Genomic DNA, 56,730 nt, shown 5'->3' on the forward strand with positions numbered 1-56,730 from the left:
CACGCTGGTGGCCAGGCACCGCTCGAAGGACGTGGTGCTCTATCGCCAGGGCGACATCAACTTCATCGTCAACCGCGAACCCAACAGCCCGGCGGCCTACTTCGCGGCCGAGCACGGGCCTTCGGCCTGCGGGATGGCGTTTCGCGTCAGGGATTCGCACAAGGCCTACGCGCGGGCACTGGAACTCGGCGCACAGCCGATCGAGATCGCGACCGGCCCGATGGAACTTCGCCTGCCCGCCATCAAGGGCATCGGCGGTGCGCCGTTGTATCTCATCGACCGCTTCGAAGATGGCAAGTCGATCTACGACATCGACTTCGAATTCGTCGAAGGCGTCGAGCGGCATCCGGCCGGCCATGGCCTGAAGCTGATCGACCACCTCACGCACAACGTGTACCGTGGCCGCATGACCTTCTGGGCCGGCTTCTACGAGAAGCTCTTCAACTTCCGCGAGATCCGCTACTTCGACATCCAGGGCGAATACACGGGGCTTACCTCCAAGGCGCTGACCGCGCCCGACGGCAAGATCCGCATTCCTCTGAACGAGGAATCCTCCAAAGGCTCGGGCCAGATCGAGGAATACCTGATGAAGTTCAACGGCGAGGGCATCCAGCACATCGCGCTTCTCAGCGACAACCTGATCGACACCATCGACCAGCTTGGTCTCGCCGGCGTGCCGCTGATGACGGCACCCAACGACATCTACTACGAAATGCTGGAGACCCGCCTGCCGGGCCATGGCCAGCCCGTGGCGGAACTGCAGGCGCGCGGCATCCTGCTCGACGGCACCACCGAGGGCGGGCAGCCGCGACTATTGCTGCAGATCTTCTCGGAGACCGCGTTCGGGGGGCCGGTGTTCTTCGAATTCATCCAGCGCAAGGGCGACTACAGCGAGGGCTTTGGCGAAGGCAACTTCAAGGCGCTCTTCCAGTCGATCGAGCGCGACCAGGTGCGTCGCGGGGTGCTGAGCGCGGCATGATCTCGTTGTGATTCGTCTTCGAACTCGCGAGCGTGTACAGAAACGTTCCTTCGTCGGCGCGGTGCAGGTTCTCGCAGACCGCCTCTGACACTTCCGAGCGCGCGAGGCTCCGTGGACTTGCTGAATTCGCAGGCAAGCTCCAGCCGCCGTGTCAATCCGCGCAGTAGATACGGTGACCCCGGCTCGCGGCTCAGGCTTTCGCAACGCCGCGCGCCCGGGGCTTCGGCCTCAGATGCCGCGCCCTTCTCTTGCGCAGCCAGATCACGATGCCGGTCACCGACAGCGTCGCCACCATCAGCCCCATCAGCGACATCAGGATACGTCCCGGCAGCCCGAGGATGCGGCCCGAGTGCAGCGGGAACTGCAGCTGCACGAAAACGTCGGCGGCAGTGCCGTGCCAGGGCCGGTTCTCGCTCAGCACCCGGCCGTCCTGGCTGTCGATGTAGAGATTGCTCAGGCCCATGCCGCCCTGGCCCGCATCGCCGCCGGGCGGAAAGAAGGACACGTTGTAGAAGCCGCCGCGCCGCTCGTGGTAGATGCCGCCGAGCGGCGTGGTCCAGCCGCGGCGCCGGGCCTCCTCGCCGGCGATGCCGATCGCCTGCGCGAAATCGAGTCTGGCCGCAACGGTCTGCCCGAGCGGCGCGAACTGGCGCGTCTCGTACGGCCCGGGCGTGGTCTTCGACACCAGCGACAGCACCGGATAGAAGACCTCACGGTACAGGTTCAGCGAGAACGAGGTGAAGGCGATGACGAGGATCGGTATCCAGACCCAGAGGCCGCCGGCGCGGTGCAGGTCGAAGTTGAGCTTGTAGCCGCCGGCGCTCCAGCGCATCAGCCAGGAAGGCTTCCAGCGCGCCCACCAGGTCGCGGGCTTGCGGTGCGGCTGAGTCGGCGGGGTCGAGCGCGGCCGCAGCTGCCGCGGCGTCGTGAGGTAGAACGCGACGAAGCTGTCGAGGAGCCAGATCAGCGCCACGCCGCCCATGATCCAGTAGCCGATGCGCTCGGTGCCCCACAGCGCGGGGATGTGCAGGCTGTAGTGCACCGTGCGCAGGAAGGGCATCAGATTCTCGCGCGACAGCGACACCGCGGTGGTGTCGCGCCGTCCCATGATCCGGCCGCTGACCGGATCGACGTGGACGTTGTTGTAGTCGAGCGCGAAGGGCCTGCCGGTGGCCGGATCGATGCGCGGCTCGACGAAGAAGCCGGCGCTGTGGCCCGGCTCGAAGTTGAGCGAGACATAGGTGACCTCGGCGCGCGCATCGGCGGCTTCGACCCGTGCCGCCAGTTCCAGCGGATCCTTGAAGGGACCGCGGCTGTCCGTGCGGTAGAGGCTGCTGTTGAGCCATTCGTCGAGCTCGTGGTCCCATGAGGTCACCGTGCCGGTCAGGCCGGCAATGGTCAGGAAGACCGCGATCGCGAGGCCCACCCAGCGATGGACCACGGTCCAGAAAGCGCGCAGCACCGTTGAAACTCCCCTCGTCGGCGCGCCGTTCGAGACGTCCGTCAAAAGTCGATCGTGCCCGTCAGCACGAAGGTGCGCGGCGCGCCGAGCACCAGGTAGCTGGCGCCCGGATAGCCGCCTGCCGAGGCCCAGTAGGACTTGTCGAACAGGTTGTCGATGCGCCCGCGCAGCGTCAGCACGCGGCCGTTGCCGATGTCCATCAGGTAGCGTGCGCCGATGTCGAAGCGGTTCCAGCTCGGCACCGTCTGCGTGTTGGCCGCGTCCGCATACTGCGAGGCGGTGTAGATGAAGCGGCCGTTGACGGCCAGGCCGCGCACGCCCGGGATGTCCCACTCGGCGCCGAAGTTGAACTGCTGGCGCGGCACCCCGATCGCCTCCTTGCCGTCGAGCAGGCCGCCGGGGCTCGCGGTTTGTTCGGCGTTGAGCAGCGTCAGGCCGCCGAGCAGGCGCAGGCCATGCACCGGTTCGCCGTAGAGCAGGAACTCGGCGCCTCGATTGCGCTGTTCGCCGAAGGTGCCGTAGACCTGGTTCCGCACGAAGGCTTGCGGCTGGGTGATCTGGAACAGCGCGGCGCTGGCGCCCACGGTGCCGCTTTCGTACTTGACGCCGACCTCACCCTGCTGCGCAGTGAACGGCGCGAAGATCTCGCCGGCATTGAGCACCGGCAGGTTGTTGACCACCGCCGGAGCCACGCTGCCCTGTTGCAGCCCTTCGATGTAGTTGCCGTAGAGCGAGACCTCGGGCGTGACCTTGAACACCGCGCCGAACACCGGCGTCGTCTTCGACGCGTCGTAGTGGCTCTGCTCCAGGCCAGAGTTGTAGTCGTAGGTGGTCTGCTTGATGGTCTGGTAGCGCGCGCCGAGCGTGACCAGCAGCCGGTCCTGCATGAACGACATCGTGTCCGCCAGGGCGAAGCTGGAGGTCTGGACCTTGAGCGTCTGCATCGGGTCGTTGAGCAGGCCGCCGGTGAACAGGGTGGGCGGGGGAGGGAACAAGGTCGCAACCGGCGCGTAGATGTTGCTCAGGATGGTGGTGCCCGAGAGCCCGTAGGCATTGCGCTGGTCGTCGTTGTAGGCGGTTGCGCTGGCCACCAGGCTGTGCTGGACCGAGCCGGTCGCGAACTTTCCGCGCACGCCGATTTCGCCGGTGCTGACGTCGTCCTGGCGCGTGTTGTCGAAGCGAGATGCGGAGGTGGCGCCGAAGATGTTGGTCAAGGTCGGATTGGCAACCACGTTCGACTCGTCGCCATGGCGCAGGCCGCCGGCGGCATAGACCGTCCATTGGTCGTTGATGTCCAGTTCGCCGCGCACGGTGCCGAAGGTGTCGCGCTCGCTCGAAGTGGTCCAGGGCTGGGCGAAATTCTTCTGTGCGTCCGGCGCGGCCGGGATCGGCAGGCCGAAGCCGGGCGTGACGCTCGGGCGGCCCTGGGTCAGCGTGTAGTCCTGATAGCCGATGTCGGCCGAGATGCGCGCATTGCGGCTGCGCCAGTCAAGCCCGACGCTGGCGGCGGTCAGGTCGCGCTTTTCGTCGTCGATGCCGTCGTTGCCGCTGCGCTTGACCGCATTGACGCGGATGCCGGTGCTGTCGTCGGGCCCGAAGCGGCGCGAGATGTCAGCCGAGCCGGAGACTTCGCCGCCGCTCTGGACACCGAGGTTGAGGCGCGTCAGCGGCTCGTTCGATGCCCGCTTGGGCAGCAAGTTGATGGCACCGCCGAGTCCGCTGCCGCCCGGTGCGGCACCGTTCAGGAAGGCACTGGCGCCGCGGAACACTTCGACCCGTTCAAACAGTTCGGAGGCGATGTACTGGCGCGGCAGCATGCCGTAGAGGCCGTTGTAGCCGATGTCGTCCGAATAGACCGGGAAGCCGCGGATGACATACAGCTCCTGGAAGTTGCCGAAGCCGCGCGCTGTGCGCACCGTCGGGTCGTTGAGCAGCACGTCGGACACGCTCTGCGCCTGCATGTCCCGGATGAACTGGCTGGTGTAGCTGGTGCTCGAGAAGGACGAGTCCATCACGTCCTGGTTGCCCAGGATGCCGATGCGGCCGCCGCGCGCCACCTGGCCGCCGGCAAAGGGCGCCGTCAGGCCATCAGCAGAAGCGTCGGCACTGGCTTCGACGGTCACCGTGGCCAGTGAGCCGACCGGCACGGTGGAGGCTGCAGCCGCCGGCGCAGTCTGAGCCGAGGCCGTAAAGGCCTGCAGCACGGCCAAGGCACAGGCGACGGCGATCGGGCTCGGGAAGAAGCGGGTAGCGGGCATTGTTATGAATAGAAATGCAAATGACACTTATTATTATTAACTAAACCTGATCGCCAGTGCCTGCAAATGTGTCGTCGGGTGCCATCCGACCTGAACATCGGTTCCGCCGCAGTCGGACGAGCCGGGGATCGTCGCAGTGGCATCAATCGGTGGCGCGCGCCGGTGTCAGAGGCCGTGGGGCAGCGGCGCTTCCGCTTGCACGAGGCCTGCCTGTCGCAGCTCGCGCCAGAAGTCCTTCGGCACCGCCGCTTCAAGCGCAGCGCGGTCCTCCGCAATGCGACCCGGCCGGCTGGCCCCGGGGATGACTGCGGCCACCGCGGGGTGCGCCAGGGCGAATTGCAGTCCTGCCGCCTTCATCGGCACGTCGTGGCGATCCGCGATGGCCTTGATGGCCTGGACCTTGGCCAGGATCTCCGGCGTGGCGGGCGCGTATTCGAAGTTCGGCCCGCCCACCAGCGCGCCTGAGCTGTAGGGCCCGCCGACGACGATGCCGAGGCCGCGAGCCGCCACCTGCGGCATCACGCGCTGCAGCGCCCGCGCGTGGTCCAGCAGCGTGTAGCGGCCGGCGAGCAGGAAGCCGTCCGGACGCGGCCCTTCAAGCCCCAGCAGCAGCTCGATCGGCTCCACCCGGTTCACGCCCAGGCCCCAGGCACGGATCACGCCTTCGTCACGCAACCGGTCCAGCGCCTTGAAGGCGCCCTTGCGCGCCGTCTCGAACACGTCGAGCCAATCGTCGCCGTAGAAATCCTGGGCGACATCGTGCACCCAGGCGATGTCGATGCGGTCCGTCTTGAGTCGCTTCAGACTGTCTTCGATCGAGCGCAGGGTCGCGTCTTCCGAATAGTCGTTCACGATGCGGTTGGCGCGGCCATGCCTGAATACATCGCCCTTCTCGCCGAGGTCGCGAGCGTTGACGTCTTCCACTTCGTCCAGGATCAGGCGACCGACCTTGGTGCTGATGACGAACTCATCGCGAGCGCGGGCCGCCAGCCCCTCGCCCAGCCGGGCTTCCGCCAGGCCTGCGCCGTAGAACGGCGCGGTGTCGAAGAAGCGGATGCCGTCGTTCCACGCGGCGTCCACGGTGGCTCGCGCTTCCTCCTCTGGAATCGCGCGAAACATGTTGCCCAAAGGGGCCGTGCCGAATCCCAGCACGCCGGGAAGAAGGGTGTTCAATTTCATGGTGATCTCCTGTGAATGGCTGAATGATGGGCATCCACAAGAAATTGATCCAATGTATTTCTTCGATTCCAGATTTATTCTTGGCGATAATTCTGTATGCGATACGACCTCAACCTTCTGCCCATCTTCGTGGCCCTGCTCGAAGAGCGCAGCGTGACCCGCGCGGCGGATCGCCTGGGCATGACCCAATCGGCGCTGTCCAACGCACTGACGCGCCTGCGCACCGTGCTGCAGGACCCGCTGTTCATCCGGGAGCGTTACGGCATGCGACCGACGCCGAAGGCTGAGGCGCTGGCACCGGCGCTGACATCGGCACTGGCTGCGCTGGACACCGTGGTGCTCGGCCAGCAGGCCTTCGATCCGTCCCGCGCCGATCATCTGGTCACGATCGCGCCCAACAGCTACGTGGAGTTCGTGTTCGTGCCCGCCCTGGTGGCGCGGCTGCGCGTGCTCGCTCCGGGCATTCGCCTGCGCACATTGCCCTTCGGCGTCGATGTCGCCGCGACGGGGGTCACCTCCGGAACCACCGCGATCGTGCTCGGCCGCATCACTGATGCGCCCGACAACCTGGTCGTGCAGCACATTGCGGATGACGGCCTGGCCTGCGTGGTGCGGGCCGACCATCCGAAGGTCGGCTCCAAGATCACCAAGGCGCAATACGAGCGGATGAAGCACGTGAACCTGCTTCCGGCGGGAGGGCGCCTGCGCGCAGGGCTTTTCCAGGCACTGGAGCGGGGAGGGCTGAAGAGGGACGTCGCCGTGACAGTCACCCACTTCATGTCGATCCCCGAAATCGTGGCCGCCACCGACTACTGTGCGACGCTGCCGAAGCTGATTTGCCGGCGCCTGGCTGGCGATTCGAGGTTGAAGGTGCTGCCGGCGCCGGTCGATCTAGGCACCTTTCCGATGCAAATGGCCTGGCACGTGCGCTACCGCGAGGACCCTGCCCATGTCTGGTTGCGCAACCTGGTCGCGGATGTGGCTGCGTCACTGTGAGCGAAGCCCCTGCGCTGAGCGGAACGTCCGCGTGGCGGAAACCCGCGCTCAACGCCCCAGGGCCGCAGTCGCGGCGGGCGCGCTACATCCGCTCCCATGCGTGTCCGCCAGTCCTAGCGTTCGGCCCAGAGATCCCCGGCCGCGAAGCGCGTGAAAGACGCCTGGTTGGCCCCTTCTTTCAGGCGTTGATCGAATCCCGTTGCGATGCTCTGGCACGCAGCGATCGCACTCTCGGTGTAGAGGCCGGTTGCCGGCTCGAACACCAAAGTGTGGTTCGTTGCGTAGTAGGTGACGTCGAACTTGTCGGGCCCGATCTGCAAGGTTTGACTGATCTGGCCAGGCTTCGGCTGCAATCGAACGGCGCCGTGCTCCCCCTCGAGGTGGGAGATGAAGATGTCCCTCATGTCCGGTGAGACCGGAAGCAGGCGGTATGCCGCCGACTCGACGCTGCGGTCAGTGAGGAACCCGGTCCATGGCGCCTTCGGCACGGGTCGACGGGCGCTCAGTTGCTCGCTTCCGTCTGGTGCAAGAGTCCACGTGTAGTAGCGGTCGATCCACTGTGGCGTCATCTTCTGGAAGGCGTTGAGTCGCATGCCATCGCCGTCGAGGGCCACGATCTTGTGCTTCCCCTGCACGAAATCCACAACGATCAGCGATATGGCGGGTTTGTCACCCTCGTACCGCGTTCCTGCCATCACGAACTGGCTGCGCGCCGGCGAGAGTGCCCGCGCCCGCCCTGGCACCATCCCGTTTGCTCGATAGTCGTCCGAATAGATCTCCTGCGAACTGCGCTGCATCGGATCGGCATTCACCAGCGGATGAAAGGCACGCCTGGGAATGTCGAGCACACCTAGCTTGATCCCGCTGTTGTCGTAGAGGAGCAGCAGTTTGCCCTCGGTCAGGCTGCGCGACTCCTGCTCGGCCCCCGTTGCGGGTTCGAAGACAACGGAGCCCGGCGCACCATCGGCGCCGTCGAGCCATTGATAGCCCTTGAATCCCGCGGAGAGCAATCGAGTGACGACCGGCAAGCCCTGCGACTCGGTGACGAGAAAAGTGTCTCCGTTGGTGGCCACCAAGGCCGTCGTCTCCGCCGCCGTCCCAACGAAGTAAGCCTTGTCCAGGACCGCAACCGGCGGGCCCACCTTGCCACCGTCGGTGCGCGGCGTCGCGGCGAATGCGATCGTCTTGCCGTTGTGGCTGAGCTTGAAGGTGAAAACCCGGCGCGTCTGGAATGGACGCATGTCGGGCCCATGCGCTGACTCGCGGTGGCTCTCGACGGCGATTTCGAACGCCCCCGATTTGGCAGTGGTTCCATCGGCTGCCTGGGCGCATCCAAGCAGCGAGGCCGCACCCACGATCACCGCGACGAGAGATAGGAGCGCCCTGGAGCACCGCGCAAAAGCCTTGACCTGCATGGTTGGGGGTGGCCGCGAACGCGTGGCGGCGGGGATGAAGCTGCAATGGGCCGCAATTGTTGCGGCATCGGCCCCATCCCGCGCGGTGCATCCGGCCTAACGACGAGATAGGGCCCATGGCCTGCACGCCCGCTTGAGCCGGTCGACGGGATACCACTTTGGTCCGACCTGCATACACCGTGCATCTCTTCCCGACCACCGGAGAGTCCGGTGAGCCATTGACGCGCCCTCCAGGCTGGCTCCGTGCGCACTCTGGAATGACAAGCGGTGGGCTGCGGGAAGGAGGTCTGTGCCCCGCGCGGTGACCTTCGCCAGCGGGCGGGGGTGCTGGCATCGGCAGTTTCGCAAGCCATGCTCCAATCGGCCGCTTCAGCGCTCTGCGATGTAGTGCTGGGTCGTTACTGTCTCGCCTTCGCGCAAGAACACCCGTACGCGAGCTTCGGCTTCCTGATCGGCCAGCGTCGCTCGGGCGCGCTGATGAAGGTATTCGGCCCACGAAGAAACGATGAAGCGTTCGATATAGCGCGATGGGTCACCGAGGTCGCGATAGACGCGCCAGAGCGTGGCGCCGTCGCGCCGCCGCGAGGCGCGCAGTTGAGTCACGGCGTTCAGGAACTCATCGGCCTCGCCTGCACGGATGCAGTAGCAGATTTCCACCGACACCGGGCCGTCTCCCGGCAACGGCTGATTCTTGATCAGGAGATCGTTCCAGAGCGCGACGGGCGTGACCTCCTCCGAAGCGCCCATTCGCAACGGCAACCAGCGCGCGAGAAACACACCGCCAGCCATGACGACCGCCGCCATGCTCAGGGCGATCGCCAGCCCGGCGATGCCGGACACGGCACCCCAGAAGGCCGAGCCGAGGGCAAAGGAACCCAGTGCACTGAGCGTGTGCAGCGCCACGGCGCGTGAACGGACCCAGGGCGGCGCGCTGGACTGCGTCGCGGTATTGAAGGTGGCCATCACCGCCATCCAGGCTGCGCCGCCGATGGCCAGCGCCGCGAAGACGATGATCGGTATGTGCACGTACGCCGCGATGACCATCACGGCCGCGAAAATCATGCACCCCCATGCAACGAGGCGCTCGAGTCCGAGGCGCGCACGCAGTCGGCCGAGGACCAGGCCCGCAAGCACCGCGCCTGTCCCCAAACATCCCATAAGGAAACCGAAGCCGGTGGCGCCCAGATTCAATTGTTGCGACGCGATGGCCGGCAGCAAAGCCCACAGGGCCGAACCCGCACCGCTATAGGCCACGGTACGAAGCAACTGCGCCAGGATGACCGGCGAATATCTTGCATAGCGCAAACCGGCAAGGGTCCCGCTCCAGAGGCGCTCTGCCGGCAGCGGGGACTTCGGATGGGGAGCCGGGGGCCAGCGCCGCAGTGCTTGCATCATCACCAGGACGCTCATGGCGGCAACCACGAACACCCAGCCCGCGCCCCACCATGCAAACACGAAACCCGCGATCGACGGGCCCAACGCCCGTGCGCTGTTCCAGGCGATGGACATCGCCGTGATGGCTTGCGGCATGTCCTCGCGCGGCACGGTGTCGGCCAGGCTGGTGTTCCAGGCTGGCGACATCAACGCGGTGCAGCAGCCGGCGCAAAACGTGAACAGCAACAGGGTCCCAGGGCCCGCCCATCGCGCCAGTGCGAGCAGAGACAGGACGAGGACGATGGCCACCTGAACGGCGAGTGATCTCAGAATCAGCCTTCGCCGGTCCGTGATGTCTGCCAGCACGCCTGCGGGCAGCGCAAGCAGAAACATCGGCAGGAACACGGCGGTCTGTACGAGCGCCGCGAGGAAGGAGGAGCCGGTCAGTTCCACCATCAGCCATGAGGCCGCCATGACCTGCATGGCGTTCCCGGTGAAGTAGATGGCGCTCCCGCTCCATAGCCCGCGGAAAGCGGGCAGACGCAACGGGGACCAGATGGAATGAGATGCGACCGACATGGAAGGGTTTTCGCCCGATTATGGGTGGGGTGCTGGTCGTCTTGTCGCGGGCGCCGATGAGGGGCGGCGTTTGAATCCTGCTTGTTGACCGGTCGAACCGCCGGGAGTTCGAGCCAAACAGGCCGTATTGGGGCCAAGCGCTGGAATCGCGTGGCCAGGCTGAGGGCGACCATGCCCGTCAATCCGCGAGGCCGCCCACGCCGCTGGCCTAGAGAAGCCAATCCGACAATATCCGCAACGTCGGGCGCACGGGCGCTCGCGCGCGGCCAATGAGTATGCGACGCTCGATATTAGACACGCTCCAGGGTTCGCCGATAGAGTTCATGTCGGGTCCCATGGTCGAGTCCCCGCTGGCCGACGACAATGGACCGCCACGCCGGAACGCTGGGCCATGAGTTCGTCGTTCGCGAAGCTCCAGCCATGCCGCCAATCCGCGCGCGTTCGGCATGGAGCGCTTTTCTCTCGGTGGCGTTGTGCGGCGATAGCTTGGCGATCGCGCCCGGTGGCAGGTGTTCGACCAGTCGATCCTGGGAACGGCATAGTCCGTGCCGGGCCCGACTACTTTCACGTGCCGCGGCATGCGTGATGGGGCCGCTCGGGAGGCAGTGACCGCCGCTCCTAAGGTGGCAAAGGCCCTAGAGGCTGCTGCGAAGGCCACCAAAAAGGCCGCCGGCAGGGCGACTAAGTCGCAAGCTGCCCCCAAGACCTACAGCGCGGGAACGTCTGCCAGCGCTACCACCCGTGTATTGGCATCCGCCCTGTCGCGCGATCGACGGCACACATGCGCGCTACCTCCTCACGCCATATGCGTTTTCCGATGAAAGTTGCGCTCATTTCTTCGTTCCCAAACGTAGTCTGGCCATCGAAGAATCGGCGTCTTTCGTTGCCCTGGAGCGCACCGCATGTTGCACCGTCAATCCTTTCTTCGCCTCGCAGCCGCGTTTCTGCTGGCGCCCATCGTCGCCTCGGCGGCACCGGCTGCCGGCGAATCCGTGTGGTTCGGCGTCAGTGGCCCCCTGACCGGACAGAACGCGCAGTACGGCGCGCAGTGGAAGGCCGGCTTCGATCTTGCGCTGGAGGACGTCAATGCCAATGGCGGCATCAACGGCCGGCCCCTGGCCTACGTATTCGAGGACAGCCAGAGCGATCCTCGACAGGCCGTTGGCCTGGCGCAGAAATTCGTGAACGACAAGCGCATTCAGATTGAACTGGGCGACTTCTCCAGTCCGGCATCGATGGCTGCGTCGCCGATCTACCAGCGTGCAGGCCTCGTGCAGTTGGGCTTCACCAACTCGCACCCTGATTTCACGAAGGGCGGCGACTACGTCTGGAGTCCGTCCATCAGTCAGGCCGATGCGCAGCCGCTGCTGGCCGATCTTGCAGTCAAGACATTGGGATTCAAGCGCGTCGCGGTGCTGTTTCTCAACACCGATTGGGGCCGCACGAGCCGCGACGTGTTTGTGAAGGCTGCGGAAGCACGCGGTGCGGAAGTCGTCATCGCGGAAGGCTATCAGCCGGACGAGAAGGATTTCCGCTCGACGCTGGTGCGCGTTCGCGATGCCAAGCCGGACGGCCTGGTGCTGATCTCGTACTACCCGGACGGCGCACTCATCGCCGGACAGGTGCGCAACGTGGGCCTGACGCAACCCATTGCAGCGAGTGGCTCGGTCTATTCGCCCAAGTTCATCGAACTCGGCGGCGCCGCCGTGAACGGGATCTACACCAACACGGCATTCTTCCCGGACGAGCCGCGCGCCGAGGTGCAAGACTTCGTCAAGCGCTTCCGCGCGAAGTATGGCAAGGAGCCGGATGCCTTCAACGCCTATGCCTACGACGCCGTCGTCATCGCGGCGGCGGCCTTGCGTGAAGCGGGCCCGAATGGCGACCGCAAGGCAGTGCGCGATGCCTTCTACAAGATCAAGGACGTGCCGAGCGTGGTCTTCGGCAAGGCCAACTTCGATCCGCAGACGCGCCGCGTGATCGGCGTGAAAAGCGTCGACCTCGTCGTGAAGGACGGCAAGTGGGCGCTCGGCGACGCGAAGATCAAGGCGGCCGTCGCCTCTGTTCGTTGAGCGCGGAGCCTGTGGTCCTGATGCATTCCTCGTTCATTTCGTTCTTCGACTACACGGTCAACGGTCTGATCATCGGCAACATCTATGCGCTGCTGGCGGTCGGGCTGGCGCTGATCTTCGGCGTCTCGCACCTCATCAACTTCGCGCACGGGTCCGTCTACACGATCGGGGCCTACATCGGCTGGGCCTCGATCACCTTTCTGCGCACGCCGCTGCCGCTCACGATCGTGCTGGTGGTTCTGGGCTCGGGCGCGCTCGGCATGCTGATCGAGCGCGTCGGCCTGCGTCCGCTGCAGGGGGCCGCGCGCATCGCCCCGCTGCTCGCGACCATCGGCATCAGCTTCGTGCTCGACATCCTGGTGCAGCTCATCGCGAGCCCGGACCCGCGTTCGCTGCCGACGCAGTTGCCCGACTGGCGCTTGCATATCGGCACCGGCACCGTCGGTGCGCTGGACCTCCTGATCGCCGGCATCGGCCTGGGCAGCGCGGCACTTCTGTTCGGGTTCCTTCGCTTCACCAGGCTGGGTTGGGCGGTGCGCGCCACCGCGCAGGACCGGGACGCCGCGCAGCAGATGGGCGTCGATGTGAACCGCGTGAACCAGAGCGTGTTCGCCATCGCTTCCGCGCTGGGCGGCCTGTCAGGCCTGCTGGTGGGCATGTATTACAACAACATCAGCCCTGCCATGAGCTTCCAGGCCACGCTGAAGGGCGTCGTGGCGACGGTGGTCGGCGGTGTGGGGAACGTTCCGGGCGCCATCGTCGGCAGCATGCTGCTCGGCCTGACGGAGAGCTATGGCGTTGCCCTGTTCGGAACCCCCTACCGCAATCTCTTCGCCTTTGTCCTGCTGCTGCTGATCCTGGTGTGGAAGCCCAACGGGCTGTTCGGCCGCAAGCGCGTGTTGCCGCCGGAGCCGCTCACCGGGACTTTCATCGCTCCGAGCAAGCCCTGGCGCGTGCCGGCCTGGCTCCTGGCGGCGCTCTTCGTGGCGGCGGCGGTGCTGCCGCTCTTCGACCCGTCGCCCTACCTGCTGCAGACCCTGACCAACTCCTGGCTTTACGCGGCATTGGCGCTGAGCCTCACCCTGGTGGCCGGCACGATCGGCCAGATTTCCCTGGGGCACGCCGGCCTGCTCGCCATCGGCGCGTACGCGTCTTCGCTGCTCGTGCTCGATCTGCACCTGCCGGTGGGCACCAGCATCGTTCTTGCGGGACTCATGACCGCGGCGATCGGCACCGCGCTGATCTTTCCGGCATTCCGCCTGCGCGGGCACTATGTGTCGATCGCGACGCTGGGCATCGGCGAGATCGTGGCGCTCACCATCCTGAACTGGGAAAGCCTGACGCGCGGCCCCATCGGCGTCTCGGGAATTCCGCCGCTTTCGCTGTTCGGGCGGGACGCCTCTTCGAACAGTGCCTTCTACTGGGCCGCATTGGGCGGCATGGTGCTGCTTGCGCTGCTGCAGTGGCGGCTGCTGCGTTCGCATCTGGGGCGCACGTTCCGGGCGGTGCGCGAGGACGAGGTGGCGGCGCGCGCCTACGGCGTCAGCCCCGACCGCTACAAGGCGCTGGCCTTCGGCTTCGGCGGCTTCGCAGCCGGCATCAGCGGCGCCTTCACGGCGCACCTCTACTCCTACATCAACCACGAGACCTTCACGTCGCAGATCTCCATCCTCGCGTTGACGATGGTGATCCTCGGCGGCCTCGGCAACATCAGCGGTGCCTTGCTCGGTGCCGTGGCACTGGTCAGCTTGCCCGAGCTGTTCCGCATCACGGCCGAGTACCGCATGCTGATCTACGGCATCGCACTGCTGCTCCTCATCCGCTTCCGCCCGCAGGGATTGCTGGGCACCGTCTGAATCCATCACACAGGACACGCACCATGAGCCAACTCAACGACTACCTTGCCGAGAAGCGCGCCGCCGTGCTCGCGCGCAATGCCGCCATCGAGGCCGGCAGCGCACAGCCGCTCCAGCTCAAGGCCCATGTGCGCGCCGAAGGCCGCAGCGGCGTGCGCCGCCTGCGCATCCGGGATCACCAGGTCATCAGCGACAGCCCGCCCGATTTCGCGGGCTACAACCTCGGGCCGAGTTCGCCGGAACTGCAGCTCGGCGTGCTCGGCACCTGCGTCACGCACATCTTCCTGATCCAGGCCGCGGAGCGGCAAGTTCCGCTGGAAAGCCTCGAAGTCGAGGTGACCGGCATCATCGACCCGCGCGGCGGCAAGCCGGGGCACGAGCAGACGCCGATCTGGCCCCACGAGATCGGCTACACGGTGCACATCGATTCACCGGCGAGCCGCGAAGAGATCGATGCGCTGTTCGCGGCCGTCGAGCGCAATTGCCCGATCCTCAACCTGCTGCGCAATCCGCAGTCGATCCGTGCTGAGGTCAAGCTGGTCAATTCGAAGGCTGACGCCGCGAATGCCGGCCGGAAGGAAGCGGATGCCCTCGCTGCTTGAGATCGCCGGATTGACGCGACGCTTCGGCGGTCTCACCGCGGTCAATGCGGTCGACCTGCAGTTGGGCGAGGGCGAACTGGTCAGTGTGATCGGACCCAATGGCGCGGGCAAGACGACCCTGTTCAACCTCGTGACCGGCCTCGACCAGCCCGACGCGGGCTTGGTGCAATTCGATGGCGAGGAGATCACCGGCTGGCCGGCGACGCGGCTCGCGGAGCGCGGTCTCGCGCGAACCTTCCAGCACGGGCGTGTGTTCGCCAACCTCACGGTGCTCGACAACGTGCTGGTCGGCGCCCACACGCGGCTGCGCGCTGTGAAGCCGCGCATGGGGGGCGTGCCGGGCGTGGCGGCACTGGCCGAACTCGCACTGGCGTTGGTGCAGCCGCCCTCGGTCACGCGCGAGGAGGAAACACTGCGCGAAGAGGCGCTCGCGATCATCGCGCTCTTCGGCGAGCGGCTCGCGCCGCGCATCGACCATCCGGCGTACAGCCTCTCGTACGCGAACCGGCGCCGGGTGGAAATCGCACGTGCGCTGGCGTCGAAGCCACGCCTGCTTCTGCTCGACGAGCCCACGGCCGGCATGAACGAGAGCGAGACTGTCGAGATGCTCGAAATCATCCGCACGCTCAAGGCGCGCGGCCAGACCATCCTGTTGATCGAGCACAAGCTCGACCTCGTGATGCAGCTTTCGGATCGCGTCGTGGTGCTCGACGACGGCAGCAAGATCGCCGAAGGCCTGCCGGAAGCGGTGCGCAACGACGCGCGGGTGATCGAGGCCTACCTGGGTCATCGTCACGTCGGCAGCGCGCTGCCAGAGGCGGTGGCAGGATGAGCGCGCTCGCCTCGACGGTCGCCCGCACGGGTTTGGCGCCGACATCCGGTTGGGGCGGAAACCGGGACGAGGGCGCGTCTCTGCCGTCCGCCCGGTCGCAAGGCGAGGGCGGCCGGCACGCGCTGCTCGAACTGAAGCAGATCAACAGTTTCTACGGCCCCGTGCAGGCGCACTTCGATCTCGACCTCGAAGTGCGCCCCGGCCAGATCGTGAGCCTGCTCGGCGGCAACGCCAGCGGCAAGTCGACCACGATGAAGGTCGTGCTGGGGTTGCTCAAGCCGCGCTCGGGCCAGCTGCGTTTCGACGGGCAATCGATCCTCGGCCTCGGCACGCCCCAGGTGATCCGGCGCGGCATCGGTTCGGTGCCGGAGGCGCGCCGCCTGTTCCCGGCGATGACCGTGCGCGAGAACCTGCTCATGGGCGCCTACGCACGCAACGACCGCAAGGCCGTGTCGGAAGACCTCGGCCGCATGCTCGAACTCTTCCCGCGCGTGGCCGAACGCATCGATTTCCAGGCCGGCACCCTGTCGGGCGGCGAGCAGCAGATGGTGGCGATGGCGCGTGCGCTCATGGGCCGGCCCAAGCTGCTCTGCATGGACGAGCCGACGATGGGCCTGTCGCCGCTGTATGTGGACAAGGTGCTGGAACTCATCGCCCGCATCAACGGGCAGGGCGTCTCGGTCTTCATGGTCGAGCAGAACGCGAGCCTGGCGCTGCAGATCGCGCACTACGGCTATGTGCTGCAGACCGGGCGCATCGTGCTGCAGGGCTCCGCCAGGGAGCTGCTGGCCGACACGCGCATCCGCGACGCCTACCTCGGGGGCGGCGACGCTGCCCGCACCGCCTCCTGAAAGACCCGTCTCATGACACTTCAACTCGACCACATCGTCATTGCCGTCAACGACCTCGAAGCGAGCATCGACGACTACACGGCGCTCGGATTCAACGTGCAGCGCGGCGGCGACCATCCGGGGCGGGCGACGCACAACGCGCTGGTGGTCTTTGCCGACGGCAGCTACTTCGAGCTGATCGCGTGGAAGGCCCGGGCTCCCGGAGAACGCTGGTGGCAAGTCCTTCAGCGCCACGGCGAAGGCATCGTGGACTTCGCCCTGCTGCCGCAGAACACCGCCGAGACCGTGAAGGCAGCCGCCCGCCGCGGCCTCGTGCTGGACGGCCCGCTCGACGGCGGACGCGTGCGGCCCGATGGCGAGCGCCTGCGCTGGCAGACGGCGCGGCCGCCGTCACCGGATCTTCCCTTCCTGTGCGGCGACATCACGCCGCGCAACCTTCGCGTGCCGGAAGGCGATGCCCGCGTGCACCCCAATGGCGCCACGGGCGTGGCCAGCCTGTCGATCGCGGTGCGCGATCTCGATGCCACGCTGGCGCGCTACAGGGCGCTGCTCGGGGACCCGGAAGCGGCCGGTTCGGCTCGCGTCGGCGGCGCAGTCACATTGCCAGGGGGACGCTCGAGACTGGCGCTGATCGAGCTCGGCAACAGCACGCTGGTGCTTTCTTCGACGCGCGGCGCACAGGAACGTGAAGACCTGGAGGGCGAGGGCGCCGACCCGATCGGCGCGCGGCTCGCCCTGAACGGGGAAGGACCCTTCGCCGTCGTGCTTCGGACTTCGCTGGCCGGTGCGCCCCTGTCGCCAGACCTGGCGCGCACGCACGGCGCGAGCATCGAGTTCGACGGGCACGGCGAATCGCCACGCAGGCACGAGGCTTCGGCCCGTCCCGCCTTCCTTTGACGCCAGACGATCCGCAGTCCAGGAGACCTCCCATCTTGTCTTCGCCTTCTCTCGCCCCCGCGGCGGCGCCGACGAAAAGGCGCCTTGGCTTCTTCAGCCGTCTTCTCGACGACGCGCCGGCCGCCGAACGCTATCGGCTGGTCGCCGAGCAGATCGCCCATGCCGAGGCCTTCGGGTTCGATTCCGCCTGGGTGGCGCAACACCACTTCCACGAGGCCGAGGGCGGGCTGCCGTCACCTTTCGTCTTCCTGGCCCATGTGGCGGCGCGCACCCGTCGGATTCGCCTGGGCACGGGCGTCGTGACGCTTCCGCTGGAGAACGCCGTGCGCGTCGCCGAGGATGCGGTGGTGTTCGACCTGATGTCGGGCGGTCGACTCGAATTCGGCGTCGGAACCGGCGGAACGCCTTCGTCCTTCACTGCATTCGGACTTTCGAGCGAGGCGCGTGCGGAAGTCTTCGCGCGCCACCTGGCGCTGGTGCGCGACGCATGGGCCGGACGCCCGTTGCCCGGTGGCGACCATCTCTATCCCTCGTCCCCGCAGTTGCTCGACCGGGTCTGGCAGGCGACCTTTTCCGAGGGTGGCGGCATTCGGGCGGGGGAGGCCGGTGACGGGCTGATGCTTTCGCGCACCCAGCCTCGGCCCGGCGCTGACCCTCGCGCATCGCTGGCCGAACTCCAGGATCCCATCATCGACGCGTATCTCGAACGGCTGCCCGCAGGCCGCGCGCCGCGCATCATGGGCTCCCGCTCGGTGTTCGTCGCCGACGACCGTGCAGAGGCGCTTCGGCTGGCCGAGCGCGGCCTGCGCCGCAGCGTCGCGCGCTTCGGCGACCCGAGCCGTCCCGGCGCGGACGCCTCGCTGCAAGAGCTGATTGCCGGCTACGACGTCCACGTCGGCACCGTCGAAGACGTCATCGCCTCGCTCAGCGCCGACCGCGTGCTCGATCGGGTGACCGACATCGTGTTCCAGGTGCATTCGGTCGATCCGCCGCATCCACTCATTCTTCGCTCCATCGAACTCATCGCCACCCGGGTCGCACCGGCCCTTGGCTGGTCGCGGCAGGAGCCGTCACCAGCAGCCCACAAACCAACCCAAGCGCTTGCCGCATGACCACCCACACAACGACACCCGACGTGATCGACCAGCTGTCCGGCATCGCGCCGGGCCATCCGCTCGACGCGATACGCGCAGGGCGCGCGCAAGCGCGCATCCACAGTCAGCAAAGCTACCTGGCCTTGTTCGAGCCTCGGTTGCTCGCCGCGGGCGACTTCACCTCGGAGGAGCGATTCGCGATCGCCACTTTCGTGACGGCCGTGCAGGGGCAGGCGCAGGCCAGCTGCTTCTACGCGGGCGGCGTCACCCGGCAGGATGCCTCACGGCGCTTGACCGATGCCCTGGCCGTCGAGGCCGCAGCCGGTACTGCCGCGGGGCCCTACGGCCGGTTCCCGGCGGGAACGTTGAGCAGGGAGGACGCGCCGGGGCCGTCCTGGCGGGTCAGCGACGCGGGGAGGACCATCCTCGGAGCGCGCCTGTCTGCCGCGCTGGAGCATGCGCACCTTCTCGTGTTCCATCCGAGGGATGCCGGCGCGCAGGACTTGCAGGCCCTGCTCGATGCAGGCTGGTCTCCGACGGACATCGTGACCTTGTCGCAACTTGTGGCGTTCCTCGCGTTCCAGGTGCGCGTGGTGACGGGCCTCCAGGTGCTGGCGGACCATCCGGCCCCAGTGGTTTCGAAGCAGGAGCCGTTGGCATCATGACGCTCGCGACATTGAAACACCCGGGCAACATCGCGCCCAACGCGTTCACGCAGGACGAGCTCGATTGGCTTCCGTGGCTGCCGCCGCTGCCCGAGACTGAACTGACCGACCGGCATTGGGCGGGGCTGGTGGACGCTTCTCGCGCGAAGTCGCCGTACTTCATGCTGCTGGCGCGCGACCCGGACATTCTCGGTGCCCGAACGCGCACCGACAAGGACATCTTCTACAACCCGGAAGCGGGCCTGCCGCGCGCCGAACGCGAACTGGCCGCCGCCGCGACCTCGCGGCACAACGGTTGCATCTATTGCGCATCGGTGCATGCGCGCTTCGCGTCGCACTTCTCCGGTCGCAGGGGCGACGTGCAGCGCTTGCTGGAGCAAGGCGTGGGCACCGGAATCGACGAACGCTGGGACGCGATCGTCGAGGCGTCGGTGGCATTGACGTCGACACCGATCGCCTTCGGTCCGGCCCATGTGGCGCGGCTGCGTGCAGCAGGCCTGGACGATCTCGCGATCTCGGACGTCATCCATGGCGCCGCATTCTTCAACTGGGCGAACCGGCTCATGCTCTCGCTTGGAGAGCCTGCAGCAAGGAGCGCACCTCGTTCCTGAAGCCGCATATGCGGAATCCCGATACCGAAGGAACAAGACATTCGTTGGGGCCGCTCGTGGGGCTCCACACAATCGATTCGTTCATCATCTTTCTGGAGCCGTCATGACGACCTTGCGACTCGGCGACACCGCCCCCAATTTCACCCAGGACTCCAGCGAAGGCGAGATCGACTTCTACCGCTGGGCCGGCGACTCGTGGGTGGTGCTGTTCTCGCACCCCGCCGATTTCACGCCCGTGTGCACCACCGAACTCGGCAAGACCGCGGCTTTGTCGGGCGAGTTCGCCCGGCGCGGCGTGAAGCCGATCGCGGTCAGCATCGATCCGGCGGACAAGCACAAGCAATGGATCGGTGACATCAACGAGACGCAGAACACCACCGTCGACTTTCCAATCCTGGCCGACCCCGACCGCAAGGTGGCCGACCTCTACGACCTGATCCACCCGAACGCCTCGACCACGGCCACCGTCCGCAGCGTCTTCGTGATCGATCCGAAAAAGGTGATCCGCACCACCATCACCTATCCGGCGAGCACCGGGCGCAACTTCGACGAGATCCTGCGCGTGATCGACTCGCTGCAACTGACCGACAGCCACAAGGTGGCCACGCCGGTGAACTGGAAGGACGGCGACGACGTCGTGATCCTCCCGAGCCTGCAGGACCCGGCCGAGCTGGCCGAGCGCTTTCCGAAGGGCTTCAAGGCGATCCGGTCCTACCTGCGCATCACGCCGCAGCCGAACCGCTAGCCGTCCGGCAGCGAAGGGAACATGATCTCGCTGGCCGCACGCTGCGCTTCCTCGGCTCGCTTGGCTCCCAAGCTTCTAGCGCCTTCTGGATCGCAGGCGCGATCGGAGCCGGGTTGATCTGGCCTTCGTGCGGCATCGATCATGCGATGGCAGCCGATCCTCCACCGAGCGCGGTGCTCTGGTTGCTGGTGGGCAGAGGATCCTGTAGATCGCCCGCCGCCGGTGACCATCCCAGCGCTTTCGCAATCTCGACTTCCCAGCGGTTCGTGGCCAGCTTGGCGAACCCACGCTCGGTCGGATGGATCTCGTCGAGCCAGTCGTTGGAAGCCTGCCTCGTCTGGGGATCGGCAGGCGTCAGCAGGCCGCGTTGGTCGATGACGTGGACATTCGGCGCACCGGCGAAGGCAAGCTGCAGCTGCCGATTCAGTTCGTCGACGATGGCGTCGGCGACGGATCTCATTTCGACGTCAGTCAATCCCGCGGCCAGCAGCGAGGGATAGAGCCAAGGGCCACGGCCGATCTTGGTGCCCGCAAAGATCGTCGCGCCGGCCGGACGAGGCTGCAGGTAGTCGTAGCCGTGCAGGAAGATGGGCGCCTTCCGCGTGACCGGGTCCTGGGCGTCGTCGCGTATGTCGACGAAGCGCTGGATGCTCGTGATGACGTCCCGGAAGAAGGCCGTGTAGCTGGCTGGGGTGGCCAGGCCTTCGAGGTCGCTGGCGGAGAGACGGGACGTCAGCCCCGCCCTCTGCAGCCCCTTGTTGTCGAACAGATCGGAAAACAGGTTCTTGAGATCGTTGCCGCCGGCGGACAGCAGGATCGCCTTGAAGGGGAAGAGCCTGAACATTTCCCGCGTCCGGCTCGCCTGCCAGCCTCGGACCATGTCGCGTGCCTCGTCGCCAATGTGCGCGACATCGACGACGCCGGCGACATAGGGTGTGCGGATCTCTTCGAGGAGATTGGTTCCTTCGCTCGGGATCGGGGTGAACTTGTCGAACCACGAGTCGCCTTCGGCGTAGACGAGGCAGTCCAGGGCGAGCTGGGTCATGGCCTTGATGACCACAGACGTGTCGGCGCCGACCGTGTCGATGCGAACCATGCGGCGCCAGGTCTTGCTCGCGAGTCCCTGGTTGCTCAGGGCGGAGTATTGGGTGATCACAGCCATGACGGTGCCTCCTCGCGTTGCACACTAGTGCGCGCGTGCGGCGGCGGCATCCTCCGGATGGAGGATTGCCAAGCGCTGAACAAAACAGGTTGAATTGTCGAGGCCGGGGCGCAGGACCCGACGACTGGAGGTCGTGATGAGCGCAGTGATCGAGGAGCTGGAAAGGGCCCACGCCGCAGACGCCGACCAGGACGCACCGGTCGAGACCGTCGATGACGGAGGCGGAGGCAGAGGTGCCTCGGACCGAACCCGCTCTCTGCCCGGGTCCGGCGATTCGACCGGTTTTTCCTTCGCATCGCTCTCCTGGCTCGCGGCCGGCTGCGGGATCGTGGCATTGGTACTCTTTGCGCTGCAGAAGGCACTGAAGCTGCCGTCGGGCTATGGCATCGAGGATCTGATAGGGTGGTCGACCACATCCACGGTGCTTGCCGCAGTACGCAACTGGTGCCTCCCCGTTTCCGAGCGTTGGCCGGCCGCCGCGGCATATGTCCTGCTCGACACGGCGCTGTTCACGCCCCTCTACGGGGCGCTGATCTTGGCTGCAGCGCGGGCGCTGGGCGGCGCGTTGCAGCAGGGCCGGCTGAAGTTCGCGTTGCTGCCGGTGAGCTGGATCGTTGTTTTCGTCCTTTGGGCGGTCGACGGAATCGAGAATTTCGGCGCCGTCGTGCGAATCGGCGTCGACGGCTGGGCCTTCCTCGCCAGCCTCGCGATGGCAGTCATCCTGTTCGCGATGTTCTGGCGGACGGTGACGGTGCCCCCGCGAAAGCAGAAGACCCACGCATGCCTGAACACGGTGGCGCTGCTGGTCGCCGTGGGCGTTCTGGGCCTGCTGATCTACGCGCAGGGCCAATGCGGCGCGCCGACGGATTCCAGCGCCACCTTCTCTGCGTTCACCGCCGGGGCCCATCGATTCAAGCCCATCGCCGTGATGCTGGCGCTGACACCCATCATGGTGGCGACGGTTGTGTGGTGGTTCGGGATGGATCTCGACCTGCATGACAAGGAGCAGGAAGAGATGTCGGAGCGCCGCGCCGCTTGGCGATCGGGTGTGATGGGCATCGTCGGCCGGACCCGCTACATCCTGCTGCTGCTGGGCCTGTTCGCCGCGTTCACGCTGGCGCTCGACCAATGTCGGGACGTCCTGCTGGCGCTTGCAGGACCCCTGGGCAGCCAGGAAGAGCCTTCGCCGCCCGGCACGGGCGCGTGGAGCTTCGCGGTGTTGGTGATCGGGGCCGTGTCCGTCGGCATGCTGGCCTACTCCAGTTGGCTGTGGACCCGGCTCGTGGGAATGGTCGAGCGTCCGGGGCTCGCACTCCCGGGCGGCAAGGATGTCTACAGGCAGGTGGGCGAGTTTGCGAGAGGATGGGCGCGGGCGATGTCGCTGGTGCCGCTGGTCATGTTCTGCGTGCTCGTCGCGCACACTGCCGGCGATGCGGCCGCGGCGGCGCGGGCGGGCCGGGGTACGCTTGCCGACCGCGGTCTTTTCGTGACCTTCGTGTACCTCGGCCTGTTCGCGATGGCCGCGATCGCGAGCGGTCTTGCGTTCCTGGCGTTGCGCCGGAAGCTGTCGTTCAAGGATTCGCGCGACTACTACAACAGCGAATCCGACGTCTACATGCTGCTGCGCACGGGTACGATCATCAAGCCTCGGCATGACGACGACGGCATGGACGCGGGAGACCCCGCGCCGACAGGATGCCTGCACTTCGTCCGCTCGAAGCTGGCGCCGTTGTTCAGGAGGCTCAAGCCGATCGCACGCCTGGTTCGCCCCTTGGTCCCGTTGACCAGGCCCATCGCGCTGCCGCTGGTGGCGCTCCTCCTGATGCTGGTCCTGCGTGCATGCATGGCATGGTGGCCGGATACCACTTCGCAGGCGCCGGCGACTTTCGCGTTGCTGTGTCTGGCTCTCGTCTGGTGGATGGGCGTGGTGGGCGCGATTTCGCTGGCCGAGCAGCGCCAGACCATTCCGTGGGGATTGGCCGTCCTGGGCGTCGTCGGCGTTCTGGGCCTGTTGAAGGTTGCGGACAACCACGTCATGCCGCTCAACACCCTCGCGGGGGTGGCCGACGCGACGCTCGCGACGCTGCGAAGAAACGGGCTGATGGTGACCGGCCTTCTTGCCGCGATGAGCGCGGTATTGTGGGGCGTGCTGCTCTACAGGCCTGCGACATCAAGGGAGGACCCGAGGGTACGTCCGTGGAAGCCCAATGAACGTCTGGGCCGTTCGCTGCTGGCTGTTGCGCTGGTCGCCGTGGTCGGCATCGGTCTTCACGTCATCGATCGGGATACGCGACCGCTGCTTCGTCCCACCGATCCCGTTCCCGCCAATCGAACTCTGGAGCGCGTGGTTGCCGAACGGGCTTCCTCGTTGAAGAACGTCGCGCCGACCAAGGCGGACCATCAGGTCTACCTGGTCGCCAGCGAGGGCGGCGGCATCCGGGCGGCATATTGGACTGCGCTGATTCTGGCCAAGCTCCATGATCGGCCGGGCATCGCCTCGTTTGACAGCCGAACCGTGGCGCTCAGTGGCGTGTCCGGCGGTGCGGTCGGGGAGGCCGTGTACGTCGCCTGCCTGCGCCAGACACCCGCCGGCGCTCCAGTCAGCCCATGCGTCAAGACACGCTTTGCGCGTCTCGATGCGTTGTCTCCCTTGCTGGGAGCCATGTTGTTCGAGGATGTGTTTGCCCGGATTATTCCGGTGTACAGGGCTGGCCAACCCTTGATCTGCAGCCAGCCCGGCTGCGGCTTCCTGAGCCGGGCGCTGGGCTTCGAGCGGGAATGGATGCGGCAGTTTCCCGCGCTGGCGGATTCGCTTGCGCCGTCGCATCCGAATCAGGCTGAGCCCGAGTTGATGCTCAACAGCACGTGGGTCGAATCGGGCAACCGCGCGACCTTGTCGACGATGCGGCTGAGCCCGCGCGACACGCCGGGGAGCGAGGACGTGATCGCGGAGGTCGGGTCCCAGCCCAGTCTTATCACAGCGGCCCACGCAGCGGCGCGCTTTCCCTTCATCAATCCCCTCGGAGCGTTGGAGCCGGTGCCGATGCAGGAGCATCAAGGTTCGAGGGAGGTGATCGGTCACCTAGCGGACGGCGGATACCACGACAACAGCGGCGTGGAGAGTCTTTCGGACGTGTTTCGCTCCTTGCGCGACAAGTTGCCGCTGGGGTGGACGGCACAACTGGTGCTCATCCGTAACGGTCAGGTCGCGCCGAGCTGCGAGAAGCAGGGGTCCAGGGAGCCCAAGGAGCAGTGCCTGAGAGGCGAAGGATTCGATGAAGACTTGGCGCTGCCGCAGAAAAATGCCTCCTGGGGACTCTACGTGGACTTCCTGGGGCCTCCCGTGACCTTGCTGAACGTGTCCGGCATCGGCGCGCGAGGCAGGCAGGCGGTCGCCGCGATGGGTGCGGATCTGGCACCGACCAAGCCCTGGCTGCTGGATCAGACCACCGAGTCCACCTTGGTGCCGCTCGGCTGGTACCTGTCACCCGCCGCGCGGGAGGCGTTGGATCGCCAGGCGGAATGCGTCTTAAGGCTCGGACTCGATTGTGGAGCGTCGCGCCCGGCACTGCCGTCCGGCCCTCGGCCTGGCGCACCTTGATCCGGCTTCGCGACGTTGCGTCGTTGGTTAGTAGCTTTGAGCGCCAGATTCTGGAGCTTCCACTGAATTGCAGGCAAGGCGCTCAGGTGCGGCGGCCTCAGGTGGTCCCAGGCGGGCTCGCCGGTTGCCATAAATCGCTCCTACAGATCCGTGCGACCGAAGGACAATTATGTAATGTGTCAGCTGTCGCTGCCGCAGGGTAGGGCCACACCCAAGCCAAGTGGTGTTTGAAGCCATCGTCTATGTGCTGCGCACGGCTGCCAATGGAAGGCGCTGCCCGAGGCGCGCGTCGGCGGTGCAAGCGCCACTCACAAGCGGTTCCTCGAATGGGAGGCTGCAGGCTTCTTCGAAGCTCCGTGGAAAGCTGGACTTGGCGAGCACGACCAGATGCAGGGCATCGCCTGGCGCTGGCAGAGCGTCGACGGCGCGATGATGAAAGCGCCACTGGCACAAAAAGCCGTGGGCCCAACCCCACGGATCGAGGGAAGAAAGCAGCAAGCGCCCCGTCAACAGCAAGGTCATCTCCTCGATGCCCAATCCGGTGCAAATGCGCGCCGAGGCCACCCGGCCGACGCCGAACTGAGGCGACAGTCCAAGGCGACCTTGCGCGGCGAGCACGTTCCGCGAATTCGCCGTCGGCGTCGTGTTCGAATCGCCCGGTCCCTCAGGGCGCGATTCGCAGCTGATCGGGGTCCAACAAGAGGTAGCTGGCGGGTCGTCCGGACTTCCGGTCTCCGTCGTCGCGCACCAGGACGATGCGTTCCACCCCGTCGATGAGCGCCGGGCTGGCTCCCTCGGCGCGTCCCAGATTCAAGAGACCGGGAACCGTCACACGCCGCGCGGGAGCGCCCCGCGATCCATTCCATCGCCAAAGGCCGAACGGACCTGCACCGCGCGACACCGGGCCGCTGATGACGAGGTAGTCGCCGATCGAGGGAATGTAGGCCATCCCGCGGATGCCTTGACCGTCCAGGTCCAGCTCGTCGAGATCGCTGGCGATCCGGGGTGCCTCGTCGGCTTCGAAGATGCCGGAGGGATTCTCGACGCTCGCGATGATCGCGCGGCCGTTGTGCAACGGGCTGCGAAAGCCCACCAGCAGTCGTTGCGGGTTCGGGCTGATCTCCAACGCTTCGATATTGAGCCCGCCATCGGCCTTGACATCCCGGACCCCGGCGGCCGAAGCAAGGACGGGATGCTGTGCCGTCAGTGCATCCTTCAGGTTCCCGACGACCTTGGGGTCCACGACCCGATTCCCCTCGATGCGGAAGCGAACCAGCCGCTCGCGGGATTTTTTCTCGTCACCGCCGTCGTCCCGGGAATGCGAAGTGACGGCGTACAGGAAACCAGCCTGGTCGAGCGCAAGCCCTTCGAGGTCGTCTAGCTTCCAGAAGTCGCTGAAGAATTGAAGCAGGCCCGGCGTCAGGCTGGTGCTTTCGACATGCCCATCCGCGCCGATCGTGACCACACTGAACGGATGGTCCTTCTCGTCCTCGACGACCAGGAAGCGCCCGTCCGGCAACTGCTGGATGGCCGACGGCTCGTAGAGGCCGGTCAGGCTCCGAAAAGCGGGGGGTTCCTCGTGCGACATTCACGCATTGTCTTCCTGCTTGCGCGAAAACGGCGCTGCAGCGCCGCGAGGCGGCGCGTCCGGCTTCATGTATCCCAGCGCAGCGCGATCACCTGGAGCGCGGTACGCAGTCCGGGACCGCCATCGCTTCTTGCAGGCCGCTATTCGAGTTCGAGGCGGGAGCCTTGGAGGCAGGAGTTGCATCGATGGACCGTGACCGCGGCGACCGGCGCTGCAGCGGCGCCGGAATCAGGGGCGGCCGACGTCTGTAGCATCGGTTGGAATCTTCAGTTCTACGCAATCCGAACCACAGGCCCCCTGTTCGACCGCGTCGGGTCGGCGCGCGGGTGGATGTCGATGCAGCACCGCTCGGCTCGGCGTGATCCGCAGGAGTTCGCCATCCGGGGCTGCTTGCCCGTCGACGATCAGGGAGTAATCGGATTCTTCCCGCGGCGGCCAGACGAGCCCGACGGCGGGCTGCTGGATCAGGTTGTTGCGTGTGCGGCGGCCAATGCCGTCAATCGCCAATACGCTACCTTCGAGGATCGGCACCACCGCGACCGCATGCGGGGCGCCATGCGCGCTGGCCGTCAGCAGGTAGGCAAAGCGGTACCGCGTCATGACCTCTGCCAGGTTTTGCAATTCGACTGGAATGCTCATGGTTGTCACCATCGGTTGGCGTTCGCGCCGAACGGCTCTTGCTTCCCCAGCCTCGACCCTGTGAGGCCCGATGGCGCGCACAAATGGACCGATCTGATTATCGGTCCAACGTCTCTGTCGATGCATGGCTCCGCCAGCTTCGGCGTTGAACACCGGACATGTCCGGGCCCCCAGCGCCACTCAAGCTTTGTCAGACTTCTGCTTGCCCGAGTCCATCATCCTTGCCACCGCGCTCACCTGGGCGGCTCCAGTACGGAAGTATCCCGCCACCGTATCCGTGCTCCGATGCCCCGTCATCGCCATCGTTTCCTGCAGCGGCATGTTCTGCCGCCCGGCCTCGGTCACGAGCCCCGACCGCAGCGAATGCGCCGAGAAATCATCTCCCACACCGGCCTGCGCACACCGCGCCTTCACGATGTCCCGTACCGCCGTCCCCGAGAGCCCAGCGGTGCCGAGCTTTCCGTTCTTGAGGATGCGCCGGAAGAGGGGTTCCACCGGCCTCACATCTTCCGGCCGGATCTTCCCGTTGTGGTTCGTCTTCGAACTTGCCAGCGTGTACAGGTAGGCGCCCTCATCGCCGCGGTCCAGGTTCTCGAACACCGCTTCTGAAACCTCCGAGCGCCGGCGCCCGCCCGAGGCCAGGCGAAGAGGAGGAGGGCGCGGTCGCGCATTCCCTTGAGCGAGTCGTCGCAGGTCTCCAGCACCGCCTTCACCGCAGGGTCGACGCACGGAATGCGCTGCTTGGAGACGTGGTGCGCCATCGCCCGCCGCCCAGTTCGGCAACCTTCGACTGGTGAGCCGATCACCATCAAGGCGACCAAGGCAGTGAAGTTCACCGCGGGCAAGGCGCTTGAGGATGCGGTGAACGCTGCATAGGCCCGCCCCGACGGCAGATGGCGCGGGCCGCGGGCTGCGTCCGCGCGGCCCCATGCGGAGTCGCCCGCTCACCCCCGCAGCGCGTTCAGGCATGTCCATCTAGCACGATTTGCCCCGCAGTGAGCGTGTTGACGGAAGCGCCGGCAATCTCCATCAGCACGCTGGCACGGTCGGCGGCCATGTACGCCGTGAGGTGCTGCACCGGGCGCTCGTCCATGTCGTGCATCAGGCGCACCAATTTCAGGATCGGCGCGCCAACTTCGGTGCGTAGCAGGCCGGCGCGCTGCGGGTCGCCGACGGTCGCGCTGATTTCCTGCACCACGCGTCCGAACTCGACGCCCTGCGCCATCAGGATCTCGTAGAGCGCCATCTTCTTGAGGGCCGCTTCGGTGACGCGTTTGCCCAGGTGCGCCGGCACCCAGGCATCGGTCAGCATGGCCGGCTCCCCCTTGCGGTTGATGCGCAGCCGTAGTGCATGCATCGCTTTTTCGCCGGCCGCCAGCTGCAGCAGCAGACCGACGTCGCGGGGCGGCACGGCCTGCTCGACCTGCAGCACCTGCACCACCGTTTCGGTCGCCGTCTGGCGCAGGCTGTCGATCACGCTCAGGCTCGGCGCCGGGCGCGCCAGCGCGGGCGCACCCAGCACGAAGGTGCCACGGCCATGTCGACGCTCGACCATCCCCAGGGCCGCCAGATCGGCCAGCGCGCGCCGCACCGTGATGCGCGACACGCCGAAACGCTCGCCCAGCGCCTCCTCATTCGGCAATGCACCGTCGGGAAACAGCCCGCGGGAGATCTCGTCGCGCAGCACAAGAAAGATCTGGCGATGCAGCGCGGTGCCCCTCGCGGCATTCAAGGGTGAGGCGGTGGCCGTCGGCGTTTTCATGACGCGAAGGATAACGTGTTGACATGTCATTATGTTGTGATATTCTTAATACAACTCAGGCACGGCGGCACCCGATTCCGCCCGGCGTCGACACAACGAAAGGCCCTCCCCATGACGACTCCTTCCCTCCGCGAACAACTTGCCGCGCCCGGCATGGTGATCGCCCCCGGCGCTTACGACGCCATCGGCGCACGCCTGATCGAACAGGCCGGCTTCAGGGCGGTCTACATGACCGGCGCCGGCACCTCGGCCGCGCGCGGCTATCCCGACTTCGGTCTGCTCGACATGGGCGAGATGGTGGCGAACGCGGGCGCCATGGCGCGCGCCATCAAGGTGCCGCTGATCGCCGACGCCGACACCGGCTACGGCAATGAGCTGAACGTGACCCGCACCGTGCGGGAGTACGAGTTGCGTGGCGTGGCCGCCATCCACATCGAGGACCAAGTCGCGCCCAAGCGCTGTGGCCATCTCGACGGCAAGGAACTGGTGTCGCGCGAGGAGTTCGTCTCCAAGATCCGCGCAGCGGTCGAGGCACGCCGCTCGAAGGAGTTCCTCATCATCGCCCGCACCGATTCGCGCGCCATGATGAGCATGGACGAAGCCGTCTGGCGCGGTAATGCGGCGCTGGAAGCCGGCGCCGACATGGTCTTCGTCGAGGCCACGCAAACGCTGGAGGAAGTGGCCGCGGTACCGAAGAACGTGCGTGGCCCCTGCCTCCTGAACGTGGTGCCCGGTGGCCGCACACCGATCTTCGATCTCCGCGAGGCCGAGGCGATGGGCTACAAGCTCGCGATCCTGCCCGGCCTGATGCTGGTTGCCGCCATCCAGGCCGGCGACGCCGCGCTGGCCCAACTGAAGGCCACGCACAAGCCGCCCGAGGTGACGCAGAACGTGGCGCAGACCTTCCGCCGGTTCGGTGCCGACGAATGGGATGCACTGCGCACGCGTTTCAACGCGGGCGCCCCCATGGACGGTTCGCGCCACAGTGCCGCCTCGGCGACGGAAAAGAAGTGAGCCGGCGATGACTGCGCGCACGCTCTTCGACAAACTGTGGGACGCCCACGTCATACGCGACCTGGGCGATGGATGGGCATTGCTGCACATCGATCGCCATCTGCTGCACGACCTGTCGGGCCCTCCCGCGCTGGCCGAAGTCACCGGCCGCGGCATGAAGCTGCACGACCCCGAACTGGTGTTTGCGACGCCCGACCATTCGATGTCGACCCTGCCCGGCCGCAACGGCCTCACCTACGCGCCCGGCGGCAAGCTGTGGACCGCGCTGCGCGACCGCACGCGCTCGGCGGGCGTGCGCCTGTTCGATCTGGGCTTGCCGGGACAGGGCATCGTGCACGTGATGGGCCCGGAGCTCGGGATCGTGCTGCCCGGCCTCACCGTGATCTGCGGCGACAGCCACACCTGCACCAACGGCGGACTGGGCGCTATGGCCTTCGGCGTGGGTTCCTCGGAGAGCACGCACGCGCTTGCGACGCAGACCCTGCGCCAGCAAAAGCCCAGGCAGATGCGCATCCGTTGCGAAGGTACGCTGCGCGCCGGCGTCACCGCCAAGGACTTGGCGCTGCACATCATCGGCAAGCTCGGCGCCGCCGCAGGTGTCGCGCATGCCGTCGAGTTTGCCGGCCCGGCGATCGAGACGATGGAGGTCGAAGGCCGGCTGACCCTCTGCAACCTCTCGGTCGAACTCGGCGCGCGCTTCGGCATGGTGGCGCCCGACCAGCGCACATTCGATTACCTGCGCGGTCGTCCATTCGCTCCGCAGGGCGAGGCGTTCGACGCGGCCGTCGCACAGTGGCACGCGCTGCCGACCGACGCCGACGCGCGTTTCGATCGCGAGGAAGTCATCGACGCGTCGGCCGTGCGCCCGACCATCACCTGGGGCACCAGCCCAGAGCACGCGATCGCGATCGACGGCCGTGTGCCCGACCCGCGCGATGCGGCGGACGAAGCGCAGCGCGGCACGCTCGCCGCTGCGCTCGACTACATGGGTCTCCAGGCAGGCCAGGCGATCGCCGGCACGCCGGTCGACTGGGTCTTCATCGGCTCATGCGCCAACTCGCGCATCACCGACCTGCGCGCCGCTGCCGCCGTCGTGCGCGGCAAGCATGTCGCCGCCGGCGTCACGGCGTGGGTCGTGCCCGGATCGGAGAACGTCAAGCGCGCCGCTGAAGCCGAGGGTCTGCACGAAGTCTTCAAAGCGGCCGGCTTCGCCTGGCGGGAGCCCGGTTGCAGCATGTGCGTGGCGGCCAACGGCGAGCAGGTGCCGCCGCAGCAACGCTCGGTGTCGACCTCGAACCGCAACTTCGTCGGACGGCAAGGGCCGGGCGCGCGCACCCACCTCGCCAGCCCGGCGATGGCCGCGGCCGCCGCCATCGCCGGCGTCATCACCGATCTCTCAGAGGCCTGAACATGTCGATGCAACCCTTCACCATCGTCACTGGCGCGGCGCCGCACCTGTCGCGCGCCAATATCGACACCGACGTCATCATCCGGATCGAACGCCTGACCTCGCTCGCGCGCGACGAGCTCGGGCCGTATGCGATGGAAGCGCTGCGCTACCGCGAGGACGGCAGCGAGGACCCGGACTTCATCCTGAACCAGCCCGCGTTCCGCGGCGCGCCGGTCCTGTTGGCCGGGGACAACTTCGGCTGCGGTTCATCGCGCGAAGGCGCGGTATGGGCGCTGCAAGGCATTGGCGTTCGCTGCGTGATCGCGCCGAGCTTCGGAGACATCTTCTACAGCAACTGCTTCCAGAACGGCGTGCTGCCCATCCGGTTGCCGGCGGCCGAGGTCGAGGCTTTCGCCGCGGCGTGTGCTGGCGGCGCGGCGATGACGGTCGACCTGACAACGCGCAAGTTGGTGGCGCCCGACGGCACCGAATCGGGCTTCGTGGTCGACCCGCTGCGGCGCGAGGGCTTGCTGCACGGACTGGACGACATCGGCCTCACGTTGAAGGACGACGCGCTGATCCGTGAATGGCAGCAGGTCGATCGCATCCGTCGGCCATGGGCGTGGCCGAGCGCCACGGTCACAGTCGACTGAGCCACCGGCGCGCCCGAGCCTTAAGGCAACCAGCGCTCGCAGCGACCGCGGCGACGACGAAGCAATCCCTCGCCGAACAAGGCGACGTGCAAAGACCCCTCATGGAGACAAACCGATGCCCGCTTTCATTCCCATCCCCTCGCTGCGGCGCCGCGCCGTCGCTGCGCTCACCGTGGCCGCCTGCCTGCCCCTCGCAGCCCTCGCCGCCGACTGGAAACCCGATCGTCCCGTGACGCTGGTGGTGCCCTACAGCCCCGGCGGTGGCACCGACGCACAGACGCGTGTCGTGGCGAAGGAACTGCAGCAAATCTGGGGCCAGCCGGTCATCGTCGAGAACGTGCCCGGCGCCGACGGCGTCATCGGCACGCGCAAAGTGATCGATGCCAAGCCGAACGGCCTGACGCTGCTGGTGCAGTTGCCGTCGCTGACGCTGATCAAGCACCTGCCGACCTTCAAGGGCTCCGACCCGCTGGCGCAACTGGCGCCGGTGTCGGCCTTCTCTGCCCTGCCCGGTGTGGTGACGGCCAATGCGGCATTGCCGGTCAAGTCGATGGAGCAACTGGTGCGCTACTGCAAGAGCGCCGCCACGCCCTGCTCGGTCGGCACCACCGAGAACATGGCCCGGCTGCAGGCGCGCATCATGGGTGAGGAGAACGCGCTGCCGACGCTGGTCGTCGCCAACTACAAGGGCGGCGGCCAGATGATCACCGACCTGGTGGCCAACAACATCTCCTTCGCCATTGCCGGCAGCACCGCCGTGCTGCCCTTCGTCAAGACGGGCGCGCTCCGGGTCGTGATGACGATGGGCGACAAGCGTTCGGCCGTGCTGCCCGACGTGCCGACTGCGATCGAAGCCGGCTATCCGAGCTTCGACGCGACCACCTGGTATGGCCTCTTCGCGCCCAAGGGCACGCCGGCCGAGGTCCAGGAGGGCATCGCCGCCGCGGTGCGCCAGGCGGTCAAGCGCGAGGACGTGCGCAAGTCCTTGTTCACGATCGGCGCCGAGCCGGTCGGCAACACGCCGGCCGAGTTCGCGGCCATGGTGCAGCGTGAAGCGAAGCGCATCGATGCTCAGGTGAAGCGCTTCCCGCTCGATTGACGCCCATCCATCCATCGTTTCGAGGAGTTCGAATCCGTGATCACCGCCCCCACATCCGCCGCCATCGGTCGCGACGCCGCCGCATGGCGCGCCGCCGACCTGGAGCGCGACACCGCGCGCTGGACGCTGCACTTCGACGACGCCGAGCGCGCCGACCTCCTGCAGGTGCTGCGCTCTGCGCATCGCCCGGGCCAGCCGCTGCTGGCCTACCGGCGCACCGACTTCCCCTTCGGTGCCGCGTCGCTCGCCAGGATCCGGCGCGCCGTCGACGAGGCGCAGCATGGCCTGGGCGTGGCGTTGATCAAGGGCTTCCCGCGCGAGGGCCTCGCGCCGGACGAGTTCGAGTTGCTGACCTGGGCGGTCGGATTGCATTTCGGCGTCGCCCGGCCGCAGGACAGGATGACGCGCTACATCAACCGCGTGCAGGACGTCGGCACCGTCTACCGCAGCCCGACCGGGCGCGGCTACTCGTCCAACGCCGAGCTCGACTTCCACGTCGACGGCGCCGACGTCGTGCTGCTCAGTTGCTACAACCAGGCGCCGGTCGGTGGCGACAGCATGTGCGCCAGCGCGATCGCGGCTTGGCGCCAGCTGCGGGCCGAGCGCCCCGACCTGGCCGAGGTGCTGCGCGACCCGCTGCCTTTCAGCCGCCAGGGCGAACAGGCCGAGGGACTGTCGCCGTTCAGACTGATGCCGGTGTACGGCGAGCTGGGCGACGACGTGTTCTGCATGTGGGTGCGCAACCGCGTCGAGCAGGGCGAGAAGCTCCCCGGTGCGCCGCGCATCACTGCGCTGCAACGCGAGGCGATGGATCTGCTCGATGCCATCGTGCGGCGACCCGACTTCATGTACTCGATGCGGCTGGCGCCGGGCGACCTGCAGGTCCTCAGCAACTTCACCGCGCTGCATTCACGCACCCAGTTTCAGGACGCGGAGGAGCCGGACAAGAAGCGCCTCCTGTTCCGCCTGTGGCTGGCGACGCCGGATTCGCCGCGCCTGCCGGCCGGCTGGAACGGCTTCTACGAATCGATCGAGCCGGGCGTGGTGCGCGGCGGCGCCTACGGCCAGCATTACGACGACGCCTGTCGCCGCTTCGATGCCGAGCAGGCGCATGCCATGGGCATGGCGCTCGGCCCGCGCTTTTCCGACTGAATCTTGAACCCACCTGGAGACGACATGAGCAGACTCGACATCGCCGGCGACGCCCGCCGCACCATCGACGTGATCAAGCGCGGCGGCATCGCCATCGTGCCGAACGACACCGGCTACGCCTGCTGCGGCGCGTCGATGGATCCACTGAAGAAGATCTACGACACCAAGCGCCGCGGCAGCCACAAACGCAACGCGATGGCGGGCGACCTGGTCACGCAGCGCGAGCTGCACACGCTCAGCCCACGCGCGCAGGAGATGGTCGAGGCGCTGGTGGTCGACCACGACCTGCCGCTGGGCGTCATCGCGAGCTTCAGGCCCGACCATCCGCTGCTGCGCAAGCTCGACGACGAGGCAGTCAAGGCCAGCACGGCCGTCGGCACCATCGGGATGCTGCTCAACGCGGGCCCGTTCCACAAGGAGCTGACGCGCCTCAGCCGCGAAGAGCTGGTGCCGCTGTTCGGCTCGTCGGCCAACCTCACGGGGACCGGAACGCGCTTCTCGGTCGAGGAGATTCCCGACGAGCTCAAGCGGATCGCCGACATCACCATCGACTACGGCCTGCGCCGCTATCACACCTACCGGCGCGCCGGCACCCTGATCAACTTCGACACGATGCAAGTGGTGCGCATCGGTGCCTGCTACGAGTTGATCTCGGGCGTGCTCAAGCGCTGGTTCGATGTCGACCTGCCGGCCGACCCGGGCGTCGACGCGTTGCCCTCGGGGCACCTCAACGAGTTCGCGCTCAAGAACGTCCAGTAGCACCACCATGGACTCGAACCTTTTCAATCCCGCACGCCGCGCGGTCCTGGCCGGTGGCCTCGGCGGCGCGGCGCTGGCGTTGTGGGGAACCCGCGCACACGCGCAGGCCTGGCCCGCCCGGCCGGTGCGCGTGCTGCTGGGCTACACGCCCGGCGGTGCCGCCGACGTGACCGCGCGCGAGGTGATGACGCCGCTCGGCAGGTTGCTCGGCCAGCCGGTCGTGATCGACTACAAGGCCGGCGCCAGCGGCACCATCGCGGGCGCCGAGGTGGTGCGCGCCGCAACCGACGGCTACACGCTGGGCCTGCTGGACAACGCGCCGCTGACCATCGTGCCGGCCCTGCGCAATGTCGGGTATGACCCGCTCGCCGGCTTCACGCCGGTCGCGATGGTGTCGCAGCTGCCGCAGGTGCTGGTCGCGCCGCCCTCCGCCGGCGTCGCCACCGTGCAGGAACTGATCGCACTGATGCGCAAGGAGCCCGGCAGGCTGAGCTACGCCTCGGGCGGATCGGGCAGCGTCGGCCACCTGGCGGCCGAGCTCTTCAAGTCACGCACGGACACGTTCGCGGTGCACGTGCCGTACCGCGGCGGCGCGCCGGCCATCACCGCGCTGCTGGGGGGCGATGTGCAGTTCGCCTTTCTCACTGCATCGGCGACCGGTCCGTTCATCTCCAGTGGAAAGCTCAAGGCGTTGGGCGTGAGCTCGCTCACGCGCATGCCCTCGCTGCCCCATGTGCCGACCATCGCCGAATCCGGCGTACCGGGCTTTGACGCGCCGGGCTGGTTCGCACTGATGGGCCCGGCGGGCCTGCCGGAGCCCGTCGTGCTCGCCATCCGCAAGGCCCTGGCCGAAGTGCTTGCGTCACCGGGCATGGCCGGCCGGCTCGAAGCGCTGGGTCAGACCGCGGCACCGCCCAGTGCCGACGTGCGTCGCACCATCGCCGCCGAAGGCGCGATGTGGAAGAAGCTCATCGCCGAACGAAAGATCGCGGTCGAAGGCTGAGCACGAGCACTCCTTTTCCCATTCAGATACCGCAGCGAGCACACAACGGAGCAACGCATGAGTCAACCTTCTTCCACCGCCAGCCCGACATCCAGGTCTTATTCCGGCGCGCCGACCGACCCCGCCGGCCCTACCGGCCGCCTGTCGCAGTGGTTGGCCGACTTCCGGCTCGATCAGGCGTCGGGTTCGGCGCGCGAACGTGCCCGCCTGCTGACCCTCGACGGAATCGGCTGCGCGATCGTCGGTGCGCAACTGCCGTGGTCGCGCACCGCGGTCGGCATCGTGCGCAGGTTCGAGGGCATCGGCGACCGGACGATCGTCGGCTGGGGCGCGAAGACGAGCGCGCCCGGCGCGGCACTGCTCAACGGCACCTTCATCCAGGGCTTCGAGCTCGACGACTTTCATCCGCTCGGCCCGCTGCACTCCGCATCGATCGTGCTGCCGGCGCTGTGGGCGGTGGCCGAAGGCAGCGAGACGCCGGTCAGCGGCAAGCGCTTCCTCGAGGCCGCGATGGCCGGCTACGAAGTCGGGCCCCGTGTCGGCATGGCGCTGCACGGCGCGCAGATGCTGTCCCGCGGATGGCATTCGGGCGCGGTGTTCGGCACCCACGCCGCGGCCGCCGCGGTGGGCAAGCTGCTCGGCCTGGACGCGGCCCGCTTCGAGGACGCGCTGGGCCTGGCCGGTACCCAGTCCGCCGGCCTGATGGCCGCCCAGTACGAGGCCATGTGCAAGCGCATGCACCACGGCTTCTCGGCGCGCAACGGCATGTATGCGGCAGTGCTGGCCGAAGGCGGCTACACGGGCATCAAGCGCGTGTTCGAGCGCGAGTACGGCGGCTTCCTGTCGACCTTCGGCGAAGGCCACGACCCCGATGCATCGCAGATCACCGACGGCCTGGGCGAACGCTGGGAAGTCGAACGCATCGTGATCAAGCCCTATGCGGCGATGGGCGCGATCCACTCGCCGCTGGACGCCCTGTTCGACATCGACGCCCAACGCAAGCTGGTGGCCGGCGAGATCACGCGCATCGAGTGCGACGTGCCGCACGCGGCGTACCACCACGGCTGGTGGGTGCCCGAGCGGCCGCTCACGCCGATCGGCGCGCAGATGAACATCGGCTACGCCTTGGCGGTCGCCGCGATCGACGGCGCCGCGATGGTCCGGCAGTTCACGCCGGCGCGCATCGACTCGGACGACGTGTGGGACCTCCTGCGCAAGGTCGAGGTGCGGCACGAACCGGCCTTCGACGCAATCGGCGGCGACATCAAGAAGAAGTTCCGGGTGCGCGTGGCCGTCACCTTCAGCGACGGCCAGCGCATCGAGGTCGATCGCGGCGCATCGCGCGGCATCCAGTCGCCGTTGCCCGCGGCCGAGGTGTTGGCCAAGTACCGGACGCTCACGGACGGACTGATCGACGCGCCGCGCCGGGCGGCGATCGAGGAATTGACGCTGGGCATCGAGGACGTCGCCGACGTGCGCGAACTGCTGGCGCTGCTGGCACCGCCGGCGACGGCTGCCTTCGAGTGACCTGTCTGAATCCGAAGAAGAGAGACACACCATGAGCACCTTGCACCGTCGCACCCTGCTGCTGGCCGGATTTGCCGGCCTCACCGTCATCGCAGCCGCCTGGGCACCCGCGCACGCCCAGGGCACCTGGCCCGACAAGCCGATCCGCATGGTGCTGCCCTTCGCGGCTGGCGGCCCGGGCGACATCACCGCGCGCCTGATCGCGCAGGGCCTGGGCAAGCAACTGAACCAGACCGTGATCGTCGACAACAAACCGGGCGCGGGCGGCCTGATCGGCTCCGACTTCGTGGCCAAGAGCGCGCCCGACGGCTACACGATCCTGATCGCCGGCAACGGCGCGGTCGCCAACGCGCTGTTGCGCACCAAGATGCCCTATGCCGACAGCGACCTCGTGCCGGTGGTCGAAGGCAACACCGCACCCTCGGTGATGGTCGCCTCGGCGACCGCCAGCTTTCGCGACCTGAAAGAGCTACAGGCCTACGGCAAGCGCAAAGGCGGCCTCACCTTCGGCACGGCCGGTGCCGGAAGCACGGGCCACTTCGTCGGTGAGATGGTCGGCGCCGCGCTCGGCGTGCCGGTGACCATCGTTCACTACAAGAGCGGCTCGGAAACCGTCAACGCCATCGTCGGCGGCCAGATCGACCTGGCATCGGAGGCGCCGGTCGGCGTGATGGGCTACGTCAAGGGCGGCAAGCTGCGGGCCGTGGCGGTCACCGACGACAAGCGCACCGCCGCGTTGCCGGACGTGCCGACCACCACTGAACAGGGCTTCCCGACTATCCAGATGCAGCACTGGGGCGGCCTGTTCGCGCCCAAGGGCACGCCACCCGCGGTGCTCGACCGCATCGCCGCGGCGCTCGACACTGCCTTCAAGACGGATGCCGCGATGCGGGCGCAATTCGAGGCAAATGGCTCGCAGGTGGGGGGTGGGACCAGGGCCGAGTTCGCGCAGGTGATCGCGAGGGAGAAACAGCGGCTCGGCAAGATCGTGAGCGACGCGAGGATGTCGCTCGATTGAGTGGCCGATCGACACGCTCGGAGCCAGAAACCCAATGCACGACAACCACTTGCGGCGACTCGCTTCTGCGCGAAAACCGTCCGGCGAAAGCTATTGATCTTCAAAGGGAAATTTCTCGCAACCGTATCAAACCGCACGATAAGTACGACTACCCCGTACAGCGTCGGGCGGCGCTCGTAGAGGCTGCGTAGGCTCGCGATCGTCAGTGGCGGGGCCTGCAGCGTTTCAGCCACGTACCGCAGCAGGTTGCGTGGCAGCACGGCCAAGGGGTCCATTGGGCGGCCACACGCGCGAAGCAACAACAGCTGCAGCGCGGCTGCGACCCTGCGGTCGGATCGGAACTGCTGGCGAATCGCCTCCACGTCAAACCGTACTTTCTGCACGAAAAGGACGATCACCCCGAGCCGCGCTATCGCGGGCACCCCAACGCGAGAGCGATCAATTGCCGCGTTGAAAGACTTCGGCAAGATCGCACAGATCCCAGTTGCCGCCTGTCAACAACACACAGACCTTTTCCTTCGGCGTCACCTTGAGTCCTTTCGCCAGCAGCGCGCCAACGCCGATCGAGGCAGCCGGCTCTGCGATCAGCTTGGCGTCCTTGGCCAGCATGCGCATGCCCTCGATGATGTGTTCGTCCTCCACCAGCACGATCTCGTCGACGTACCTTTCGATGATGGGGTAGGGGTTCTGGCCCGGCACACTGATGCGCAAACCGTCGGCGATCGTGTTCTTCAGCGGCAGCGAGGTGCGCTTCTTGTTGATGCGGCTATGGAAGTACTTGGGGGTCAGCGCTGGCTCCGCGCCCACCACACGTACGGAGGGTTTGGTTTCCTTGATGGCGGTGGCAATGCCGGAGATGAGACCCCCGCCGCCCATGGGGATGATGACGGTGTCAACGTCGGCCAGGTCTTCCAGGATTTCGCAGCCAATGGTTCCCTGGCCCGCCATGACCATGGGGTCCTCGAATGCGTGCACTACGGCGTAGTGGTTTTCTGCCGCGATCTCGTAAACGCGTTTCCATCGCGCCGCGGTGTCGCCGTCAAACAGAATCACCTCCGCGCCGAGCGCCCGGGTGTTTTCGACCTTGATTTTCGGGGTGGTGACGGGCACCACCAGAAGCGCCTTGACACCCAGCATCCGCGCTGCGTAGGCCAGCCCCTGGGCATGGTTGCCTGAAGACGTGGCGATGATGCCGTTGGCAATGGTCTCGCGAGGCAGCGACAAGGCCTTGTTCAGCGCGCCCCGGATCTTGAAGGCCCCGGTGATCTGCAGCGTCTCGGGTTTGAGGTACACCTCGCACCCGAGGGTGGTCTCCATCTTCTCGGCGCGCAGCAAGGGCGTGTGACGGATGTGCGGCTTCAGCCGCTCCCGTGCTTGGTGGATGTCGCGAAGGGTGGGGTGTTCAAGCAGGGGAATCACGATTGAATGAAATCAAAGGCCATGCCGGTGTTGCTGGCGATGGCGTTGCGATAGATCAGGTTCGACGTCGTGTTGTCCTGAATGGCCATGCCCGTCGAGTCGAAGATCGTGATCTCGTCGTCGGACTCGCGCCCCGGCTTCTTGCCCAGCAGGATCTCGCCGATCTCGGCGTGGATGTCGTGCTTGCTGATGATGTGGTTGTGCAGCGGGTGCCAGGTTTCGCCTTTCTCGACGCATTGCGCGATCGAATCGTTGACGATCTTGGCGTTCCTGAAGATTTCCGGCTCCAGTTCCTGCTTGCCTTGCGTGTCCGTGCCGATGGCGACGATATGCGTGCCAGGTCGGACCCAGGCGGCTTCCACCAGCGAGCCTTTGCCGCGGGTGGTGGTGACGAGGATGTCCGCCTTTTCCACCGCGTCTTGTTTGGAGCGGGCCATCACCACCGGGATGCCGAAGTCGCGCTCGATGTCGGCCTTGTACTGGGCGAGCGTCTGGGGGTGGTGGCTCCAGGCATGGATGGCTTCGATCGTCATCACCTCCCGGATCGCGCGGATCTGCATCCGGGCCTGATTGCCAGTCCCGATCGAGGTGATGGTCTTCGCGTCCTTGCGGGCCAGCGTCTTGACCGACACCGCTCCGGCGGCACCGGTTCTCAGGCCGGTGATCAGGCTGCCATCCATCACGCAGATGAGCGCGCAGGTTCTGGCGTCGAACAGCAGGATGGTTCCCATGCCGCTGGGCACGCCGTGCTCGGTGGGGTTGTTCGGGAATCCCCCGGACGAGGCCTTCATCGAGATGATCTCGTTGGCCTCGCAGTATCCCAATTTGAAGTCGATTTCGCCCCGGGGTGGCGGGAGGTGGATGCATGTATACGGCGGTTGATTCACCTGGCCACTGTTGAAGGCCTTGTACGCCTCCTCCACCGTTCCGATGACTTCCTTCATGGAAATCAGGCTTCCTGCATCCTCTTTGTTCAGCAACAGCGTCTTCATCGGGGTGATCTCTCCATGAATCGAGGGCTCGGGCCAACTGCTCTCGGTGGCGCCGCGCGCGGTCTGCCAGCAGGACCATCGGCGTGCCGGCAAACCTAGAAGTCAGCAACCTTGCCCCACGCCGAACCGCTGAACCGTGCCGGGCTGAAAGGCGCGGGATCGAAGATCGGCTTGGCCCCGGACACCAGGTCGGCGATCAGGTGGCCTGCGCCGGGGCCGATGCCGAAGCCGTGGCCGGAGAAGCCCGCGGCCAGGATGAAGCCTGGCACCTGCGGCAGTTCTCCGATACCCGGCACGCCGTCGGGCGTGCTGTCGATGTAGCCCGCCCAGGTGTTGACGATGCGGGCTTCGCGCAGCACAGGCAACAGATCCACGGCACGGCGGTGGATTTCGCGGACACCCGCGGGGTCGGGCGTCGGGTCGAGGATGCGCGCCCGTTCCATCGGTGTGGGAGCGTCCAGCTTCCATCGAGCGCGGGTTTCGTGGCCCCATCGGATGCCTTCCAGGCCGCCGGGAAACACGTTGCGCCAGCGCTTGGCGAACATCGGCAAGAACTGCGGTGCGAAGCGCACCAGCTGTGCCGTGGGGTCGGCGCGCCCTCGGCCGCTGATCGCCAGGACGTAGTGGCCGTCAGGGCGCCGGGTGATGGCAACGCGTGGGCTGGTCAGCGCGGCCGGCAGTTGCTGCTCCACCGGCGCCAGGCGCACGATCGATTGGCGGATCGTGGCGACCGGAAACTGCACGCCGAGCTGGTTGCAGAACGAGGACGCCCACGCGCCGCCTGCGAGCACGGCGGTACGGGTCTTGATCGTCCCCGCTTCGGTCACCACGCCGCTGAGCCGGCCACCCTCCATCTCGATGCCACGCGCGGCGCAGTTCTGGTGGACGGTGCCGCCGAGTTTCATGAGCGCGGCGGCGACGGCCGGCGCCGCCTTGGCCGGATCGGCCGTGCCGTCGCTGGGTGAGAAGACGCCGCCTTTCCACGCGCGGCCGGTGGCCTGGCCACGCTCCGAGGCCTCGCGGCCGCTGAGCATGTGCGTGGTCACGCCAACCGTCGTCGCAAACTCGCGCCATTTGGCCCAGCCGGCAATCTGGGCCTCGTCGTTGCTGAGGTACAGCAAGCCGCAGCGCCTGAAGCCCGTGTCTTCGCCGCTGTCTGCGGCAAACTGATCCCACAACTCCAGGCTCCGGGTAGACATGGGCAGTTCGCGCGCGTCGCGGTTCTGCTGGCGGCACCAGCCCCAGTTGCGGCTCGATTGTTCGGCGCCGATGCGGCCCTTTTCGACCACGGCGACCGACAGCCCGCGCTGGGCCAGGTAGTAGGCGGTGAAGACACCGATGATCCCGCCGCCGATCACGACGACGTCGGCACGGGCTGGCAGGTTGGGCGAGGTCTCAACGAGACGCAGTGGCTGGGACATGGCTGGGGCTCGATCGTCGCCTCAGGCTGCAACGCTCTGGCACACGTAGAGCTTCGCCACGCGATCGCTGCTCTCCCAGCCGATCGGTGCGCCCTGCGGCACGAACAGCGCATCGCCGGTGACGGCAGACAGCACGCTGCCGTCAGGGGCAGCAAACCGCACGCCGCCGGCCAGCAGGAACATGAACTCGTTGAGGCGATGGGCCCGGACGATCCGGTGGTAAGGGGTCGACTCCCAGGTGCCCGCGAGGTACTGCGCGCCGTCGTCGGTGAACACGTTGTCGCTGCGGCATTGCGGCGTGGGACCCAGCAGCGTCTCGGCCGGTGGCGGATTGGACGGCTTGAAGTTGGCTTCGGCGCGCAGTGCAGTGACGCCGCGCTGGGTCGGCTTCTCGCAAGCGGCCGCGCAAAAGACGAACCGCGTGCGCGCTGCAGCCTGGATGTGAAGTGCGGTGCCGCATCCGATGACCGCGCCCGCTTGCGCGCCGAGCACCAGCGGCGCCTCTCCGGCCACCGTCAGGGTCAGCTCGCCCTCCATCACCACAAGGGTCTCGATGTGGGGAAAGCGCGCGACATCGAGGTCGCCGGAGAAGCTGACGCGGCCAGCGCTCATCGCGCCTGGTCCTTCCCAGGCGATTTCGCGATCGCGAGCGAAGGGATCGGCCGGGCCGAAGGCGGCCTTGCGGAAAGAGGTCGATGGCGATGCGCCATCGGCGCGGTGCAGCAGCAGGGCCACGGTCATGGTCGTTGTTCCTTTGAGTTGCGAGTATTTGTCTGCGTTCGCGCCCTCATGCGGCAGTGGGCGCCGGGCCTTCCAGGTAGCCGAGGATGGCCTTGGTCTCGAGGTATTCCTCCAGGCCTTCGACGCCGTACTCGCGGCCATTGCCCGAGCGCTTGTAGCCGCCGAAGGGCGCATCGGGGCTCCAGGGCGGGTTGTTGAGGTGGACCTGCCCGGCGCGGATGCGCAAGGCCACCGCGCGCGCAGCCGCCAGGTCGCGGCCCTGCACGTGCGCGCCCAGGCCGTATTCGGTGCCGTTGGCGATGGCCACCGCCTCGTCCACGCTGTCGTAGGCGATGATCACCAGCACCGGGCCGAAGATCTCTTCCTGCGCGATCCGCATCTGCGGCTGCACGTCGGAGAAAAGTGTCGGGCGCACGTAGCAGCCACGCTCCAGCCCCTGCGGCCGACCGGGGCCGCCGCAGACGAGGCGGGCGCCTTCGGCCATGCCGACACCGATCATCTCCTGCACGCGATTGAACTGCGCGCGATTGGCCACTGGGCCGTGCGTGGTCTGCGGCGACCGCGGATCGCCCACGACAAATGCAGAGGCTGTCTCGCATGCGAGCCGCTCGACCTCCGCGAGGCGTTCGCGCGGCACGAGGATGCGGGTGGGCGCACTGCAGGACTGGCCGACGTTGCGCATACCGGCCGCCACCGCAGCCGGTATGGCGCGCGCGAAATCGGCATCGGGCAGGATGACGTTGGGCGACTTGCCGCCCAGTTCCTGCGCCACGCGCTTGACCGTCGGCGCGGCGGCCTGGGCCACCAGCACGCCGGCCCGGGTGGAGCCGGTGATGGAGATCATGTCGACGTCCGGGTGCGCAGCCAGAGCGGCGCCTACCTCTGGCCCTTGGCCGTTGACCAGGTTGAACACACCCGCCGGAGCGCCGGCGTCGTGCATCACTTCCGCGAACAACAACGCGCTTAGCGGCGACAGCTCGCTGGGCTTCAGGACGACGGTGCATCCCGCCGCCAAGGCGGGACCGACCTTGGCGGTGATCTGGTAGAGCGGCCAGTTCCAGGGGGTGATCAGGCCGCACACGCCGATCGCCTCGCGCACGATGGCCGTGTCACCCCGATGGGTGAGGAAGGGATAGCTGCCCGCAATGTCCCGGGCCACGCGGATGTGCTCCGCCGCAACAGGCACCTGAGTGCTACGCGCCATGCCGATTGCCGCGCCCATCTCCAGTGAGATGGCCTGGGCTAACAACTCCGCGCGCTCGAGGATCAGACTGTGCACGCGATCGAGAAGCAAGGCCCTGCTGTGCGGGGAGCTCACGGACCATGTCACGAAGGCGCGCTGCGCTGCAGCCACCGCGGCAGCAACGTCTCTTGAACTTCCCAGCGCGATCTCCGCGACGGGCTCGTCCGTCGATGGGTCGACGATGGCGCTGCGAGCCTGCGTTTCGGGCACGACCCACTCGCCGCCAACGTACATGCGGTCCAGGCGGCAAGCACTCCTGAGGTGTTCGATGATCGGGGAGTTCATGGCAAAAAGTTTAGGCTGCGTGCCCCTCGCGCCGGTGCTGCAATGAGGGTCTTGCACGAAGGAGCCTGCGGTTGTGCGAGTCGCTACAAGCAGATCCTGCCGTCGGCCACGTGCAGCCGGGAATGGACGGAACGAAAGCGCCTCAGCGCGGATGCGGGAACAGCCGCTCGATCGGACTGTGCGTCTTGATGAACGGCGACTTGATGACGATGTAGCTGAAGTACTTCGCGATTCCGATGTTGCGTTCGAGCAGTTCCTCGATCACTTCCTGGTAGTGGTTCACACCCCGCGTCAGGAAGCGCAGCAAGTAGTCGTAGCCGCCGCTCACCAGGTGGCATTCGAGCACCTCGTCGACCTCGCGGATGGCGGCCTCAAAGCGCACGAAATCCTCACGGTGGTGGTCCTGCAGCGTGACCTCGGTGAATACGGTGAGCGTGTCGCCGAGCTTCTCCAGCCGCAGGTGGGCACCGTAGCCGGCGATATAGCCGGCCTGCTCGAGCCGCTTCACGCGGATCAGGCAGGGGCTGGGCGACAGGCCCACCTCATCCGCCAGGTCCACGTTGGTCATGCGCCCGTTCTTCTGGAGTTGCGCCAGGATGCGCAGGTCGAGTCGGTCGATTTTGAAGGCTTCTGACATGGCGGTGCCGAAAAACGAAGATAGCCCGATTCTGCGTCTGTCTCGTTGTGTTGGGGGGGCGGTACGCGGGTTTTCGCTCAGGCAGCCAATGCAGCGCGAACGTCCGGCGCTTCGAGCACCTCGTCGAGCGTCTTCTTCAGGCGCGAGAACATCTGCGCGAACTCGTCTTCGGTGAAGGTGAGCGCCGGCGCAAAGCCGAGAATGTGGTCGCCGAAGGAACGGAACACCAAGCCGTTTCGGTAGCCGGCGGCGAAGATGCGGTCGGCCAGGCCGAGTGCGGCATCGAAGCCGCGCTTGCTCGCCTTGTCGCTCACCAGCTCGAGCGCGCCGAGCAGTCCGCGATGGCGCGCATCGCCTACTAGCGGATGCGCACGCAGCCCATCGAGCCCGGCCGCGAAGTGGGCCGCGCCGCGCTGGCCGTTGGCGAGCACGCCGCCCTCCTCGTACAGGCGCAGCACCTCCAGCGCGACCGCGGCGCTGACCGGGTGTGCCGAATAGGTCGCGCCATGTCCGATCGACGCGCCCGCCGGCGCACCGTCGGCGATACCGGCATAGACCTGCTCCGACATCATCGTTGCGCCCATCGGCGCGTAGCCGGCGGTCAGGCCCTTGGCCATGGTCATCAGGTCGGGCTCCACGCTCTCCGCCTCGCACGCAAACATGGGGCCGGTGCGACCGAAGCCGGTGATGACCTCGTCGACGACGAAGAGGATGCCGAGCTCGCGCGTGGCCTCGCGCATGGCCTTCAGCCACCCTTTGGGCGGCACGATGACGCCGCCCGAGCCCTGAATCGGCTCGCAGAAGAAGGCCGCCACGTTGTCCGCGCCCAGCTCGGCCACCTTGGCGCGCAGCGCCGCGACCGAGGCTGCGATCAGCGCCTGCGGGTCGGCGCCGTCCGCATGGCGGTAGGCGTAGGGCGAGGGGATGTAGTGCTGCGTGGGCAGCGGCAGGTCGAAGCCGCGATGGAAGGCCGGCAATGCGGTCAGGCCGGCGCCGGTAGAGGAGGAGCCGTGGTAGCCGCGCTCCAGCGCGATGAACTGCTTCTTCGACGGCTTGCCGGTCGCGTTGTGGTACTGCACGATGAATCGCACCGCGGCGTCGATCGCCTCGGAGCCGCCGAGCGTCAGGTACACGCGGGTCAGCGAAGCCGGCGTGATCTGCACCAGCTTCTCGGCCAGGCGAATGGCAGGCTCGCTGCTGAAATGGAAGTAGCCGGTCGCATACGGAAGGCGGCGCATCTGCTCGGCCGCGGCCTGCACCACGCTCTCCTGCCCGTAGCCCACGTTGACGCACCAAAGGCCGGCGAAGGCGTCGAGCAGTTCGTGGCCACTGGCATCGGTGAGCCACGCGCCGCGGCCCGAGGCGAGCACGGTGGGCCCGCGCTGCTCGTGTACGCGCCAGGGCGAGACGGGATGGATGAGATGGGCGCGGTCGATGACATCGAGCGCGGCCAGGTTGGGGAGTGCGGCGGAGTGCGTCATGGAGGGGCGGTGGTCGGGTTTAAGGATGTCCGGAAGCTTAGGCCGCGCGCCTCTCGCGCTGGTGCTGGATTGGGGTCGTTGCGCAGAGCAGGCTGCGGTTGTGCGAGTCGCCACAGCAGATACTGCCGTCGCGTCCATGCCGGGGGCCTCTACGACGGGCGCACTCGACCGGCGGCAGCCGCGCCCGACACAAAGGCCAGTAAAAGCCCGAAGGTGGCACGGTGCGACTTGCCAGTAATTGCCTTGAAGACGCTTTCCACAAAGTCCAATCAGAGCATGCGGCGTCACGTTAGAGCTCGAGGCACCGTCTGCCATCCGACGTTCGGGGGAGGCGACAGAAGAAGATGCCGGCAGCGCGCCGACAACGAAATCCTGTGCCGCAGCGCGGACCCACTTTGGTTCAGCGGCGCAGAAGTCGGCCCCTATGCTCATAGCAACGGCATTGCCGTCATCACTGGAGCTCTTCACCATGTCCCTGCAAGATTTCAAGGTGCTCACCTTCGACGTCGTCGGCACGCTGATCGATTTCGAGGGCGGCATGCTCGCCTACCTGCGCTCCGCGGTGCCCGATTCCCGGGTGACGGACGAGGATTTCCTCGCCGCCTACCGCCACGCGCGCGCCGACGGCACGGCCGGCTGGTACCCCGACGATCTCGCGCGCTGCTGGCATGCCATCGCACCGAAGCTGGGCCTGCCCGACACCGACGCACTCGCGCAGGGCCTGCGCGATTCGGTGGCGCAGTGGCCGGCGTTTCCCGATTCGGTGGACGCACTGAAGCGCCTGGCCAAGCACTTCAAGCTGGTGACCATGACCAATGCGCAGCAATGGGCGCTGGCCCATTTCGACAAGACGCTGGGCTCTCCCTTCGACATGCTGCTCGCCTGCGACGACGCGCTGTGCGAGAAGCCCGATGCGCGCTACTTCGCCTACGCCCGCGGCCGCATCGAGGGCGCCTGGGGCTACAAGCAGGCGGACAACCTGCACGTCGCGCAAAGCCAGTACCACGACATCGGCATTTCCAAGCAGTTGGGCATCACCACCTGCTGGATCGAGCGCCGCCATGGACAGAAGGGTTCCGGCGGCACGCTCGAATCCGAACACACCCAGCCCGACTACCACTTCCACACGCTGGCCGAGCTGGCCGACGCCGTCGAGGCGGGGCTTTGACGCTGCACGCGATCGCCGCGCCGGTCGCCGACCTGTTGCCCGAACTGGTCGCGCTGCGTCGCGACCTGCACGCACATCCCGAGCTCGCGTTCGAGGAAAGGCGTACGGCGGGGCTCGTGGCGCAGGCGCTGCGGCTGCTCGGCCTCGAGGTCCATGAAGGCCTGGGCGGCACCGGCGTGGTCGGCACGCTCAGCTCCGGCAGCGGGACGCGCAGCGTCGGCCTGCGTGCCGACATGGATGCGCTGCCGATGGTCGAACTGGGGCGCGCCGCCCATGCCAGCCGCACGCAGGGCGTGCACCATGGCTGCGGCCACGACGGCCACACCAGCATGCTGATCGGCGCCGCGCGCCAGCTGGCGCGCACGCGGCGCTTCGACGGCACGGTGCACTTCATCTTCCAGCCGGCCGAAGAAGGCAAGGGCGGCGCGCGAGCGATGATCGAGGACGGTCTGTTCGAGCGCTTCCCCTGCGACAGCGTCTATGCGCTCCACAACTGGCCCGACCTGCCCATCGGCCATGTACAGACGCGGGCCGGCCCGATCATGGCCGCGGCCGACCGCTTCGACATCGTGCTGCGCGGCCGCGGCGGCCATGCGGCGCAGCCGCATCACACGCCGGACGCGATCCTCGCTGCCAGTCAGCTCGTTGCGCAGCTGCACACCATCGTTTCGCGCCGCATCGACCCGGGCGAATCGGCGGTGCTGTCGGTCACGCGCATCGAAGGCGGCCACAGCCACAACGTGCTGCCGGCCCAGGTGTCGATCACCGGCACCGTGCGCAGCTTAGATGCCGCATCGCAGGACCGCATCGAGGCGGCGCTGCGCGCCACTGTGGACGGCGTGGCGCTGGCCAGCGGCACGCAGGCGGAGGTGCGCTATGTGCGGTACTACCCGGCCACCGTCAACACGGCCACCGAGGCTGCGCTCGCGCTGGCCGCGGCCAAATCCATCGGCCTGCAGGCCGACATGGCGCCGCGCGCCGCCTTCACCTCGGAGGACTTCGCCTTCATGTTGAAACACCGGCCCGGCGCCTACCTCTGGCTGGGCCAGGGCCGCGCCGATCCGGGGCCGGATGGCGAACGCGCGCTGCATCACCCTTGCTATGACTTCAACGACGATGCGTTGCCGCTGGGCGTGCGCTGGTTCTGCGAAGTGGCCGAGCGCGAGCTGGCACCCGTTGCCGACCCGGCATCCGCGCCTGCTCTGTCCGTCGTGATGGCAAGGTCCACATGTTGACGTTCGGATTGCGGCTGACCAGGCGAAAGTCCTCGATCGCGGCCTGCTCCACCACTCGGGTCGGCGGGCTGACGACCGCGTTGTTCAGGTTGAGCAGGGGTTCCTGCGCCGGATAGCGCTCGCGCACCTGCTCCCAGCGCTGCTCGCTCGTTGTCCCGTTGAGGTTCCTGCATCTTCTCAGTACCCCCGCGCGCGATCGACGAGGCCGATCATCGGCTCGCCGGCCTCGAAACGGCGCAGGTTGTCCAGCACGACCTCGGCCGCGCTCAAGGGCTGCGTCATGCTCGCGATGTGCGGCGTGAGCTGGACGTTCGGGTGGCGCCAGAACGCATGCGCCGGCGGCAGCGGCTCAGGCTCGGTCACGTCGAGCACGGCATCGCCGATCTGGCCGCTGGCCAATGCAGCCAGCAGATCGGTATCGATCAACTGCGGCCCGCGGCCGACATGCACGAGGCCCGCGCCTTTCGGCAGCATCGAGAACAGCCGTGCATCGAGAAAACCGCGCGTCGAATCGGTGAGCGGCAGCAGGCACACGAGGATCTCGGTACGCGCGAGGAAGGACGGCAGCTCGTCGGCACCCGCATGGCATTGCACGCCGTTGACTGCATGCCGAGAACGGCTCCACCCTGCGCAATCAAAGCCCAGGCCGACAAGCTGCGCCAGCACCGCCTGGCCCAGCGAGCCGAGCCCGAGCACGCCGACGCGCCGCTCGGCGGCGGACCGCACCGGCAGCGGGCTCCACTGGGCCTCCTGCTGCTGACGCCGGTAGCGCGGCATGTCGCGATGCAGGCCGAGCACCGCGTGCGTCACGTACTCGACCATGCCGCGCACGATGCCGGGCTCCACCATGCGCACCACCGGCAGTGCGGGGGGCAATGTCGCAAAGTCGAACTGGTCAACGCCGGCGCCGGAGGAGAACAGCACCTCGAGGTTCGGGAAGCGCCCGGCCAGGTCCTGCGGCGGTTCCCAGGCCGCAAGAAAGCGCACCTGCGCCGCATCGCCGATGTCGGGCCAGATGCGGAAGTCGATCTCGGGCGCACGGCGCCGGAACACCTCGGCCCACTGGCGGCCGCGCACCGGATCTGATTTGTAGAGGAAGGTGGTCGTGCCCATTGCCATCAACCGATAGCTTGGGTCACGATCGCGAACATCTTCGGCCCGCCCGGCGGCTCGGCAAGCGGCGCACCGCGCACCATCGTCGTCGGGGCGTCCACGCACGGCAGGCCGATGCTTTCGAGCCATTCAGTCAGCCCGCTTGCGAAGTCGATGTCGATACGCGTGAAGTTGCCGGCGTTGAGTCCGGCGAGATGCGCGATCAGCGCCTTGGCGCCTTCGGCGTCGGGCGCGACGACCGGACCGATCGCGTGCCCGCGTCCGAAGCGCCGCAGCATCGCGAAGCCCAGCGGCTCGTTGTCGTGATCGAGCACCACGCAGGCATCCGCGCCGGAGAGCAGGTCAGCGATCAGCGCATCGCGCGGCATGCCGCGCGCCGCCGCGTCGAGCGCCTGCAGACCTGCAGCCTCATGGAGTCCGGCAGGCCGCAGCCGCCAGCCGGGCTTGAGCGCGATCATCGGTGCCGACTCCGCGATGCCTTGGTGCTGCCGCAGTTCGCCGGTGCGCACGAAGCCCAGCCGCTCGTACAGTCCGCGGCCTTCCGGGGTGGCGTGCAGCAGCACGGTGTGTTCGTCGAGGCCCTCGAGCAGCGCGCTCATCAACCGTTGCCCGATGCGTCGTCCCTGGCAGGCCGGCGCCACGATCACGAGGCCGATGGTGGCGTGGTGCGCGCCCCAGCGCCAGCGCTGCGCGGTGGCAACGATGGCGCCGTCGCGCTCGACGACGAAGCCTTCGGCATGCGCGAACGCCTGCGCCCAGTCCGTCAGACGGTGCGGCCAGCGCAGCTGCGCCGACAGCGCGTGCGCAACTGGCAAGTCGCCGGTCGTCATCGGTCTCAGCACCATTTCGTCTGTGGTGGGTGCATCCAGGGTGCGATCAGGCATCGGAGAGGCTCTTTCTGCAAAGGAGAAACGCCTTCATCTTGGACGAATTTGACGGCCTGTACCAGACCGAATTCGCACTCTCAAGCAACTCGCAAGCTTCGCCTGCAAAGCGTGCGTGTTTTGCAATTCGCTGCGGCAGCGGGCCCGCTTACGCATACAAATGCTGAGCCCCCTGGCGTCGATCGGCATCCAAAGCCTCGACCCGAACTTGAAGATGCCTGATTCTGATCGCAACAAGATCTCCGTTCAGAAGCGACATTTCATCGGGGTGTGCCGGTCGATGGCGGGGGTCACCGACATTGGCCCGGCGTTGGCGGCAGGCAACGACTTCTCGAATTGATCGCCGAGTCTCACGCATTGCCCGCGCGGAGCAGATTGCGCTTCGCCGCGCAGCCAATCGGCATTTGCCACCGTTTTCGGCATCTGCTTCGGCACCCACGCGAGAACGCCCAAACTTAGCATCAGGGTCGTGTTCCACCCTCCTGAGAGTCCACTTTTCATGTCGAAGAATCTGCTCATCGACTTCAACTTCGATCAACTCGGCGAACCGCGTGAGTACCGGCCGCCCGCTGAACGCGTCATAGAAGGCGACATCGTGTGCCGCAACTGGGATGTCGACAGCGCCAAGGACGACAAGGTGCGCGCTGGCGTGTGGGAGTCGACGCCCGGCGTCAACCGCTCCATCAAGGGCGAGACCTGGGAGTTCTGCCTGATCCTGTCCGGCGTGGTCGAGCTCACCGAGGACGGACAGCGCCCGGTCACATACAAGGCCGGGGACTGCTTCATCATGAAGCCCGGCTACACCGGCACCTGGCGCACCCTCGAGACCGTGCGCAAAGTGTGGATCATGGCCTGAGCATGACCCAGCCTGCCGCTTCAAAAACGTGCGCATCGCCTTCGCAGCGACGCACCGAGGTGCGTCGCTGCACGCGCAAGGGGCAGACCGCACGGGATGCCGCGGCACCCCCTCCAAACCGCAGTTTTCGTGTGCCAGACGCCCAATTTCCCTACGGCCTCAGCGCTTGTGCGTGCTGCAATCACGTCGTCATCAGTTCGCCTCATTTACATCTGTCATTTAAGGAATAGAGACCATGACCTTCCGTCCCAAGTACATCACCTTCGACTGCTATGGCACCCTCACGCGCTTTCGCATGGGCGACTTGGCGCGCGACATGTTCGCCGACCGCATCCCGGCCGAACGCATGGAGCAGTTCGTCGCCGACTTCAGCGCCTACCGCTTCGACGAGGTGCTGGGCGACTGGCAGCCCTACGACGTGGTGCTGAAGAACGCGGTGCGCCGCCTGTGCAAGAAGTGGAAGATCCAGTACCTCGACCATGAGGCGCAGAAGTACTATGACGCGGTGCCGACCTGGGGCCCGCATGACGACGTCCCTGCCGGCCTTGCAAAGGTCGCCAGGGAGATCCCGCTGGTGATCATGTCGAACGCCTCGGACAGCCAGATCCAGAAGAACGTCGCCATGCTCGGCGCGCCCTTCCATCGCGTTTACACCGCGCAGCAGGCCCAGGCGTACAAGCCGCGCCTGCAGGCCTTCGAATACATGCTCGATTCGCTGGGCTGCAACCCCGAGGACGTGCTGCACGTGTCCTCCAGCCTGCGCTACGACTTGATGTCAGCGGACGACCTGGGCATCGTCAACAAGGTCTTCGTCAATCGCGGCCACGGCCCGGGCAACCCGGCCTACCGCTACGTCGAGATCAAGGACATTGGCGGCCTCCCCGGCGTGGTCGGTCTCTGATCCGTTGCAAGCACCGCACGCCATGAAGCTTGAATCCTATTGGACCGATTCGGCGCCCGCCTTCGTCTCGCGCTCGTGCGAGCTGCCGGCGCAGGTGGATGTCGCCATCGTGGGCGGCGGCTTCACCGGCCTCTCGGCGGCGCTGGCGCTGACGAGGCGCGGCGCCAAGGTGGCGGTGCTGGAGGCCGGCGAGCGCGTAGCGGCCGAAGCCTCGGGGCGCAACGGCGGGCATGTCAACAACGGGCTCGCCCAGGACTACGCTGAAGTGGCCGCCAAGGTCGGCGTCGAGCGCGCCCGAGGCTGGTACCACGCCTACGACGAAGCCGTGGACACGGTTGAGCGGATTGTGCGCGAGGAGGCTATCGCCTGCGACTTCCTGCGCCACGGAAAGCTCAAGCTCGCCACGCGGCCGAGCCAGATGGACGCACTGGAGCGCAGCGCCGAGCGCCTGATCGGTGACGGCGTTGACACCGATGTCCAGGTGCTCGACGCGGCCAGTGTGCGCGCCGAAGTTCAGAGCGATCAGTTCCACGGCGGCCTGCTTTACAAGCGCAGCGGGCAGATGCACATGGGCCGCTTCGCCCAAGGGTTGGCAGCGGCGGCCGAGCGCAGCGGTGCGCAAATCCACACCGGCACGAACGTGCAGCGCATCGAACGCCTGGGCCAGGGCCACGCGCACAAGCTGCACACCGGCCGCGGCACCGTCGCCGCACAGCAGGTGCTGCTGGCCACCGGGGCGACGCGCCACGGCGGCTACGGCAGCTTCGGCTGGCTGCGCCGGCGTATCGTGCCGATCGGAAGCTTCATCGTGGTCACCGAGCCACTGGGCGCCGAGCGCGCGCAGGCCCTGCTGGCCGCACGGCGTACTTACACCACGGTGGCCAACATCCACCACTACTTCCGGCTCACCCCGGACCACCGGCTGGTGTTCGGCGGGCGTGCGCGCTTCGCGATCTCCAGCCCGCAGTCGGATGCCGCCAGCGGCGAGATCCTGCGCGCCGGGCTGGCCCAGATTTTCCCGCAGCTCGGCGCCGTGCGGCTGGACTACTGCTGGGGCGGCCTGGTCGACATGACGCAGGACCGACTGCCCCACGCCGGCGAGCGCGAGGGCCTCTACTACGCGATGGGCTACAGCGGCCATGGCACACAGATGTCGGTCCACATGGGCCAGCGGATGGCGGCCGTGATGGGCGGCGATGCGCTTGCCAACCCGTGGCAAGGCCGCGACTGGCCTGCCATCCCTGGCCACTTCGGCCCGCCGTGGTTCCTGCCGGCGATCGGCCTTTACTACACGCTCAAGGACAGGCTGGCCTGAGCGCCCTAGCTACCACCTTTCTTCATCGATCCACCAAGAGGAGCAACCCCATGAACAGCACCAGCAACACGAGCTTCGAGAAGCTCGTCGGTCCCGCCGAGAGCCTTCGCGTGATGGAGTCGCTCAAGCGCGGCGCCAGGCGGCGCGACATCCTCGCGATGCTGATGGCGGGCGGCATGCAGGCCGCGCTGGCCGGTGGCATCGCAGGCGCGGCGATGAGCGCCCATGCGCAGACGCCGAAGAAGGGCGGCCGCATCCGCGTCGCAGGCGCCACTGCCGCCGCCACCGACACGCTCGACCCGGCCAAGCAGTCGAATCAGACCGACTACTCGCGCTGCAACATGATCTACAACGGGTTGACATCGCTGGACGGCAGCCTGACGCCGCAGCCCGCGCTCGCCGAATCGTTCACCACCAAGGATGCCAAGACCTGGGTTTTCACGCTCCGCAAGGGCGTCACCTTCCACGACGGCAAGGCGCTGTCGCCGGCCGACGTCGTGTTCTCGGTGATGCGCCACAGGGACCCGGCCACCGCTTCCAAGGCCAAGGTGCTCGCCGACCAGATCGACAGCGCCAAGGCCACCGGCCCCAACGAAGTGACCTTCGTGCTCAGCGCGCCGAACGCCGACCTGCCGGTCATCCTCGGCACCTCCCACTTCCAAATCGTCAAGGAAGGCACCACCGACTTCAGCGCCGGCATCGGCACCGGCCCCTACAAGCTCAAGGAGTTCAAGCCCGGCGTGCGCTCGGTGATGGTGCGCAACGACGCCTACTGGAAGCCCGGCAAGCCCTACCTCGACGAGATCGAATTCGTCGGCATTGGCGACGAAACCGCACGCGTCAACGCGCTGCTGTCAGGCGGAATGGACCTGGTGGGGTCGGTCAATCCGCGCTCGGTCGAGCGCGTGAAGGGTACGCCCGGCTTTGGGATCTTCGTTACCCAGTCCGGTCAGTACTCAGACCTCGTGATGCGCAAGGACGTGGGTCCCGGCGCCAACCCGGATTTCGTGCTTGGGATGAAGTACCTCTTCGACCGCGAGCAAATGAAGAAAACCATCGCGCTCGACTACGCAGTGGTCGGCAACGACCAGCCGATCGATCCGACCAACCGCTTTTATTTTGCCGGCCTGCCGCAGCGGCCCTTCGACCTTGACAAGGCGAAGTTCCACCTGCAGAAGTCCGGCGTCACGGGCAAAGTGCCGATGGTGGCATCGCCCGCAGCGCTGTACTCGGTGGAGATGGCCCTGTTGCTTCAGCAGACGGCCCAGCGCGCCGGGCTGGAAATCGACATCAAGCGCATGCCGGCCGACGGCTACTGGTCGAACCACTGGCTCAACAGCCAAGTCGGCTTCGGCAACGTGAACCCGCGCCCGAGCGCCGACGTGCTGCTGACGCAGTTCTTCCAGTCGGGAGCCGCATGGAACGAGTCGCGCTGGAAGAGCGAGAAGTTCGATCAGTTGCTGCTGGCGTCGCGCGCCGAGACGGACCTGGCCAAGCGCAAGCAGATGTACGCCGACATGCAGACCATGATTCACCAGGATGCCGGCATCGGCATCCCGCTGTTTCTCGCCAGCATCGACGGCCACACTTCCAAGCTCAAGGGTCTGGCGCCGATCCCCCTGGGCGGCCTCATGGGCTACAACTTTGCCGAGAACGTCTGGCTCGAGGCCTGATCTGCACGCGCCGGAGGAATCCCCATGAACCACGTGATTCTGAAGCTCCTCGGCCAGCGCATCGCGTTGGCGTTGCTTTCGCTGCTCGCAGTGTCGGTCATCGTCTTCTCGATCACGGCGGTACTGCCGGGCGATGCGGCGCAGGAGCAACTAGGCCAGGACGCCACGCCGGAGGCAGTTGCGGCGCTGCGAGCCCAGATGGGTCTGGACGTGCCGGCGCCCCAGCGCTACGCGAAGTGGCTGCTCGGCATGGTGAAGGGCGATCCCGGCCTCTCGGCCACCACGCAGATGCCGGTGGCCGAGCTGGTCGCCAGCCGCCTGCCCAACTCTCTGTTGCTGGCTGCGGTGACCGCGCTGTTCTCCGTGCCGATCGCACTGGCACTCGGCATCGCCTCGGCGGTCTGGCGCGGCTCCTGGTTCGACCGGGCGGCCTCGACGACGGCCGTTGGCGTGGTGTCGGTACCGGAATTCCTGGTCGCGACGCTGGCGGTGCTGGTGTTCGCCGTCAAGCTGCGGTGGCTGCCGGCGCTGT

At 67.0% G+C, this 56,730-nt stretch carries 50 protein-coding genes and 2 pseudogenes (1 of these 52 only partly in view); 32 read left to right on the forward strand and 20 right to left on the reverse strand.

The window, feature by feature from the left end:
- Positions 1–979: 4-hydroxyphenylpyruvate dioxygenase (hppD, locus tag AC1DF3_RS26270; RefSeq protein WP_478141361.1), on the forward strand; the 979-nt coding region annotated here is incomplete at its 5' end.
- A gap of 190 nt (positions 980–1,169) precedes the next feature.
- Here the strand turns inward: hppD and AC1DF3_RS26275 are convergent.
- From AC1DF3_RS26275 to AC1DF3_RS26285, 3 genes are all read right to left on the reverse strand, one after another.
- Positions 1,170–2,438, reverse strand: a complete 1,269-nt coding sequence (locus tag AC1DF3_RS26275) for a PepSY-associated TM helix domain-containing protein (protein WP_478141411.1) — start codon at positions 2,436–2,438, stop codon at positions 1,170–1,172.
- Positions 2,439–2,482: 44 nt separating this feature from the next.
- Entirely contained in the window at positions 2,483–4,699 is a 2,217-nt protein-coding gene (locus AC1DF3_RS26280) for a TonB-dependent receptor (RefSeq protein WP_478141362.1), read from the reverse strand.
- A 165-nt stretch (positions 4,700–4,864) separates the two neighbouring features.
- A complete protein-coding gene (locus AC1DF3_RS26285; protein ID WP_286536886.1) occupies positions 4,865–5,878 on the reverse strand; it encodes an aldo/keto reductase in 1,014 nt (337 codons plus the stop codon).
- A gap of 96 nt (positions 5,879–5,974) precedes the next feature.
- On the opposite strand from AC1DF3_RS26285, the gene AC1DF3_RS26290 reads away from it, so the two are divergent.
- On the forward strand, positions 5,975–6,874 hold the full coding sequence (locus AC1DF3_RS26290; protein WP_286536887.1) for a LysR family transcriptional regulator: 900 nt from the start codon (positions 5,975–5,977) through the stop codon (positions 6,872–6,874).
- Positions 6,875–6,987: 113 nt separating this feature from the next.
- Here AC1DF3_RS26290 and AC1DF3_RS26295 read toward each other — a convergent pair whose 3' ends face one another.
- Both AC1DF3_RS26295 and AC1DF3_RS26300 read right to left on the reverse strand, forming a co-directional pair.
- On the reverse strand, positions 6,988–8,289 hold the full coding sequence (locus tag AC1DF3_RS26295) for a hypothetical protein (RefSeq protein ID WP_478141363.1): 1,302 nt from the start codon (positions 8,287–8,289) through the stop codon (positions 6,988–6,990).
- Positions 8,290–8,658: 369 nt separating this feature from the next.
- A complete protein-coding gene (locus tag AC1DF3_RS26300) occupies positions 8,659–10,242 on the reverse strand; it encodes an MFS transporter (protein WP_286536889.1) in 1,584 nt (527 codons plus the stop codon).
- A 902-nt stretch (positions 10,243–11,144) separates the two neighbouring features.
- Between AC1DF3_RS26300 and AC1DF3_RS26305 the strand changes: the two genes are divergently transcribed.
- The 10 genes from AC1DF3_RS26305 to AC1DF3_RS26350 all read left to right on the forward strand — a co-directional run bounded on the left by AC1DF3_RS26305 (position 11,145) and on the right by AC1DF3_RS26350 (position 20,467).
- A complete protein-coding gene (locus AC1DF3_RS26305; RefSeq protein ID WP_286536890.1) occupies positions 11,145–12,314 on the forward strand; it encodes an ABC transporter substrate-binding protein in 1,170 nt (389 codons plus the stop codon).
- A gap of 20 nt (positions 12,315–12,334) precedes the next feature.
- Complete coding sequence (locus AC1DF3_RS26310; protein WP_478141364.1) at positions 12,335–14,170, forward strand: ABC transporter permease; 1,836 nt, start codon at positions 12,335–12,337, stop codon at positions 14,168–14,170.
- A gap of 23 nt (positions 14,171–14,193) precedes the next feature.
- Positions 14,194–14,772: an OsmC family protein gene (locus AC1DF3_RS26315; protein WP_286536892.1), complete on the forward strand. Its 579-nt coding sequence runs from the start codon at positions 14,194–14,196 to the stop codon at positions 14,770–14,772.
- Positions 14,756–15,604, forward strand: coding sequence for an ABC transporter ATP-binding protein (locus AC1DF3_RS26320; protein ID WP_478141365.1), 849 nt, complete (start codon positions 14,756–14,758; stop codon positions 15,602–15,604). The genes AC1DF3_RS26315 and AC1DF3_RS26320 overlap by 17 nt, the downstream gene beginning before the upstream one ends.
- Complete coding sequence (locus AC1DF3_RS26325; protein ID WP_478141366.1) at positions 15,601–16,455, forward strand: ABC transporter ATP-binding protein; 855 nt, start codon at positions 15,601–15,603, stop codon at positions 16,453–16,455. The genes AC1DF3_RS26320 and AC1DF3_RS26325 overlap by 4 nt, the downstream gene beginning before the upstream one ends.
- A gap of 12 nt (positions 16,456–16,467) precedes the next feature.
- A complete protein-coding gene (locus AC1DF3_RS26330) occupies positions 16,468–17,352 on the forward strand; it encodes a VOC family protein (RefSeq protein ID WP_478141367.1) in 885 nt (294 codons plus the stop codon).
- Positions 17,353–17,387: 35 nt separating this feature from the next.
- Positions 17,388–18,464 (forward strand): putative FMN-dependent luciferase-like monooxygenase, encoded by a 1,077-nt coding sequence (locus AC1DF3_RS26335; RefSeq protein ID WP_478141368.1) that lies wholly within the window; start codon positions 17,388–17,390, stop codon positions 18,462–18,464.
- Complete coding sequence (locus tag AC1DF3_RS26340) at positions 18,461–19,111, forward strand: CMD domain protein (protein ID WP_478141369.1); 651 nt, start codon at positions 18,461–18,463, stop codon at positions 19,109–19,111. The genes AC1DF3_RS26335 and AC1DF3_RS26340 overlap by 4 nt, the downstream gene beginning before the upstream one ends.
- The gene (locus AC1DF3_RS26345; RefSeq protein ID WP_478141370.1) at positions 19,108–19,722 is read left to right on the forward strand and encodes an alkylhydroperoxidase domain protein; all 615 of its coding nucleotides are present in this window, start codon (positions 19,108–19,110) and stop codon (positions 19,720–19,722) included. Before AC1DF3_RS26340 ends, AC1DF3_RS26345 begins: the two co-directional genes overlap by 4 nt.
- A 103-nt stretch (positions 19,723–19,825) precedes the next feature.
- Positions 19,826–20,467 (forward strand): peroxiredoxin, encoded by a 642-nt coding sequence (locus AC1DF3_RS26350; RefSeq protein WP_478141371.1) that lies wholly within the window; start codon positions 19,826–19,828, stop codon positions 20,465–20,467.
- 139 nt (positions 20,468–20,606) lie between these two features.
- Here the strand turns inward: AC1DF3_RS26350 and AC1DF3_RS26355 are convergent, their stop codons facing one another.
- Positions 20,607–21,629 (reverse strand): SGNH/GDSL hydrolase family protein, encoded by a 1,023-nt coding sequence (locus tag AC1DF3_RS26355; protein ID WP_286536900.1) that lies wholly within the window; start codon positions 21,627–21,629, stop codon positions 20,607–20,609.
- 136 nt (positions 21,630–21,765) lie between these two features.
- On the opposite strand from AC1DF3_RS26355, the gene AC1DF3_RS26360 reads away from it, so the two are divergent.
- Entirely contained in the window at positions 21,766–25,230 is a 3,465-nt protein-coding gene (locus AC1DF3_RS26360; protein WP_478141372.1) for a hypothetical protein, read from the forward strand.
- A gap of 205 nt (positions 25,231–25,435) precedes the next feature.
- Positions 25,436–25,730 (forward strand): annotated as a pseudogene (locus AC1DF3_RS26365) (transposase); the annotation flags it as partial.
- Positions 25,731–25,894: 164 nt separating this feature from the next.
- Here AC1DF3_RS26365 and AC1DF3_RS26370 read toward each other — a convergent pair.
- From AC1DF3_RS26370 to AC1DF3_RS26380, 3 genes are all read right to left on the reverse strand, one after another.
- A complete protein-coding gene (locus tag AC1DF3_RS26370; protein ID WP_478141373.1) occupies positions 25,895–26,818 on the reverse strand; it encodes a DUF3616 domain-containing protein in 924 nt (307 codons plus the stop codon).
- Positions 26,819–27,046: 228 nt separating this feature from the next.
- Complete coding sequence (locus AC1DF3_RS26375; protein ID WP_478141374.1) at positions 27,047–27,457, reverse strand: hypothetical protein; 411 nt, start codon at positions 27,455–27,457, stop codon at positions 27,047–27,049.
- A 180-nt stretch (positions 27,458–27,637) separates the two neighbouring features.
- The gene (locus tag AC1DF3_RS26380) at positions 27,638–28,057 is read right to left on the reverse strand and encodes a site-specific integrase (RefSeq protein ID WP_478141375.1); all 420 of its coding nucleotides are present in this window, start codon (positions 28,055–28,057) and stop codon (positions 27,638–27,640) included.
- Positions 28,058–28,189: 132 nt separating this feature from the next.
- Here AC1DF3_RS26380 and AC1DF3_RS26385 point away from each other — a divergent pair, with 132 nt between their 5' ends.
- Complete coding sequence (locus AC1DF3_RS26385) at positions 28,190–28,333, forward strand: HU family DNA-binding protein (protein ID WP_478141412.1); 144 nt, start codon at positions 28,190–28,192, stop codon at positions 28,331–28,333.
- 85 nt (positions 28,334–28,418) lie between these two features.
- Here AC1DF3_RS26385 and AC1DF3_RS26390 read toward each other — a convergent pair whose 3' ends face one another.
- A complete protein-coding gene (locus AC1DF3_RS26390) occupies positions 28,419–29,219 on the reverse strand; it encodes a GntR family transcriptional regulator (protein WP_478141376.1) in 801 nt (266 codons plus the stop codon).
- A gap of 111 nt (positions 29,220–29,330) precedes the next feature.
- On the opposite strand from AC1DF3_RS26390, the gene AC1DF3_RS26395 reads away from it, so the two are divergent.
- From AC1DF3_RS26395 to AC1DF3_RS26435, 9 genes are all read left to right on the forward strand, one after another.
- The gene (locus tag AC1DF3_RS26395; RefSeq protein WP_478141377.1) at positions 29,331–30,233 is read left to right on the forward strand and encodes an isocitrate lyase/PEP mutase family protein; all 903 of its coding nucleotides are present in this window, start codon (positions 29,331–29,333) and stop codon (positions 30,231–30,233) included.
- Between the two features lie 7 nt (positions 30,234–30,240).
- A complete protein-coding gene (leuC, locus tag AC1DF3_RS26400) occupies positions 30,241–31,641 on the forward strand; it encodes a 3-isopropylmalate dehydratase large subunit (protein ID WP_478141378.1) in 1,401 nt (466 codons plus the stop codon).
- 8 nt (positions 31,642–31,649) lie between these two features.
- Positions 31,650–32,276 (forward strand): 3-isopropylmalate dehydratase small subunit, encoded by a 627-nt coding sequence (leuD, locus tag AC1DF3_RS26405; protein WP_478141379.1) that lies wholly within the window; start codon positions 31,650–31,652, stop codon positions 32,274–32,276.
- 115 nt (positions 32,277–32,391) lie between these two features.
- Positions 32,392–33,375, forward strand: coding sequence for a tripartite tricarboxylate transporter substrate binding protein (locus tag AC1DF3_RS26410; RefSeq protein WP_478141380.1), 984 nt, complete (start codon positions 32,392–32,394; stop codon positions 33,373–33,375).
- Positions 33,376–33,411: 36 nt separating this feature from the next.
- Positions 33,412–34,527: a TauD/TfdA family dioxygenase gene (locus AC1DF3_RS26415; RefSeq protein WP_478141381.1), complete on the forward strand. Its 1,116-nt coding sequence runs from the start codon at positions 33,412–33,414 to the stop codon at positions 34,525–34,527.
- A gap of 24 nt (positions 34,528–34,551) precedes the next feature.
- A complete protein-coding gene (locus AC1DF3_RS26420; RefSeq protein ID WP_478141382.1) occupies positions 34,552–35,286 on the forward strand; it encodes a Sua5/YciO/YrdC/YwlC family protein in 735 nt (244 codons plus the stop codon).
- A gap of 7 nt (positions 35,287–35,293) precedes the next feature.
- On the forward strand, positions 35,294–36,289 hold the full coding sequence (locus AC1DF3_RS26425) for a Bug family tripartite tricarboxylate transporter substrate binding protein (protein WP_286538520.1): 996 nt from the start codon (positions 35,294–35,296) through the stop codon (positions 36,287–36,289).
- Between the two features lie 57 nt (positions 36,290–36,346).
- On the forward strand, positions 36,347–37,816 hold the full coding sequence (locus AC1DF3_RS26430) for an MmgE/PrpD family protein (protein WP_478141383.1): 1,470 nt from the start codon (positions 36,347–36,349) through the stop codon (positions 37,814–37,816).
- Positions 37,817–37,847: 31 nt separating this feature from the next.
- Positions 37,848–38,834 carry a Bug family tripartite tricarboxylate transporter substrate binding protein gene (locus AC1DF3_RS26435; RefSeq protein WP_478141384.1) on the forward strand — a complete coding sequence of 329 codons (987 nt, stop codon included), beginning with the start codon at positions 37,848–37,850 and terminating at the stop codon, positions 38,832–38,834.
- A 155-nt stretch (positions 38,835–38,989) separates the two neighbouring features.
- Here AC1DF3_RS26435 and AC1DF3_RS26440 read toward each other — a convergent pair.
- From AC1DF3_RS26440 to AC1DF3_RS26475, 8 genes and pseudogenes are all read right to left on the reverse strand, one after another.
- Positions 38,990–39,199 (reverse strand): annotated as a pseudogene (locus AC1DF3_RS26440) (DUF4158 domain-containing protein); the annotation flags it as partial.
- 73 nt (positions 39,200–39,272) lie between these two features.
- Positions 39,273–40,253, reverse strand: coding sequence for a threonine ammonia-lyase (locus AC1DF3_RS26445; protein WP_478141385.1), 981 nt, complete (start codon positions 40,251–40,253; stop codon positions 39,273–39,275).
- Positions 40,250–41,245, reverse strand: a complete 996-nt coding sequence (locus tag AC1DF3_RS26450; RefSeq protein ID WP_478141386.1) for an ornithine cyclodeaminase family protein — start codon at positions 41,243–41,245, stop codon at positions 40,250–40,252. The genes AC1DF3_RS26445 and AC1DF3_RS26450 overlap by 4 nt, the downstream gene beginning before the upstream one ends.
- Before the next feature lie 95 nt (positions 41,246–41,340).
- On the reverse strand, positions 41,341–42,666 hold the full coding sequence (locus tag AC1DF3_RS26455; protein WP_286538525.1) for an NAD(P)/FAD-dependent oxidoreductase: 1,326 nt from the start codon (positions 42,664–42,666) through the stop codon (positions 41,341–41,343).
- A gap of 21 nt (positions 42,667–42,687) precedes the next feature.
- The gene (locus AC1DF3_RS26460; protein WP_478141387.1) at positions 42,688–43,407 is read right to left on the reverse strand and encodes a cupin domain-containing protein; all 720 of its coding nucleotides are present in this window, start codon (positions 43,405–43,407) and stop codon (positions 42,688–42,690) included.
- 46 nt (positions 43,408–43,453) lie between these two features.
- Positions 43,454–44,935, reverse strand: a complete 1,482-nt coding sequence (locus AC1DF3_RS26465) for an aldehyde dehydrogenase family protein (protein ID WP_478141388.1) — start codon at positions 44,933–44,935, stop codon at positions 43,454–43,456.
- 142 nt (positions 44,936–45,077) lie between these two features.
- A complete protein-coding gene (locus AC1DF3_RS26470; RefSeq protein ID WP_286538528.1) occupies positions 45,078–45,572 on the reverse strand; it encodes an Lrp/AsnC family transcriptional regulator in 495 nt (164 codons plus the stop codon).
- 77 nt (positions 45,573–45,649) lie between these two features.
- A complete protein-coding gene (locus AC1DF3_RS26475) occupies positions 45,650–47,053 on the reverse strand; it encodes an aminotransferase class III-fold pyridoxal phosphate-dependent enzyme (RefSeq protein ID WP_478141389.1) in 1,404 nt (467 codons plus the stop codon).
- Positions 47,054–47,522: 469 nt separating this feature from the next.
- Between AC1DF3_RS26475 and AC1DF3_RS26480 the strand changes: the two genes are divergently transcribed.
- Positions 47,523–48,221, forward strand: a complete 699-nt coding sequence (locus AC1DF3_RS26480; RefSeq protein ID WP_478141390.1) for an HAD-IA family hydrolase — start codon at positions 47,523–47,525, stop codon at positions 48,219–48,221.
- The gene (locus AC1DF3_RS26485; protein WP_478141391.1) at positions 48,218–49,456 is read left to right on the forward strand and encodes a M20 aminoacylase family protein; all 1,239 of its coding nucleotides are present in this window, start codon (positions 48,218–48,220) and stop codon (positions 49,454–49,456) included. The genes AC1DF3_RS26480 and AC1DF3_RS26485 overlap by 4 nt, the downstream gene beginning before the upstream one ends.
- Before the next feature lie 177 nt (positions 49,457–49,633).
- On the opposite strand, the gene AC1DF3_RS26490 is transcribed toward AC1DF3_RS26485, so the two are convergent.
- Together AC1DF3_RS26490 and AC1DF3_RS26495 are read right to left on the reverse strand one after the other, a co-directional pair.
- Complete coding sequence (locus tag AC1DF3_RS26490) at positions 49,634–50,569, reverse strand: 2-hydroxyacid dehydrogenase (RefSeq protein ID WP_478141392.1); 936 nt, start codon at positions 50,567–50,569, stop codon at positions 49,634–49,636.
- A gap of 5 nt (positions 50,570–50,574) precedes the next feature.
- Positions 50,575–51,453 carry a GNAT family N-acetyltransferase gene (locus tag AC1DF3_RS26495; protein ID WP_478141393.1) on the reverse strand — a complete coding sequence of 293 codons (879 nt, stop codon included), beginning with the start codon at positions 51,451–51,453 and terminating at the stop codon, positions 50,575–50,577.
- 160 nt (positions 51,454–51,613) lie between these two features.
- Here AC1DF3_RS26495 and AC1DF3_RS26500 point away from each other — a divergent pair, with 160 nt between their 5' ends.
- The 6 genes from AC1DF3_RS26500 to AC1DF3_RS26525 all read left to right on the forward strand — a co-directional run.
- Positions 51,614–51,793, forward strand: a complete 180-nt coding sequence (locus tag AC1DF3_RS26500; protein WP_478141394.1) for a hypothetical protein — start codon at positions 51,614–51,616, stop codon at positions 51,791–51,793.
- Positions 51,794–51,952: 159 nt separating this feature from the next.
- Complete coding sequence (locus AC1DF3_RS26505; protein ID WP_286529403.1) at positions 51,953–52,309, forward strand: cupin domain-containing protein; 357 nt, start codon at positions 51,953–51,955, stop codon at positions 52,307–52,309.
- A 235-nt stretch (positions 52,310–52,544) separates the two neighbouring features.
- Positions 52,545–53,210, forward strand: coding sequence for a haloacid dehalogenase type II (locus tag AC1DF3_RS26510; protein ID WP_286538540.1), 666 nt, complete (start codon positions 52,545–52,547; stop codon positions 53,208–53,210).
- 22 nt (positions 53,211–53,232) lie between these two features.
- The gene (locus AC1DF3_RS26515; RefSeq protein ID WP_286538541.1) at positions 53,233–54,525 is read left to right on the forward strand and encodes an NAD(P)/FAD-dependent oxidoreductase; all 1,293 of its coding nucleotides are present in this window, start codon (positions 53,233–53,235) and stop codon (positions 54,523–54,525) included.
- A 50-nt stretch (positions 54,526–54,575) separates the two neighbouring features.
- The gene (locus AC1DF3_RS26520; RefSeq protein WP_478141395.1) at positions 54,576–56,198 is read left to right on the forward strand and encodes an ABC transporter substrate-binding protein; all 1,623 of its coding nucleotides are present in this window, start codon (positions 54,576–54,578) and stop codon (positions 56,196–56,198) included.
- A gap of 24 nt (positions 56,199–56,222) precedes the next feature.
- Positions 56,223–56,730, forward strand: partial view of an ABC transporter permease gene (locus AC1DF3_RS26525; RefSeq protein WP_478141396.1) — the 5' portion only. Its footprint extends 449 nt past the window's final position; 508 of the gene's 957 nt are visible here — the first part of the coding sequence; its start codon is at positions 56,223–56,225; the stop codon falls past the right edge of the window.

Source organism: Variovorax sp. 10N432 (assembly GCF_056394465.1).

What these genes read in the sequence shown, in the direction of transcription:
- AC1DF3_RS26280 (WP_478141362.1), bottom strand. Translation starts at nt 4,699, where the DNA reads ATGCCCGCTACCCGCTTCTTCCCGAGCCCGATCGCCGTCGCCTGTGCC.
- AC1DF3_RS26285 (WP_286536886.1), bottom strand. Translation starts at nt 5,878, where the DNA reads ATGAAATTGAACACCCTTCTTCCCGGCGTGCTGGGATTCGGCACGGCC.
- AC1DF3_RS26290 (WP_286536887.1), top strand. Translation starts at nt 5,975, where the DNA reads ATGCGATACGACCTCAACCTTCTGCCCATCTTCGTGGCCCTGCTCGAA.
- AC1DF3_RS26295 (WP_478141363.1), bottom strand. Translation starts at nt 8,289, where the DNA reads ATGCAGGTCAAGGCTTTTGCGCGGTGCTCCAGGGCGCTCCTATCTCTC.
- AC1DF3_RS26300 (WP_286536889.1), bottom strand. Translation starts at nt 10,242, where the DNA reads ATGTCGGTCGCATCTCATTCCATCTGGTCCCCGTTGCGTCTGCCCGCT.
- AC1DF3_RS26305 (WP_286536890.1), top strand. Translation starts at nt 11,145, where the DNA reads ATGTTGCACCGTCAATCCTTTCTTCGCCTCGCAGCCGCGTTTCTGCTG.
- AC1DF3_RS26310 (WP_478141364.1), top strand. Translation starts at nt 12,335, where the DNA reads ATGCATTCCTCGTTCATTTCGTTCTTCGACTACACGGTCAACGGTCTG.
- AC1DF3_RS26315 (WP_286536892.1), top strand. Translation starts at nt 14,194, where the DNA reads ATGAGCCAACTCAACGACTACCTTGCCGAGAAGCGCGCCGCCGTGCTC.
- AC1DF3_RS26320 (WP_478141365.1), top strand. Translation starts at nt 14,756, where the DNA reads ATGCCCTCGCTGCTTGAGATCGCCGGATTGACGCGACGCTTCGGCGGT.
- AC1DF3_RS26325 (WP_478141366.1), top strand. Translation starts at nt 15,601, where the DNA reads ATGAGCGCGCTCGCCTCGACGGTCGCCCGCACGGGTTTGGCGCCGACA.
- AC1DF3_RS26330 (WP_478141367.1), top strand. Translation starts at nt 16,468, where the DNA reads ATGACACTTCAACTCGACCACATCGTCATTGCCGTCAACGACCTCGAA.
- AC1DF3_RS26340 (WP_478141369.1), top strand. Translation starts at nt 18,461, where the DNA reads ATGACCACCCACACAACGACACCCGACGTGATCGACCAGCTGTCCGGC.
- AC1DF3_RS26345 (WP_478141370.1), top strand. Translation starts at nt 19,108, where the DNA reads ATGACGCTCGCGACATTGAAACACCCGGGCAACATCGCGCCCAACGCG.
- AC1DF3_RS26350 (WP_478141371.1), top strand. Translation starts at nt 19,826, where the DNA reads ATGACGACCTTGCGACTCGGCGACACCGCCCCCAATTTCACCCAGGAC.
- AC1DF3_RS26355 (WP_286536900.1), bottom strand. Translation starts at nt 21,629, where the DNA reads ATGGCTGTGATCACCCAATACTCCGCCCTGAGCAACCAGGGACTCGCG.
- AC1DF3_RS26360 (WP_478141372.1), top strand. Translation starts at nt 21,766, where the DNA reads ATGAGCGCAGTGATCGAGGAGCTGGAAAGGGCCCACGCCGCAGACGCC.
- AC1DF3_RS26370 (WP_478141373.1), bottom strand. Translation starts at nt 26,818, where the DNA reads ATGTCGCACGAGGAACCCCCCGCTTTTCGGAGCCTGACCGGCCTCTAC.
- AC1DF3_RS26375 (WP_478141374.1), bottom strand. Translation starts at nt 27,457, where the DNA reads ATGAGCATTCCAGTCGAATTGCAAAACCTGGCAGAGGTCATGACGCGG.
- AC1DF3_RS26385 (WP_478141412.1), top strand. Translation starts at nt 28,190, where the DNA reads ATGCGCTGCTTGGAGACGTGGTGCGCCATCGCCCGCCGCCCAGTTCGG.
- AC1DF3_RS26390 (WP_478141376.1), bottom strand. Translation starts at nt 29,219, where the DNA reads ATGAAAACGCCGACGGCCACCGCCTCACCCTTGAATGCCGCGAGGGGC.
- AC1DF3_RS26395 (WP_478141377.1), top strand. Translation starts at nt 29,331, where the DNA reads ATGACGACTCCTTCCCTCCGCGAACAACTTGCCGCGCCCGGCATGGTG.
- leuC (WP_478141378.1), top strand. Translation starts at nt 30,241, where the DNA reads ATGACTGCGCGCACGCTCTTCGACAAACTGTGGGACGCCCACGTCATA.
- leuD (WP_478141379.1), top strand. Translation starts at nt 31,650, where the DNA reads ATGCAACCCTTCACCATCGTCACTGGCGCGGCGCCGCACCTGTCGCGC.
- AC1DF3_RS26410 (WP_478141380.1), top strand. Translation starts at nt 32,392, where the DNA reads ATGCCCGCTTTCATTCCCATCCCCTCGCTGCGGCGCCGCGCCGTCGCT.
- AC1DF3_RS26420 (WP_478141382.1), top strand. Translation starts at nt 34,552, where the DNA reads ATGAGCAGACTCGACATCGCCGGCGACGCCCGCCGCACCATCGACGTG.
- AC1DF3_RS26425 (WP_286538520.1), top strand. Translation starts at nt 35,294, where the DNA reads ATGGACTCGAACCTTTTCAATCCCGCACGCCGCGCGGTCCTGGCCGGT.
- AC1DF3_RS26430 (WP_478141383.1), top strand. Translation starts at nt 36,347, where the DNA reads ATGAGTCAACCTTCTTCCACCGCCAGCCCGACATCCAGGTCTTATTCC.
- AC1DF3_RS26435 (WP_478141384.1), top strand. Translation starts at nt 37,848, where the DNA reads ATGAGCACCTTGCACCGTCGCACCCTGCTGCTGGCCGGATTTGCCGGC.
- AC1DF3_RS26450 (WP_478141386.1), bottom strand. Translation starts at nt 41,245, where the DNA reads ATGAAGACGCTGTTGCTGAACAAAGAGGATGCAGGAAGCCTGATTTCC.
- AC1DF3_RS26455 (WP_286538525.1), bottom strand. Translation starts at nt 42,666, where the DNA reads ATGTCCCAGCCACTGCGTCTCGTTGAGACCTCGCCCAACCTGCCAGCC.
- AC1DF3_RS26460 (WP_478141387.1), bottom strand. Translation starts at nt 43,407, where the DNA reads ATGACCGTGGCCCTGCTGCTGCACCGCGCCGATGGCGCATCGCCATCG.
- AC1DF3_RS26465 (WP_478141388.1), bottom strand. Translation starts at nt 44,935, where the DNA reads ATGAACTCCCCGATCATCGAACACCTCAGGAGTGCTTGCCGCCTGGAC.
- AC1DF3_RS26470 (WP_286538528.1), bottom strand. Translation starts at nt 45,572, where the DNA reads ATGTCAGAAGCCTTCAAAATCGACCGACTCGACCTGCGCATCCTGGCG.
- AC1DF3_RS26475 (WP_478141389.1), bottom strand. Translation starts at nt 47,053, where the DNA reads ATGACGCACTCCGCCGCACTCCCCAACCTGGCCGCGCTCGATGTCATC.
- AC1DF3_RS26480 (WP_478141390.1), top strand. Translation starts at nt 47,523, where the DNA reads ATGTCCCTGCAAGATTTCAAGGTGCTCACCTTCGACGTCGTCGGCACG.
- AC1DF3_RS26490 (WP_478141392.1), bottom strand. Translation starts at nt 50,569, where the DNA reads ATGGGCACGACCACCTTCCTCTACAAATCAGATCCGGTGCGCGGCCGC.
- AC1DF3_RS26495 (WP_478141393.1), bottom strand. Translation starts at nt 51,453, where the DNA reads ATGCCTGATCGCACCCTGGATGCACCCACCACAGACGAAATGGTGCTG.
- AC1DF3_RS26500 (WP_478141394.1), top strand. Translation starts at nt 51,614, where the DNA reads ATGCTGAGCCCCCTGGCGTCGATCGGCATCCAAAGCCTCGACCCGAAC.
- AC1DF3_RS26505 (WP_286529403.1), top strand. Translation starts at nt 51,953, where the DNA reads ATGTCGAAGAATCTGCTCATCGACTTCAACTTCGATCAACTCGGCGAA.
- AC1DF3_RS26510 (WP_286538540.1), top strand. Translation starts at nt 52,545, where the DNA reads ATGACCTTCCGTCCCAAGTACATCACCTTCGACTGCTATGGCACCCTC.
- AC1DF3_RS26515 (WP_286538541.1), top strand. Translation starts at nt 53,233, where the DNA reads ATGAAGCTTGAATCCTATTGGACCGATTCGGCGCCCGCCTTCGTCTCG.
- AC1DF3_RS26520 (WP_478141395.1), top strand. Translation starts at nt 54,576, where the DNA reads ATGAACAGCACCAGCAACACGAGCTTCGAGAAGCTCGTCGGTCCCGCC.